Annotated in this window: 42 protein-coding genes; 24 read left to right on the top strand and 18 right to left on the bottom strand. The window is 60.2% G+C overall.

Going from position 1 to position 49,486, the window contains the following annotated elements:
• Positions 1–380: 380 nt before the first annotated feature.
• Positions 381–1,670, bottom strand: coding sequence for a dicarboxylate/amino acid:cation symporter (locus HMPREF3101_RS04580; RefSeq protein WP_083280084.1), 1,290 nt, complete (start codon positions 1,668–1,670; stop codon positions 381–383).
• 145 nt (positions 1,671–1,815) lie between these two features.
• Between HMPREF3101_RS04580 and HMPREF3101_RS04575 the strand changes: the two genes are divergently transcribed.
• The 8 genes from HMPREF3101_RS04575 to HMPREF3101_RS04540 all read left to right on the top strand — a co-directional run bounded on the left by HMPREF3101_RS04575 (position 1,816) and on the right by HMPREF3101_RS04540 (position 9,790).
• A complete protein-coding gene (locus HMPREF3101_RS04575) occupies positions 1,816–2,286 on the top strand; it encodes an SdpI family protein (RefSeq protein WP_070463146.1) in 471 nt (156 codons plus the stop codon).
• Between the two features lie 415 nt (positions 2,287–2,701).
• Positions 2,702–4,252 carry an anthranilate synthase component 1 gene (locus tag HMPREF3101_RS04570; protein WP_070463143.1) on the top strand — a complete coding sequence of 517 codons (1,551 nt, stop codon included), beginning with the start codon at positions 2,702–2,704 and terminating at the stop codon, positions 4,250–4,252.
• Positions 4,249–4,884: a glutamine amidotransferase-related protein gene (locus HMPREF3101_RS04565; RefSeq protein ID WP_070463140.1), complete on the top strand. Its 636-nt coding sequence runs from the start codon at positions 4,249–4,251 to the stop codon at positions 4,882–4,884. The genes HMPREF3101_RS04570 and HMPREF3101_RS04565 overlap by 4 nt, the downstream gene beginning before the upstream one ends.
• Positions 4,874–5,902 (top strand): anthranilate phosphoribosyltransferase, encoded by a 1,029-nt coding sequence (gene trpD, locus HMPREF3101_RS04560; RefSeq protein WP_070463137.1) that lies wholly within the window; start codon positions 4,874–4,876, stop codon positions 5,900–5,902. The genes HMPREF3101_RS04565 and trpD overlap by 11 nt, the downstream gene beginning before the upstream one ends.
• Positions 5,889–7,313 carry a bifunctional indole-3-glycerol-phosphate synthase TrpC/phosphoribosylanthranilate isomerase TrpF gene (trpCF, locus tag HMPREF3101_RS04555; RefSeq protein ID WP_070463190.1) on the top strand — a complete coding sequence of 475 codons (1,425 nt, stop codon included), beginning with the start codon at positions 5,889–5,891 and terminating at the stop codon, positions 7,311–7,313. The genes trpD and trpCF overlap by 14 nt, the downstream gene beginning before the upstream one ends.
• Complete coding sequence (trpB, locus tag HMPREF3101_RS04550; RefSeq protein WP_070463134.1) at positions 7,306–8,565, top strand: tryptophan synthase subunit beta; 1,260 nt, start codon at positions 7,306–7,308, stop codon at positions 8,563–8,565. Before trpCF ends, trpB begins: the two co-directional genes overlap by 8 nt.
• The gene (trpA, locus tag HMPREF3101_RS04545) at positions 8,562–9,404 is read left to right on the top strand and encodes a tryptophan synthase subunit alpha (protein WP_070463131.1); all 843 of its coding nucleotides are present in this window, start codon (positions 8,562–8,564) and stop codon (positions 9,402–9,404) included. Before trpB ends, trpA begins: the two co-directional genes overlap by 4 nt.
• 32 nt (positions 9,405–9,436) lie before the next feature.
• Positions 9,437–9,790: a Rieske (2Fe-2S) protein gene (locus HMPREF3101_RS04540; RefSeq protein ID WP_070463128.1), complete on the top strand. Its 354-nt coding sequence runs from the start codon at positions 9,437–9,439 to the stop codon at positions 9,788–9,790.
• A 31-nt stretch (positions 9,791–9,821) separates the two neighbouring features.
• On the opposite strand, the gene HMPREF3101_RS04535 is transcribed toward HMPREF3101_RS04540, so the two are convergent.
• Complete coding sequence (locus HMPREF3101_RS04535; protein WP_070463125.1) at positions 9,822–10,904, bottom strand: NADH:flavin oxidoreductase/NADH oxidase; 1,083 nt, start codon at positions 10,902–10,904, stop codon at positions 9,822–9,824.
• A gap of 37 nt (positions 10,905–10,941) precedes the next feature.
• On the opposite strand from HMPREF3101_RS04535, the gene HMPREF3101_RS04530 reads away from it, so the two are divergent.
• On the top strand, positions 10,942–11,919 hold the full coding sequence (locus HMPREF3101_RS04530; protein ID WP_070463122.1) for a bile acid:sodium symporter family protein: 978 nt from the start codon (positions 10,942–10,944) through the stop codon (positions 11,917–11,919).
• 10 nt (positions 11,920–11,929) lie between these two features.
• Positions 11,930–12,235, top strand: coding sequence for a hypothetical protein (locus tag HMPREF3101_RS04525; protein WP_070463187.1), 306 nt, complete (start codon positions 11,930–11,932; stop codon positions 12,233–12,235).
• Between the two features lie 297 nt (positions 12,236–12,532).
• On the opposite strand, the gene HMPREF3101_RS04520 is transcribed toward HMPREF3101_RS04525, so the two are convergent.
• From HMPREF3101_RS04520 to HMPREF3101_RS04495, 6 genes are all read right to left on the bottom strand, one after another.
• On the bottom strand, positions 12,533–12,985 hold the full coding sequence (locus HMPREF3101_RS04520; protein WP_070463119.1) for a hypothetical protein: 453 nt from the start codon (positions 12,983–12,985) through the stop codon (positions 12,533–12,535).
• 166 nt (positions 12,986–13,151) lie between these two features.
• A complete protein-coding gene (locus tag HMPREF3101_RS04515; protein ID WP_070463116.1) occupies positions 13,152–13,553 on the bottom strand; it encodes a hypothetical protein in 402 nt (133 codons plus the stop codon).
• A gap of 366 nt (positions 13,554–13,919) precedes the next feature.
• On the bottom strand, positions 13,920–14,258 hold the full coding sequence (locus HMPREF3101_RS04510; RefSeq protein ID WP_070463114.1) for a branched-chain amino acid transporter permease: 339 nt from the start codon (positions 14,256–14,258) through the stop codon (positions 13,920–13,922).
• Positions 14,258–14,968, bottom strand: coding sequence for an AzlC family ABC transporter permease (locus HMPREF3101_RS04505; protein WP_070463111.1), 711 nt, complete (start codon positions 14,966–14,968; stop codon positions 14,258–14,260). Before HMPREF3101_RS04505 ends, HMPREF3101_RS04510 begins: the two co-directional genes overlap by 1 nt.
• 4 nt (positions 14,969–14,972) lie before the next feature.
• On the bottom strand, positions 14,973–15,626 hold the full coding sequence (locus HMPREF3101_RS04500; protein WP_070463108.1) for a YqgE/AlgH family protein: 654 nt from the start codon (positions 15,624–15,626) through the stop codon (positions 14,973–14,975).
• On the bottom strand, positions 15,574–17,040 hold the full coding sequence (locus HMPREF3101_RS04495) for a CCA tRNA nucleotidyltransferase (RefSeq protein ID WP_141737359.1): 1,467 nt from the start codon (positions 17,038–17,040) through the stop codon (positions 15,574–15,576). The genes HMPREF3101_RS04500 and HMPREF3101_RS04495 overlap by 53 nt, the downstream gene beginning before the upstream one ends.
• A 64-nt stretch (positions 17,041–17,104) precedes the next feature.
• Between HMPREF3101_RS04495 and HMPREF3101_RS11705 the strand changes: the two genes are divergently transcribed.
• From HMPREF3101_RS11705 to HMPREF3101_RS04460, 7 genes are all read left to right on the top strand, one after another.
• Complete coding sequence (locus HMPREF3101_RS11705) at positions 17,105–18,001, top strand: NUDIX hydrolase (protein WP_083280083.1); 897 nt, start codon at positions 17,105–17,107, stop codon at positions 17,999–18,001.
• Positions 17,998–20,538, top strand: coding sequence for a hypothetical protein (locus HMPREF3101_RS04485; protein WP_070463105.1), 2,541 nt, complete (start codon positions 17,998–18,000; stop codon positions 20,536–20,538). Before HMPREF3101_RS11705 ends, HMPREF3101_RS04485 begins: the two co-directional genes overlap by 4 nt.
• Positions 20,535–24,029 (top strand): murein biosynthesis integral membrane protein MurJ, encoded by a 3,495-nt coding sequence (murJ, locus tag HMPREF3101_RS04480; RefSeq protein WP_256365742.1) that lies wholly within the window; start codon positions 20,535–20,537, stop codon positions 24,027–24,029. Before HMPREF3101_RS04485 ends, murJ begins: the two co-directional genes overlap by 4 nt.
• Before the next feature lie 118 nt (positions 24,030–24,147).
• Positions 24,148–24,702, top strand: a complete 555-nt coding sequence (locus HMPREF3101_RS04475; RefSeq protein WP_070463099.1) for a sigma-70 family RNA polymerase sigma factor — start codon at positions 24,148–24,150, stop codon at positions 24,700–24,702.
• A gap of 28 nt (positions 24,703–24,730) precedes the next feature.
• Complete coding sequence (gene trxB, locus HMPREF3101_RS04470; RefSeq protein ID WP_083280082.1) at positions 24,731–25,735, top strand: thioredoxin-disulfide reductase; 1,005 nt, start codon at positions 24,731–24,733, stop codon at positions 25,733–25,735.
• A gap of 34 nt (positions 25,736–25,769) precedes the next feature.
• Positions 25,770–26,093, top strand: coding sequence for a thioredoxin (gene trxA, locus HMPREF3101_RS04465; RefSeq protein WP_070463096.1), 324 nt, complete (start codon positions 25,770–25,772; stop codon positions 26,091–26,093).
• 1 nt (position 26,094) lies between these two features.
• Positions 26,095–27,276: an N-acetylmuramoyl-L-alanine amidase gene (locus HMPREF3101_RS04460; RefSeq protein WP_070463092.1), complete on the top strand. Its 1,182-nt coding sequence runs from the start codon at positions 26,095–26,097 to the stop codon at positions 27,274–27,276.
• Positions 27,277–27,333: 57 nt separating this feature from the next.
• Here HMPREF3101_RS04460 and HMPREF3101_RS04455 read toward each other — a convergent pair whose 3' ends face one another.
• The 7 genes from HMPREF3101_RS04455 to rpmH all read right to left on the bottom strand — a co-directional run bounded on the left by HMPREF3101_RS04455 (position 27,334) and on the right by rpmH (position 31,944).
• Positions 27,334–28,428: a ParB/RepB/Spo0J family partition protein gene (locus HMPREF3101_RS04455; RefSeq protein WP_070463089.1), complete on the bottom strand. Its 1,095-nt coding sequence runs from the start codon at positions 28,426–28,428 to the stop codon at positions 27,334–27,336.
• Between the two features lie 3 nt (positions 28,429–28,431).
• A complete protein-coding gene (locus HMPREF3101_RS04450; RefSeq protein WP_070463087.1) occupies positions 28,432–29,307 on the bottom strand; it encodes a ParA family protein in 876 nt (291 codons plus the stop codon).
• A 4-nt stretch (positions 29,308–29,311) separates the two neighbouring features.
• On the bottom strand, positions 29,312–29,929 hold the full coding sequence (gene rsmG, locus HMPREF3101_RS04445) for a 16S rRNA (guanine(527)-N(7))-methyltransferase RsmG (RefSeq protein ID WP_070463085.1): 618 nt from the start codon (positions 29,927–29,929) through the stop codon (positions 29,312–29,314).
• A 188-nt stretch (positions 29,930–30,117) separates the two neighbouring features.
• A complete protein-coding gene (yidC, locus tag HMPREF3101_RS04440) occupies positions 30,118–31,089 on the bottom strand; it encodes a membrane protein insertase YidC (RefSeq protein ID WP_070463082.1) in 972 nt (323 codons plus the stop codon).
• A complete protein-coding gene (yidD, locus tag HMPREF3101_RS04435) occupies positions 31,083–31,397 on the bottom strand; it encodes a membrane protein insertion efficiency factor YidD (RefSeq protein WP_070463078.1) in 315 nt (104 codons plus the stop codon). Before yidD ends, yidC begins: the two co-directional genes overlap by 7 nt.
• Positions 31,398–31,751 carry a ribonuclease P protein component gene (rnpA, locus tag HMPREF3101_RS04430; protein ID WP_070463075.1) on the bottom strand — a complete coding sequence of 118 codons (354 nt, stop codon included), beginning with the start codon at positions 31,749–31,751 and terminating at the stop codon, positions 31,398–31,400.
• A gap of 49 nt (positions 31,752–31,800) precedes the next feature.
• A complete protein-coding gene (rpmH, locus tag HMPREF3101_RS04425) occupies positions 31,801–31,944 on the bottom strand; it encodes a 50S ribosomal protein L34 (protein ID WP_083280080.1) in 144 nt (47 codons plus the stop codon).
• 711 nt (positions 31,945–32,655) lie between these two features.
• On the opposite strand from rpmH, the gene dnaA reads away from it, so the two are divergent.
• The 7 genes from dnaA (at position 32,656) to HMPREF3101_RS04390 (ending at position 47,216) form a co-directional block, all read left to right on the top strand.
• On the top strand, positions 32,656–34,182 hold the full coding sequence (gene dnaA, locus HMPREF3101_RS04420; RefSeq protein ID WP_070463069.1) for a chromosomal replication initiator protein DnaA: 1,527 nt from the start codon (positions 32,656–32,658) through the stop codon (positions 34,180–34,182).
• Between the two features lie 1,055 nt (positions 34,183–35,237).
• Positions 35,238–36,425, top strand: a complete 1,188-nt coding sequence (gene dnaN, locus HMPREF3101_RS04415) for a DNA polymerase III subunit beta (protein WP_070463067.1) — start codon at positions 35,238–35,240, stop codon at positions 36,423–36,425.
• Between the two features lie 24 nt (positions 36,426–36,449).
• Positions 36,450–37,610: a DNA replication/repair protein RecF gene (gene recF, locus HMPREF3101_RS04410; RefSeq protein WP_070463064.1), complete on the top strand. Its 1,161-nt coding sequence runs from the start codon at positions 36,450–36,452 to the stop codon at positions 37,608–37,610.
• 25 nt (positions 37,611–37,635) lie between these two features.
• Complete coding sequence (locus HMPREF3101_RS04405; protein ID WP_070463175.1) at positions 37,636–38,196, top strand: DciA family protein; 561 nt, start codon at positions 37,636–37,638, stop codon at positions 38,194–38,196.
• A gap of 125 nt (positions 38,197–38,321) precedes the next feature.
• Entirely contained in the window at positions 38,322–40,421 is a 2,100-nt protein-coding gene (gene gyrB / locus HMPREF3101_RS04400; RefSeq protein WP_070463060.1) for a DNA topoisomerase (ATP-hydrolyzing) subunit B, read from the top strand.
• A gap of 143 nt (positions 40,422–40,564) precedes the next feature.
• Positions 40,565–46,321 carry a YPDG domain-containing protein gene (locus HMPREF3101_RS04395; protein ID WP_070463057.1) on the top strand — a complete coding sequence of 1,919 codons (5,757 nt, stop codon included), beginning with the start codon at positions 40,565–40,567 and terminating at the stop codon, positions 46,319–46,321.
• Positions 46,322–46,424: 103 nt separating this feature from the next.
• Positions 46,425–47,216 (top strand): alpha/beta fold hydrolase, encoded by a 792-nt coding sequence (locus HMPREF3101_RS04390; RefSeq protein ID WP_168160159.1) that lies wholly within the window; start codon positions 46,425–46,427, stop codon positions 47,214–47,216.
• Between the two features lie 919 nt (positions 47,217–48,135).
• Here the strand turns inward: HMPREF3101_RS04390 and HMPREF3101_RS04385 are convergent.
• The 3 genes from HMPREF3101_RS04385 to HMPREF3101_RS12090 form a co-directional block, all read right to left on the bottom strand.
• Positions 48,136–48,573, bottom strand: coding sequence for a DUF6918 family protein (locus tag HMPREF3101_RS04385; RefSeq protein ID WP_070463049.1), 438 nt, complete (start codon positions 48,571–48,573; stop codon positions 48,136–48,138).
• A 213-nt stretch (positions 48,574–48,786) separates the two neighbouring features.
• Positions 48,787–49,212 carry a hypothetical protein gene (locus HMPREF3101_RS04380; protein ID WP_070463046.1) on the bottom strand — a complete coding sequence of 142 codons (426 nt, stop codon included), beginning with the start codon at positions 49,210–49,212 and terminating at the stop codon, positions 48,787–48,789.
• Between the two features lie 91 nt (positions 49,213–49,303).
• Positions 49,304–49,486 (bottom strand): hypothetical protein (locus HMPREF3101_RS12090; protein WP_210386169.1); only part of this gene is annotated, 183 nt, incomplete at its 5' end.

The following is a 49,486-nucleotide window of genomic DNA, read 5'->3' as shown; positions in this document are numbered from 1 at the left end:
TGCGGCAGCATGTTGCCAAACCGGGCATAGTTGCATTGACTGTCAGGTAATTGCCAGGTTCGGGGCCATGACGGGATGCTCCACTAGCAGATAATGATTTCGGCTACACGTTTCCCCTGGTCAGTTGTCTTTACTCATCGCGGTTTTTGCAATGTCTGCTAGTGGCCTTCTGGCAATGTCTGCTAGAGCCCCTCGTCGGGGTTGCCGAGCGGGGCCTGGTGGGCTCGGGTGCTTGGACATGGCAAATAACGCCAAGGGCACGAGGCAATAGGCTGGCAAGAACCTGTGAGCCGTGGCAGATATCCCCGGTTTGGCAGATATTCGCCGCAATAGAAAAAAGGACCCCCAGAGGTCTGGGAGTCCTTCGCCAGCGGCAGCGGTTAGCGGGTTGCTTCGGCGTTGGCAGGGGGGTCGGCGTTGGCAGGGGTGTCGGCGTTGGCAGGGGTGTCGGCGTTGGCATCGAGTTCGGCGGTGGCGTCAGCGTCGTCAAGCGAAGTGCTCTTGATCTTGCCTGCGGCGAACTTGTTGATGATCAGCGCGATCGCGCCATCGCCAGTGACGTTGGCTGCGGTGCCGAAGGAGTCAACAACAATGTAGGCGGCGATCATGAGGGAGACCATGGACTCGTCAAAACCAAGGTTCGCCTGCAGCAGGCCAACCGCAGCCATGATGGCGCCACCAGGCACGCCCGGCGCAGCGATCATCATGATGCCCAGCAGCAGCATGAAACCGAGGATTTGCGGGCTGGTCACATCAAGCCCACCCATGAACACGATGGCCAGGGCGTACAGCATGATCTTCATCATGGAGCCAGACAGGTGGATCGTCGCGCACAGCGGGACGACGAAGCCGGCGACGTCCTCGTCCACCTTGTTCTTCAGGGTGGATGCGTAGGTGACCGGGATGGTGGCTGCGGAAGAGGAGGTACCCAGCGCGGTGAAGTACGCCGGCAGCATGTTCTTCAGCGCAACGAACGGGTTGACGCCCGCGATAACACCGGCGATGATGTAGAGCAGCAGGATGATGACAATGGTCATCACGATGGACAGCACCAGAACGGTGCCGAATGCGGCGATGGTGGAGCCGAAGTTGTCATTCATGCCCAGGTTCAGGAACGTGCCGAAGATGTAGATCGGCAGCAGCGGGATGACAAAGCTGGTGACCACTTTGAGGATGACCGCGTTGAGCTCATCAAGCACTTGGTGCATGGTCCGCGACGGCACCGCGGTCATTGCCACGCCAATGACAAAGGACAGAAGCAGTGCCGCCATCACCGGGAACGGCGCTGGCATTTCGACGCTGAAGAATGGTTCGAGGCCGCCCTCGCTGGGGTCGTCGACGGAGGTGACTAGGCCGTCATTAAGAAAAATCGGATACAGCACGGTTGCGGTGCCCCACGCGATGAGACCGGAAATGATCGTGGACCCGTACGCAACACCGGCGGTGATGCCGAGCCACTTGCCCGCTCCCTGCCCCAAGCCGGCGATCGCCGGCGCGATCAGCGCGAAAATCAGCACCGGGACGAAGAAGCCGAGGAAGTTGGAAAACAGGCCATTAAACGTGACAAACACGCGCGCGAGCCAGTCTGGGAAGAACAGGCTGCAGACGTAACCGGCGATGATCGCCAGCACAATCCACGCCAGCAGCGAGTTCAGGAGTTTCGATTTCATTGCTGAAACCCTTCTACAGTGAACGGGAATTGGACAGGGCGCGGCCGCAGCCGTCGCTAATTTCTCATTTTTCCCTAAATAACCACCTGTTTTCCAATCATGGGCTGTTTTCTTTGGCCGTGGCTTCGGGTTTATGCTTGGGGGCATGTCCCCGCTTGCAACCATGACCACGCTTAACGCGGTGCTTGGCACCATTTTCATCGTCCTCGCGCTTGTTTTCCTCATCGCTGGCGCCATGGCCACGGCCGGAAAACTCCCTGGCAATAACGTTGTTGGCCTGCGGGTTCCTGAGGTTCGCAAGAACGAGTCCACGTGGCGCCAGGCCCACCGCGTGGTTGGTCCCTTCTGGATTCTTACCGGTGTTGGCCTTGCGTTGGCCGCCGCGTTTGCGTTCATCGCTTCCGGTTGGTTGTGGGTTGCGCCGGCCATTGCGGTAGTTGCGTCGGTTGTTGCCCTTTCGGTTGGTGGGAACTTCGGCGCGAGGGCTGCCCTGCTTGTCGACGCCGCGCTGTCCACCCCCGACACCCCCTCCAGCGATGCCGACGCCGAAGATGCCGTGGACCTGGGTGCCCTGCGCCGCGCCGCTTACCAAGCCGATAACAAAGCGGACAACTGAGCCGACAACTGAGCCGACAACGCGTAACCGTTCGCGCGCAGCTCTCTGACCTGCGCTATTCCCACGCGCCCCACCAGCCTCATCAGCCTCATTGCAACCATTTCGATTTGTTACGGGTGTGATTGCAAAACTGCAGGACGCTGAAAGATTTCGCATTCAGATTCAGTAGCGTCCTTAACAACTTCCCACCCCCGCGCAAAATATGCGCTACGCTGTTTACGTGACTTTCAACAAGATGACCCACGGCAATCTTCAGTGGTGGTGGCTCGCGTAGACGGCGTGCCACAAGTCAACGTAGAAAAAACCTTCTGGCCCGCCAGCTTGATTTCAAACCAAGCGCCGCGGGCCTTTGCTCTAAGTCCCCGGTGCTGCAAAAGACGCAAACGACAAAGCACAACGATAGAGGACAAACACAATGAGCAAAGCCCCACCACAGCCGCGGTTTACACACGTAGACGTGCGCTATCACGAGGACGTCTCCAGCCTGTTCGCGCACCTTGGTGGCTGCGAGCAGGAAGACTCCGTGCTTTTAGAGTCCGCTGATATTACGACGAAGTCGGGGTTGCATTCGATGGCGGTGCTCAAGGCGTCGTTAAGAGTGACCTGCAATAACAACCAGGTGACCATCGAGCCGTTCACACCCTCAGGCCAGCTGTTGGCGCGACAAGCGCATGAACAGCTCAAGGATTACGCGAGCGGCGAAAACACCTACGAGTTTGCGATAAGCGAGGCGGAGAATGAGCGAGAGCGACTGACGGCGCCGTCGAGTGTAGAGGTGCTGCGCGCGCTGAGCACTGAGGCAGGGTACGGCAATGAGGATTTCCCGCTGCTGGCGGGTGGGTTTGCGTTTGATTACCTGGAGACGTTTGAGACGCTGCCGCAGGTTCGAGAGGGGGAGAACACCTACCCGGATTACCAGTTTGTGCTGGCAGAGGTGCTGTTGAAGGTGGATCACCAGGCGCAGACCGCGTATCTGGCCGCCGTGGATGCCACCGGCGAGGGCATTGATCTTAGGGAGCTGGCCATGCGTATCGACGCCCCTACGCAGACCTACACCCCCGCCCCATATCCGGATAACACGCTGCGTGTCACCGCCGGGGTTGGTGATGGGGAGTTTCGCAGCGGCGTGGAGAAGCTGAAAGACTCCATTGCCAACGGGGATATCTACCAGGTTGTGCCGGCGCGCAGCTTTAGCACGACGTGCCGGGATGCGTTTGCGGCGTACCAGCGCCTGCGAGAAACGAATCCATCGCCGTACATGTTTTATGTTCGCGGCATCGACCGGGCGGGGGAGCCGTACGAGTTGTTTGGGGCTTCGCCGGAGTCCAACCTGAAGTTTGATGCCGCCACGCGTGAGGTGCAGTTGTACCCGATCGCGGGCACGCGGCCGCGCGGGTTGAACGCGGATGGCAGCGTGAACTTGGAGCTGGATACGCGCATGGAGCTACAGCTGCGCACGGATGCGAAGGAGGTTGCGGAGCACACCATGCTGGTGGATTTGGCTCGCAATGACCTTGCGCGCGTGGCTGAGCCGGGGACCCGGAAGGTGGCTGAGCTGCTGCAAGTAGATCGCTACTCGCGCGTGATGCACCTGGTCAGCCGGGTCACGGCAACGCTTGCCCAGGATTTGGATGCGCTGGATGCGTATCGCGCATGCATGAACATGGGCACACTGACTGGTGCGCCGAAGCTGCGTGCGTCGGAGTTGTTGCGCGAGATGGAGGGCACGCGCCGTGGGTCCTACGGTGGCGCGGTGGGCTACCTGCGCGGCAATGGTGACTTTGATACCTGCATTGTCATTCGTTCCGCGTATGTTTCACGTGAAACATCGGTAGTTCAGGCGGGCGCGGGCGTGGTGCGCGACTCCGACCCACAGGCCGAGGCCGACGAAACCTTGCACAAGGCGTACGCCGTACTCAACGCGTTGGCCTTGGCGGCAGACGCTGAGCTGGAGGTAATCAAATGAACATTGTGATGCTGGATAACCAGGACTCGTTTGTCTACAACCTGGTCGACGCGCTTCGCGACACCGGCGACCACAACATGGTGGTCTACCGCAATACCGTCTCTGCCGACACGGTGCTGGCTGCCAACCCTGACCTGATCGTGCTCTCGCCCGGCCCCGGCTACCCGGCTGACGCCGGCTGCATGATGGAAGTCATTGCGCGTGCCCAAGGCCGCATCCCAATCCTGGGCATCTGCCTTGGTTACCAGGCACTGATCGAACACCACGGCGGCTGCGTGGGCCCTTGCGGCCCGGAACACGGCACGTCCCGCCCAATGCGACTCACCGAAGCCGGCAGGGCTAGTTCGCTTTTCGACGGCCTGAGCACCGGCGGAACGCCCAACGAACCAAGCAACAGCGTTCCCGTTGCCCGCTACCACTCGCTTGGCGCTACGCAAGAACCCGAGGGGATGCGTGCCTTGGCGTGGGCGGATACTGAAATAGGTGAGGTGATTATGGCCGCGGAAACGACGGATAGCATGGCCATTGGCCTGCAATTTCACCCTGAATCTATTCTGACGCCAGCTGGCCCGATCATGCTCGAGCGCTGCGTTACTCAACTGCTGCAGAAAGGTGCAAACAATGGCAAGTGAAAAGTCTCTGGAGATTCTGCGTCGTTTTTTGGATAACTCGGCGCCAACGCTTGAAGAGGCCGTGGAGGCGTTTACACCGCTGACCATTGGTGATTACGACGACGTGCATATTGCCGCGCTGCTGACCGCGATCCGCACGCGCGGCGAGACCTTCGCCGACATCGCCGGCGCAACCCAGGCGTTTTTAGCGGCAGGCCGACCCTTCCCGGTGACGGGGGAGGGGATCATGGACACCGCCGGAACGGGTGGAGACGGCGCGAATACCATCAACATCACCACGGCCGCTTCTCTGACCGCAGCCGCCGGTGGCGTGAAGATGATCAAGTGCGGCAACCGCTCCGTGTCCTCCAAGTCCGGTTCCGCAGACGTGCTTGAGGCGCTGAACATCCCGCTGGACTTGGATCCGGATCGCGCGGTGCGCCAGTTCGAGTCCGCGAACTTTACGTTCCTGTTTGCCCCGGCGTACAACCCGGCGATTGCGCACGTGCAGCCTGTGCGGAAGTCCCTTGGCGTATCCACCCTGTTCAACACTATGGGACCGCTGCTGTCACCGGCACGCCCGGAGTTCCAGATCATGGGCATTGCCAACCCGAAGCAGGGCCAGGTTATCGCAGAAACCATGCGCGAGTTGGGCCGCGGCCGCGCCCTTGTGGTGCATGGCGCGGGCACAGATGAAATCGCGGTACACGGGGAGACCCTAGTGTGGGAGCTGGACCGCGATGGCGAGATCAAGCATTACACGATAACCCCGGAGGAGCTCGGCGTTCCGCGTCACCCGCTGGAGGCGCTGCGAGGTGGCGATGGCGCGGAGAACGCCGCCTACATGCGCGCCACCTTTGCGGGTACAGGTCCGCAGGCGCACCACGATGCGATCGCGCTTTCCGCCGGTGCCATGTTCTACCTCTACGGCAAGACGGACACGATTGCGGAGGGTGTTGCGCACGCGAGCACATTGCTTGATAACGGCACCGTTCAAACTTGGCTGCAGAAGCACGAAGGGACCGATTACAGTGTCTAAGCTTCCTACAGTTCTGGAGAATATTGTCGCTGGAAGAAAAGGTCACATTGACGAAATTCGCGCACGGCTACATGGCGTTAATTTCGACACGTTACCTAAATCAGAGCGCTCGCTGTACGAGAACTTGAAGCGCCCAGGGACCAGTTTTATTTTGGAGTGCAAGAGCGCGTCGCCCTCGCTAGGCATGATCCGCGAACACTACGAGCCGGGAGAGATCGCCGCCGTGTACTCGCACGGCCACTCCAAGGCGGCCGGCATCTCGGTGCTTTGCGAGCCCGACCGCTTCGGCGGCGACTACGACCACCTAGCCACGGTTGCTGCCACCACGCACCTTCCGGTGTTGTGCAAGGACTTCATCATTGATGAGATCCAGGTGTACGCCGCGCGCTACTTTGGTGCGGACGCCATCTTGCTCATGCTCTCTGTGCTGAACGATAAGGAGTACTCGCGCCTCTCCGCCCTTGCAGGCTCCCTTGGCATGGACGTACTCACCGAGGTGATCGATGAGGAGGAGGCGAAGCGCGCGGGGCGACTCGGCGCGAAGATCTTCGGCGTGAACCACCGCAACTTGCACGACTTGTCCATTGACCTGACCCGCTCCAAGCAGTTGGCGCAATTCGCACCGAAGGATGCGGTGGTGGTCTCGGAGTCGGGAATCCGTGACGTTCGCACGGTCCGCAAGCTCGGGGCGCACTCGGACGGGTTCCTTGTTGGCTCGCAACTAACCAGCCAGCCGGACGTGGACATGGCGGTGCGCGAGTTGGTCTACGGCCCGAATAAGGTCTGCGGGCTGACCACTCCATCCGCGGCGCAAGCGGCCAAGGCATCCGGCGCGGTCTACGGCGGACTCATCTTTGAAGACGCCAGCCCCCGCAATGTTTCACGTGAAACATCCGTCAAAATCATCGCGCACGAGCGCGGTCTGAAGTATGTCGCGGTTTCTCGTCGCACGGAGAACTACGGCGAGCTGATCCAGGACGGCATCACGGCTGTGCAGATTCACGCGCCGCTGCAGGCTTCGGTGGAGAAAGAGCGCGAGCTCATCGCACGCGTTCGCGCCGAGGTTCCCGAACATGTTGAGGTATGGCGCGCAGTTACGATGACGGACGAGCTCGGGCCTGAGATCGCCCAAGCCATCACTGATGACGTAGACATGCTTGTCCTCGATGCCCATGAAGGCGGTTCGGGGGTGCGGTTTGATTGGGGGGTTATGCGTGGCGTCGATAAGCAGAAAGCCCTGCTAGCTGGTGGGCTGAACCCGGACTATGTGGCAGATGCCTTGGCGACGGGGGTTGCGGGCGTGGACCTGAATTCGGGTGTGGAGTATGCACCGGGGCACAAGGATGCGGCGAAGCTGCGCCAGGCCTTTGCGGTGATTGGGAACTTTTATGAGGAGGACAACAATGAGTGAGTACAGCCGCGGCGGCAAAACCTTGCTGCCTGCGTATTACGGTGAGTTCGGCGGGCAGTTTGTGCCCGAGTCCCTGATGCCCGCACTGGACCAATTGGAGCGCGCGTTTGTGGAGGCCTTTGAAAACGAGGAGTTCATGGCCGAATACCGCGCGCTGCTGCGGGATTACCTGGGCCGTCCGACGCCGCTGACGGAGTGCCGTAACCTGCCGCTGAACGGCAACGCGCGCATCTTTCTCAAGCGCGAGGACCTCGTGCACGGCGGCGCGCACAAAACCAACCAGGTGATTGGTCAGGCACTGCTGGCGAAGCAGATGGGTAAGACGCGCATCATCGCGGAGACCGGCGCGGGCCAGCACGGCACGGCGACGGCGTTGGCGTGCGCGTTGCTGGACTTGGATTGCGTGATTTACATGGGCAAAGTCGACATGGCGCGGCAAGAGCCGAACGTCTACCGCATGCGCCTGATGGGCGCGGAGGTCATCGGTGTGGACTCCGGTGCCGGCACCCTGAAGGATGCGGTAAATGAGGCGCTACGTGATTGGACGGCCACGTTCCATGAGTCGCACTACCTGCTTGGTACCGCGGCGGGCCCGCACCCGTTCCCGAAGATTGTGAAAGAATTCCACCGCGTGATTTCCGCCGAGGCACGCGCCCAGATGCTGGAGCGAACCGGCGCGCTGCCCGACACGGTGGTTGCCTGCGTGGGCGGTGGTTCCAACGCGATTGGCATGTTCGCGGAGTTCATTGATGATGAGGGCGTGGAGCTCGTCGGTGCCGAACCCGGCGGCGAGGGCTACGGTGTGGGCAAGCACGGCGCCGCGATCGCGCAGGGCACCGTTGGTATTTTGCACGGCACTCGCTCCTACCTCATGCGTGATGGGGACGGCCAGGTCGAAGAGTCGTACAGCATCTCCGCCGGCTTGGACTACCCGGCGGTTGGCCCGGAGCACGCTTACCTGGCCAAGTCGGGCCGCGCGCACTACGTGCCGGTGACCGATAAGGAGGCCCTGCGCGTATTCCAGTTGCTCTCCCGCCACGAGGGCATCATTCCGGCGCTCGAGTCCTCGCACGCGCTTGCTTATGCTTTACGACGCGCAGCCGAACACCCCACCAACGCCAAACCATTGAACATCTTGGTATGCCTCTCTGGGCGCGGAGACAAAGACGTGGCACACGTTCGCCGGACGTTAGAGGAGCACCCGGATTGGGTTCTGTCTGACAAGGGATCTGACAAGGAGGAGCAGCGATGAACCGCTATGACACAATGTTTAAACGCCTGGAGGAGAAGGGGGAGGGCGCGTTCGTTCCGTTCATCATGCTTTCTGACCCCTCTCCGGCGGAGGCCGTGGAGATCATCTCCACCGTTGTTGAGGCTGGCGCAGATGCCGTGGAGTTGGGCGTGCCGTTTTCTGATCCGGTGGCGGACGGCCCGGCGATCCAGACCGCTCACGTGCGCGCCCTTGATGGCGGCGCGACGGTGCAGCAAGCCTTAGATCAGGTGCGTGAGCTTCGCCAGCGCTTCCCGGAGTTGCCGATTGGCATGTTGATTTACGCCAACGTTGCCTTCGTCCGCGGCCTGGAGCGTTTCTACCCGGACTTTCACTCCGCGGGCGCGGATAGCATTTTGCTTCCAGACGTCCCGGTGCGCGAGTCCCAACCGTTTACTGAAGCCGCCATCGCCGCGGGTGTGGACCCGATCTACATCGCACCGGCGAAGGCGTCGCGTGAAACCTTGGAGGGTGTGGCGGCCAACTCTCGCGGTTACATTTACGCCATTTCTCGCGACGGCGTGACCGGCGCTGAGAAGGAAGCCACCGTGGACGGACTCCGCGAGGTGGTGGATAACATCAACTCCTTCGGCGGTGCGCCAGTGTTGTTGGGCTTTGGTATTTCCCGCCCGGGGCACGTGCGCGATGCGATTGCCGCGGGTGCGGCTGGTGCCATCACGGGTTCCGCGATCAGCAACATCATTGGCAAGTACACGCAGCACTCTCACCCGAACCCGGGGCGTGTGACCGATATGGCTGGGCTGAAAGCGGAGTTGTCTGACTACGTTCGGGCGATGAAGCAAGCTACGGTTAAGGCATGACAAACCCGACTCCCCACAGCTGCTCACGCCGCATGTTCATCCTTGGCTCCGCGGCAACCTTTGCTGGCGCGTTCCTGGCCGCTTGCGGTCAGGAGCCAACCGCGGAGCTTGCCAAGACCGAGGTGCCTGTTGGCAGCGCGGTGATCATGGATCGCTTCATCATCGCCCAGCCGACCGAGGGCAATTTCGTGGCCTACTCCTCCATGTGCCCGCACCAAGGTGCGAAGATCACGGTGGTCAACGGTGATGAGGTGCGCTGCACCAAGCATGGTTCCACCTTCAGCATTGTGGACGGCTCGGTGACCTCCGGCCCGTCAGAGTCCGCCATGATGACGGCTGCGCTTGCAGACAACGGCGACACCGTCACCGCGAGTGCAACACAATAGCCCCCTCCTGTAGCACGCGTTCTACCGAGTGCTACAGCCAGCCGCGGAAGTAGGAGTCCGGGTAGGGCAGTTCCGCGTGCTCCACGCCGAGCTCCTCTAACGCATCCACGGCCCACTCCGCGTTGCGCAGGGCGGCGCGCCCGATCATTACGGCGTCCGCGTCGCCTGCTTCCAAGATGTTTTCGGCCTGCTGGGCGTCCGTAATCAAACCTACGGCCGCTACCGGCAGGCCGCTTGCGTCTTTCAGCGCGCGTGCGAACGGCACCTGGTAGCCGGGTTCAACAGGAATGCTGGCGTTGACGTTGCCGGCGGAGGAGACGTCGATACAATCCACGCCCCGCTGGCGCAACTGCCCGCCAAGCCAGCGGGAGTCATCCAGCGTCCAGCCTTCTGGGTCCAGCCATTCAGAGGCAGACAGGCGGACCAAAAGCGGCATGCTGTCTGGAAGAACTTCGCGCACAGCCGCAACCACTTCGAGCAACAGACGCGCGCGGTTTTCACGCGTGCCGCCGTACTCATCGGTGCGCTGATTCGACAAAGGAGAGAGGAACTGGTGGAGCAGGTATCCGTGCGCCGCGTGGATCTCCACAAAGTCGAAACCTGCTTCCACCGCGCGGGTCGCTGCGGCGGCAAACAGGCCCGGAAGTTCACGGACCTCGTCTAAGGTCAGTTCGCGCGGTTCGGCATGACCCTCGGATGGGGTGGGGGAAGGTGCGACGGTTTGCCAGCCGGCGCAGTCAAGCGGGATGCTCCTGCGGCCGGTGACTTGGGGCAGCATTGGGTACGTGGAGGCTTTGCGGCCGGCGTGGTTGAGCTGGATGCCCATCGCGGTGCCGAGCGACTTGGCAAGTTCCACGATTGGCACCCACGCGTCAACGTGTTCCTGGCTCCACAGGCCGGCGCAGTAGTTGGAGATCCGCCCCTCCGGCACAATCGCGGTGGCTTCCGCGACGATGAGGCCGAAGCCGCCGGCGGCGCGCGCACCGTAGTGCATCATGTGCCATGCGCCCGGGATGCCGTCCTCGTTGCGGCAGCGGTACTGGCACATTGGCGGCAGCCAGATCCGGTTGCGGATGGTCAGCGAGCGAAGGGTGAGCGGTTCGTTGAGTTGCATGCCGCCAGAATAGCTACGACTTCGTAGACTTACCCGCATGTCTGGTTTTTTCGAAGGTTTTCTGAACCGGTTCGACCCGCTGCTTGTGGGCATCTTCGCCGCGGTGGTGATCGCGTTTATCTTGCCGGCAAGCGGCAGTTTTGCAGACGCGTTTGCTGTGGCGGTGAAGTTTGCCATTGCGCTGCTGTTTTTCCTGTACGGCGCGCGTCTTTCCACCCATGAGGCGTTGAAAGGCCTGACCAACTGGCGGCTACATCTGCTTATTCTTGCATTTACGTTTTTGATTTACCCGTTGATTGGCGTTGCGCTTAGGCCAACTACGGCGTTTTTATCGCAGGAGATTTACCAGGGCATTCTGTTCGCCATGCTGGTGCCGTCCACGGTGCAGTCTTCGGTGGCGCTGACCGGCATCGCGCGGGGCAATGTGTCGGGGGCGGTGGTGGCGGCGTCGGTGTCGTCGCTAGTCGGTGTGGTTGCAACGCCAGTGCTGGTGATGTTGCTGATGGGCACTGGGACGGGCGTGCGTATCGACGCCACCGTGTTCACCAACATCGCCCTCCAACTCCTCTTACCGTTTGTGCTTGGCCAGTTGGCGCACAACTTTGTGCCGCGGGCGAAGGAGATTGCGAAGTCGAAGGCGACGAAGATTGTGGACCGCGGCTCTATCTGGATGGTGGTCTACTCCGCGTTTTCCAAGGGCGTGGTTTCCGGCGTGTGGTCGAATGTGAAGCTGTGGGAGATCGTCTTCCTGATTGTGTTTGCGTTTGTGTTGGTCGTGGCGATGCTGTGGCTGACCAACGTGGTCCCACAGGCGCTGGGATTCAACCGCGAAGACCGCATCGCCGTGCAGTTGTGCGGCACGCAGAAGTCGCTCGCCACCGGTCTGCCGATGGCCACGGTGATCTTCGGTGGTGCGCAACTGGGCGTGCTCATTGTGCCGCTGATGGTCTATCACATGATCCAGATCGTGACGTGCTCCGCGTACGCTTCGCGGCTGCAGCCGGAAACCGCCTAGAGTGTTTCACGTGAAACATTACGTGCGTATCCATTACACCGTCCCGGAGCTCGGCGGCGAGCTGCTCAACATCGCGGAGCTTGAAGAGCGAAGCGCGTCCGAATGCGCGATGCTCCGCATGATTGAGCTCGACCCGGCGGAAACCATCACCGGCATCTTCATCGACGGCCGTGTCATCGGCCAGGCTAACCAGCCACTCGACGTGGTCCCGCACCCAGACCTCTACAGCCAGCTCGAAGGCATCCGCGCCACACGCCTCACGCCGGAGGAGTTCGAAGGCCTGTGGGAAGAGGCCGCCGCCAAGTTCCCGCATTAGGGCTTCTTGCTTAAGGGCTTCTTGCTTACCGACGCCAAATCCCACCCCAGCCCAGCTGGAGTGGGATTTCCTACGTAGAGGGGAAGTTATGCGCTCTAGTCTCTGCGCTTAGAACGGCAGCTTCATGCCTGGGATGCCGCCGGAGTTGGCGAAGGATTCCAGCAACCGGATACCTCCCGGCTGGTGGTGGGGTAGCGGCCTAGGGGCCTCTGCAGGCATAAATAAAGCAGCCACGTCGCGCTTGGCGAGGCGGCTGCGAAATGCTTGCCCTAAGGCTAGCGTTGGGCTAGTGCCGGATTAGAACGGCAGCTGCAGGCCCGGAACCATGCCGGACTGTGCAACGAATGCGATCAGAGCCAGCAGAGCGGCGGTGATGCCGGTGCCCAGCAGGATGTTGGCCGTCTTGCCCGGCTCCCATTCATTAGCCTTGTCGGACTTCAGGGAGGAGATCAGCGGCTTCAGAGCCTTGTTCTGCTCCTCAGCGCCTTCCTTAGCAAGAGCGCTCTTGGCCAGGCCGGTTGCCTTGTCCTTGTTGTTCTTGGCGTAGTTCAGAGCTTCTTCTTCCTCAATCTCGGAAGACTTCTTCTTGTTACCGTCCTTGGAGGAGCCGTCCTTGTTGTCGCCCTCCTTGGAGGAGCTCTGCTGGGAGGAGCTCTGCTCCTTGGGCTGAGCCTCCTCAGCGAAAGCCGGGGTAGCAACGAGGGACAGGGCGGTAGCTGCAGCAACGGCTGCGGTGGTGAAGCGCTTCATGTGAAGGTCCTTTCATCACAGGGATATATTCTTGGCGGCTGCCATAGAAGTGGTTCTCCCAGGCAAGCTATTTCGTATATCGAAACACATTCCGCTGGCGTTACTATACGCGAAAAGTTTTTTTCATAATGAATAACGGCAGAAGTTTCTTTAGTGGCTTACAAGGTTAGAAGGTCAACTGGATGATCGGGAGGATGCCTTCGGCTCCAGCCCACGTCAACGCGCTACCAAGCAACACCAGCACGCCGGCCGTGATGCCAAGCCCAATCATTAGATCCCACGTCGTGCCGATCCGATAGTTGTTAAACGCGTCATTCTTAAAGGTCCAGTGAAACTCGTCCGGCATGATGCCCGCCAGGTCCTCGTTCTCGGAGGACTTCTTGTAGGGTCCGGAGATACCTGAACCGGGTGTCCACCTCTCGGTGCTTTCTTTCCTGAACTTGTGGGATCTCACCTGATTGTTAGTGACCTCAGACGAAGACTTTGGTCCCTTGCTTGCGTATGCGGCTTGTGGGTTCAACGTCAACGCAGTTGCCGCGATAAGGGACATCGCAATATAACGCTTCATGTGCATGCTCCTAGCAGTCTGAGTGTTTACTTACGCATTAATTTATACGTTTCCCAAACGCACTGAGAAATAAGGCGAAAGGCTACACATGAATTACCCCCAACACCCTCGTCGCCGCAGTATGTCTACACACATTTAGGCAGCAAGAACCCGCCTACATCCGCTAGGGACATGGGCGGGTGACACCAGTACGCCGGTTAAAGCGGAACGCCCGGGATCAGCCCCTGCTTCGGCTGCGAATGCGCCACCGCCAACCAGAGCAAGCAAGAGCGCAACGATACCGGTGCCGTAGCTCTTCAGACTCCTCTCCTTGATAATGCCACCGCTGCGTAAGCGATACATTCAGCACTCAGCTAAAACACTCAGTTAGAAAACCCAGTTCACTAACACCACGTAAAGCAGGGTGCCGGTGAGGATGGAGAGGGCGAGGGAGCGTCGATAAGCATGAAGCCCCAGGGTGACCGCTGCGGCGATGAGGGTGGCCACGACGCCGCCGGGCGCATCGGTGGCTCCGGCGATGGAGTAGACAACGAGTACGGTCATCACGCTGACGGGCATGATCACGCCGAGGAACTCCAGGAGGGGGCTACCGCGCAGGAGGCGTCGGAAAAGGAAGGGAGCGGCGCGCAGAGCGATCGTGACAACAGCCACGGGCAGCAGCACGGCCCATACCATGGCCAGGGTTACACCAGTAGGAAGGCCCATTAGATTGTGTGGGTCAGTTTGGCGTCCAGACGCGGGCGCCAAAAGCGCACCAGCATGAGGACGAACAGGGCGGTCAGGGCAACGATCAACATCTGGCCGGGAGCGATCAGCCAGGCGACAAGGCCAAAGATCAGTGCGATGGCCACCGCGCCGATGTCACGCGTGGACTGGAACGCCTCATACGCCAGCACGATAAACAGTGCGGTCAGCGCGAAATCCAGACCCTGAAGATCCGGCGGAATCAGCGCGCCCGCAAGCGCACCGACAATGCCGGAGCCGACCCAGAACGCCTGCGCCGCAATCTGAATGGTGAGCACACGAGGCCCGCTCAGCTTCGTGTCTTTCGGCAGCGCGGAGACGACCGCGTAGGACTCATCAGTCAGTGCGTACGTGCCGTACAGCCGGCCGATGGGGGAGCGGGCCTTCTCCAGCGGGTAGGTCAGACCGTAGAAAATGTGGCGAAAGTTCACCATGAAACCGGTCAGTGCCGCCGAGGCCGGGCCAACACCGGTGAGCACCATGTTTAGCGCCACGAACTCCATCGAGCCCGCGTAGATGACAAAGGAGAAAATCGGGGTCCACCACCAGGCGAAACCCGTTTGCGTCATCAGCACGCCAAACGCCAGGCCAAGCGGGATCAGGCCGAGGCCAACCAGCCAAATGTCCTTAACACCCTTGCGGATCTCCGCGGATGTTTCACGTGAAACCATAAATTTAGTTGTCTTCGAGGTGGGTCGGGAAGGTTGCGAACAAGGGCAATGGCATTGCTTGCCGACGCATCACGTCACCCCACAAATCCGCCCTCGCCGGCGCAACCACGTCACCTGGCAACGCAGGCGCGATGAACCAATCACCGTACTCGATCTCCTCCTCCAACTGGCCCGTATCCCATCCGGCGTAACCGGCGAACACGCGGATGCCCTCAAGGTCATTGGCAAGCAGCGACGGGTCAGCACCAAGATCAATGTGCACCAACTTGTTGGCCAGACGCGTGTAGTGCGGCGCGTTTTCAATATCCACGCCGTTCTTGGTCACGCCAACCGCCACGGCAGCCTGCGGCATAACCGGACCGCCGATGTAGAGCGCCTGCGGAGAAGCCGCGAGATCCGCCCAGGCAGGCACCACGTTAAACAACGCTGTGTCACTGCGACGGTTCAGGATGATGCCCACGGTGCCATCCACCTCATGCTCCAAAACCAGCACGACGGTGCGCGCGAACTCCGGCGAATACATGCCAGGTGCGGCAACCAGCAACATGCCGGGTACTGGCTGTTCACGCTCCAACGCGTTGAACAAGCGGTCTGCGTAGAAGTACTCAGGCACGCTGCTGCTCCTCCCACCACGCCTTGAGCGCGGCAACCGCTTCATCGTGTTCAAGCTCGCCGCGCTCCAGGCGCAGCTCCTTCATAAACTTCCAGGCGCGGCCAACGTCCGGGCCGGGCTTCAGATCCAGGATCTGCATGATCTGGTTGCCGTCCAGGTCCGGGCGCACACGCGCTAGGTCCTCCTTGGCGGCCAGCTCCGCAATCCGCTCCTCCAAATTGTTGTAGTTGCGCTGCAGGCGCGCGGCCTTCCGCGGGTTGCGCGTGGTGCAGTCCGCGCGCACCAGCTTGTTCAGGCGGGGCAGCAGCTCACCGGCGTCGGTGACGTAACGGCGTACAGCCGAATCCGTCCACTGGCCCTCACCAAACCCGTAGAAGCGCATGTGCAGATACACCAGCTGACCGATGTCTTCGATCATGTGCTTCGGGTACTTCAACGCACGCAGACGCTTACGCGCCAGCTTCGCACCAACCACCTCGTGGTGGTGAAAGCTCACGCCGCCGCCTTCTTTCACCGCGCGCGTATCCGGCTTGCCAATGTCATGCAAAAGCGCCGCCCAGCGCAGCTTCAGGTCTGGCTCTTCCTCCGGGTCCTCAAGCTCAACCGCCTGGCGCAGCACCGTCAGCGAGTGGCGGTACACATCCTTGTGCTGCATGTGCTCGTCCTGCTCCAACTGCAGCGCCGGCACCTCCGGCAGCACGTAGCCAGCAAGTCCGGTCTGCACCAGCAGATCCACGCCCTCCCACGGAGCCGCACCCGCCATCAGCTTGTTCAGCTCCGCCTGGATACGCTCCACCGTGATGCGCTCAATCTCACCGGCCATGTCGCGCATTGCGTCAAACACGCGCGGCGCCACCTCAAAGCCAAGCTGGGACACAAAACGTGCAGCCCGCAGCATGCGCAGCGGGTCGTCCCTAAAGGACACTTCCGGTGCCTGCGGCGTATCCAACTTCCGTGCCAACACATCCTCAAGGCCGCTGCAGGGATCGTGGAATTGGGGGGTCAGGATGCCGTCGACAAGCAAAAGCTCCACTGCCATTGCATTGCAGGCGAAGTCGCGGCGAACCAGATCACCCTCGATCGTGTCGCCGAACGTGACCTCCGGGTTGCGGCTCACCCCGTCATAGAGGTCTGCGCGGAAGGTGGTGATCTCCACCTGCACTCCGCGCTTGACCGTGCTCACCGTGCCAAACTCAATACCCGTATCCCACGTCTTCTCACCCCACACCTCAAGGATCTCCTTGATCACCTCGGGACGTGCGGAGGTAGTAAAGTCCAGGTCATTGCCGGTTTTCCCCAGCATGGCATCACGCACCGGGCCACCAACGAGATATAAGGACTCGCCGCGTTCGGCGAAAGCAGCGGCAAGCGGCTGCAAAATCTCGGCGTGCTCCTGCACCCCAGACTGCAACCGCCCCATCAGCACCGCCACGGCGTTGGGGTCTTGCGCATCGGGCATGTCAAAAACACTCACCCGTGACACGATACCCGCGTAACCCGCAATACCAGATACGATAAGGCGAATGACTGACAACACCCGCGCGCGGCAATCCAAAACCGACGCTTCAGCCCCTCGGGATGCGTCCCAAGGGGAGCCGAAGCGTCGGCGTCGTCGCGGCCGGGGCAAGGGCCGCTCACAACACGCAGGTCGGGGTGGTCAAAAAGGTGGCCAGCATAGTAGCAAGCGGCAAGAGAAAACTGCTGAGGGCTCTCGCGACAACTCCGAGAACAGCAAGCCGAACAACCCGCAGCGCAAACGCCGCCGTGGAGGACAGAATAATAAAGGCCACAACCGCAACAGCGCCCGCAACCGGAACAATCGAGGCGGGAGGCGTCGTTCAAGCGTGGATCAGCGCAGGCGCCCGCAGTATCAGGACCGCTATGACTCTTCGATTCCAACGCGCGACGAGACCTCCGCGGGCGGTCTGGTGGTCTCCGGCATGGCGGAGGCGGTGGATGCCGGCGGCAATGTGGATCTGAGCAAGATCTACGCCGCGTTGATTGGTCGCCTGGATCGTCGTGGCCGCCTGTTGTGGTCCATGCCTAAGGGCCACGTTGAGGACAATGAGCACCAGTGGACAACCGCGGAGCGTGAAGTCTGGGAGGAGACCGGTATTTACGGTGAAGCCTTTGACACGCTTGGCACCATTGATTACTGGTTTGTCTCGGATGGCGTGCGCATTCACAAGACCGTGCACCACAACTTGCTGCGCTACGTGGACGGAGACCTCAATGATGAGGACCCGGAGGTCACCGAGGTCACTTGGGTGCCAATGAGCGAGCTCATCGAGCGCCTGGCGTATGCGGATGAGCGCAAGTTGGCCCGCATCGCGGTGAATCGTATGCCCGATCTGGCGCGAAAGGAACACCGGAACGAGCACCGCAACGAGCACAGCTCCGGAAGGGCCGCTCCGCAATGATTCGCCCGCGGCTCGCGGCCGCTACGTGCGCCATGTTGCTCGCTTCCGTGGGCGTTCAGCCTGCCGCGGCAATTCCGGTGCCTACCGATCCGGACCACCCGTCTGTCGCTTCCACCTGGGCAAATCCGGCCGTTCGCCCTTCCGATGGGTTGCGAGGGGAGCTTTTGCTTATCGACGCCCCGTTGTCCACCCCAGCCGCCAACCCCGCAATGTTTCACGTGAAACTTCGCGTAACCAACCACTCGGATGGGGTCCTTGAGGGCTTAAGCGTGACGTCGCGACGCGGACCGGTAACCGGTTCCGTGGCCGACCAACGCGTGGCAACCGTGGCGCAAGTGGGGGAGTACAGCAAGGTTGGCCAACGCATCGACGTGTCGGAGTCCCTACAGCCGGGCGACAGCACCGACGTGGAGTTTGACGTGGAGCTGCCCATGGATTGGGTGGGCGCCTACCCGGTCATGTTGCAGCTGACCGACGCCGACGGCACGACCTTAGATACTGAGCGCTTCCACCTAAACACGCGCGGCCCAGCTCCCGACGCGATGGCCCCAGGCGGGATCACCGCGATCTACCCAATCTCCGCGGAGGTGGACATCCTGCCGGGCGAAACCGGTGACGCACCGATGGACCCGCCGCTGATCCTGGCCTCCGAGCAACTGGCACACCAGCTCGCCCCGGGTGGACGTTTAGACGAGCTTGCGGAGAACTACCTTGACGCTATCGCTGACCGCGACACCGGCGAGGACGTGTCGAACGCCGTGTGCGCCGCCATCGACCCAGCCCTGATTGACACCGTGGACCGTATGAGCCGCGGCTACACCGTGTCCCCTAAACGCCCACCAGTGGTGGAGGAGCCGAAGCGACTGCGCGATTCTTGGGGAAGCGAGGAGACGACTGAACTCGGACTGCCGGGCATTGGCTCCGAGGACGCCAAAGCGTGGCTAGACAAAATGCGCCAGATTTCCGACAGCGGCTGCACTGTAGCCCTACCGTGGGCGAACACCGACCTCAACGCAGTTGCCCAAACGGGCGACCCCTGGCTGATGCGCGAAGCCATCGAACGTGGCCCATTCACCCTAGAGCGCATCCTTGGCCACGCCGGTGTGCTCAACACTGTGGTGCCTGCTGCGGGCTACGTGGCAGAAGATGTAGCGCCGGCGCTTGGCTGGGCGGACCACGCCCGTTCCCACATCAAGGACGAGGGATTAAGCGGCGCGTGGGAAAGCGCCGTGCAGGCCGCAACGGAGGAAGTCAACGGTGGTGTAAAAAGCGCCCTCGAACGCCAGGAGCAGGCCGCGCCTGACTGGGCCGCGGCGCCCGAGCCGACCGTGCCAGTGCGCGTGCTCACGGCAGGATCGGAGACTTCAGTGCCGGACACCAGCGGCTCATGGCTCGCTCCCGGCGTAGCCAGCCTAGACTACTCCGCCGCACTCAACGCCACGCTCGCCCAGATGGGGCAGACGCCGTCCACCATGGCCTACTCCAACCCGGCGTACCGCTTTAACTACGCCAAGGACTCCAAGCTTGCGCGCGACATCAACGCCGTTGCCGCGATCCAACTGGCTGCAAGCCAGGCCATGGTGCCCGCACCCGAAACGCTCGAGCCCGAAACGCCCGAACCTGAGCCGAACACCAACAACGTGCTGCTTAACCCGCCGGCAAGTTGGGACGCTGACTCCGCCGCCGCACTGCTCGGCTCCATCGCTTATCTGACCGCCGAGGGCTTCTCCCGCCCCGAGGGACTTGCACAGCTTGTGCTAGGCACGAACGTGGCGCCGGACGCTACGCCTTTGCGTTACAGCGACGCGGCTATCTACTCCGACGCCGAAATCTTAAGCGCCACCCAACAGGCCCGGTTTATCAATGACCTGTCCACGTTGTTGTCCTCCGACAGCTCGATCGCACTGACCCGCTACGGCTTTACCCTCCCGCTGCGCCGCGACATCCTCACCGCATTCGCACCTACAGGCAGGCGCTCCATCGGCGGCTACGCCGATGCCGCTGCAGTGACTACTAACCGCCTCACCGCCTCACGCGCTGAACTCAGCACCCTGCGCGCCGCCGTCACGCTGATCCCGCCGGGCAACGTGTACACGCGGACTTCTCCATCGAGCCCGCTGCTCATCGTCGCCCAAAACGGCATGCCGCTGCCAGTGGACACCACCATCGGCTACGTCTCCGCCGAGGGCGCACAACTCAACGTGCCGGAGACATTCCGCATCCCCGCTCGCGGCTCCGTCACCGTCACCATGACGGCAGACCTACCGCAAAACTCCCGCGACACCACGCTGCAGCTGTTCCTGGCCGGCAAGCAGGGCCAGGCGATCTCGCAGCCCGTGGACATTGCGGTGCGCACCCCGTCTTTGGCCTTAAGTGGCTGGGTGATAGTCCTTGGCGCGTTCGTCCTCTTCGCCCTGTTCGCCTTAATCGGCATGGGTGCAAGAAGGCGGAGGAGGGGGTTGGCGCCGCCGCACAAAAGCGAGGAGACAAGAAGCAAGCCCTCAACCACCACTAACCCAAATGGAGCATCGACGTGACTGAGAACCTGCGCAAGCGCATCGTTGCGCCGGCCCCGCCCGCGCCCGTGCCTGCGCCGCGCGAACCCAAGCCGGACCCAGTGGCGGAAACCGGTCAGCCCGACCGCTCCCTTCTGACCACCAGCCCCAAGGGTGAAACCCTCGCCGGTGGAACGAGTGCGGCAGCTGGTGCGGCAGTGGCCACCTTGGAAACGCCCGCCGCGCAAGAGGCTGAACCTACGAAGGACAACTCCGGCCAGGCCGTGGTGCGCGCAACCGGCTCCATGGCTGTTGCCACGCTGATCTCACGCATCACCGGATTCATCCGCACCGTCATGATCGGCGCGGCGCTCGGCCCGGCCGTCGCATCCGCGTTCAACACCGCCAACACGCTGCCGAACATCATCACCGAGATCGTGCTTGGCTCCGTGCTCACCGCACTCGTGGTGCCGGTGTTGGTGCGTGCGGAAAAGGAAGACCCGGACCGCGGCGAACGCTTCGTGCGCCAACTGTTCACACTCACACTGACGCTGATGGTGGTGGTGACCACCATCAGTGTTGTCACCGCACCTTGGCTCACCCGGCTGTTTCTTGATAACGACGGCAAGGTCAACGTCATCCAATCCACCTCATTCGCCTACCTTTTGCTGCCGCAGATCTTCTTCTACGGCATGTTCTCCCTGTTCATGGCAATCCTGAACACCAAGGAACACTTCAGGCCAGGCGCTTGGGCGCCGGTGGCGAACAACATTGTCTCCATTGCGGTCCTTGCCGCGTATATGGCGCTGCCGGGGCGGTTGAATGCGGCAGCGCCGGCGTCGATAAGCAACCCCCATGTGCTCCTGCTGGGGCTGGGTACGACGGCCGGTGTGGTGGTGCAGTGCCTGATCATGCTGCCCGCGCTGCGCAAGCTGGGGATCAACCTGCGGCCACTGTGGGGCATTGATGACAGGCTGAAGCAATTCGGCGGCATGGCACTGGCGATTATCACCTACGTGGCCATTAGTCAGGCCGGCTACATTGTGACCACCCGCATCGCCTCCAACGCGCACGAGGCTGCACCGTTTATCTACCAACAGCACTGGATGCTGCTGCAGGTGCCATACGGCATCATCGGCGTGACCCTGCTGACCGCGATCATGCCGCGCCTGTCACGCAAGGCAGCTGACGGCGACGATACGGCCGTGGTCCGCGACCTGACCTTGGGCACCAAGCTGACGTTCATCGCGCTGATCCCCATCATCGTGTTCATGACAGCGCTTGGTCCCGACATCGGGCACGCGCTGTTTGCCTACGGCGACTTCGACCCAGACGCCGCGCGCACCCTGGGCCTGACCATCAGCTTCGCCGCGTTCACACTGATTCCTTACGCGCTAGTCATGCTGCACCTGCGCGTGTTCTACGCGCGTGAAGAGGCCTGGACGCCCACCTTCATCATCGCCGGCATCACCCTGACCAAGGTGCTGCTGAGCATGCTCGCACCCCTTGTGGCCAACCGCCCGGAGCACGTGGTGGTGCTCCTCGGTGCGGCCAACGGATTCGGCTTTGTCGCCGGTGCCGCCATCGGCGCGCTACTACTCAAGCGCAAGCTAGGCACCCTGGACATGCGCTCAGTGCTGCAGACCTCGCTCTGGGCGCTGATATCTGCAGTCATCGGTGTGGCCGTGATGTTCGGCCTGCGCTGGCTGGTACGCGACGTAGCCGGTATAGACATGCCTCACTTCCTGGGCCAGCTGATCCACCTGCCTTCCCTGGGCTTCTTGTTTGAGGTTGGCATCCTGGGCGTGCTCTTTCTCATTGCCACCGGTCTTGTGCTGGCACGCTCCGGCCTGCCAGAGGTGCAGAACCTGGGCCGCGCCCTAGCCCGCATCCCGGGCATGGGCCGCTTCATCCGTCCGGATGAAGAACGCGCCATTGACACCGGTGAAGTGGACCCGCGCGAAATGTCCACCCAGTTCCTCGCCGCCGATACGTTCAACGCGTCGCCGGTGCCACCGCCAATGTCTGCCGGCGTTGTGCGTGGGCCCCGCCTGGTGCCGGGCGCGCTGGTTTCGGACGGCCGCTTCCGCCTGATTCGGGACCACGGCGCCACGGCCGGCGCCCGCTTCTGGCAGGCCCGCGAAGTGGCAACCGGGCGCCCTGTGGCGCTGACATTTGTGGACACCACCGGAGCCTCCCCAATGGCGCCGGCCAGCCCGCGCGAAGCTGCTATCGACGCCGCAAGCGTTGCACGCCGCACCCGCAAACTGGCCAAGCTTGGGCACCCCGCGGTGGCGGACAACATTGAAATCCTGTCCTACCGCACAGGCGCCTTGATTGTGGCCGACTGGGTAGAGGGCACCTCCGTGAAGGCGGTGTGCGAATCCGGCCAGACCCTGCACACAGAGGCCGTGGCCAACGCCCTGGCACCACTGGCCGGCGCCATGGCCGCCGCCCGCAACGTAGACGTTCCCCTCGGCCTGGACAACCGCCAGCGCCTGCGCGTGGACACCGAAGGCAAGATCCGCCTGGCTTTCCCAGCCGTGCTGCCTGACTCTTCTGCCGTCAACGACGCCGCAAGCTTCGCCTCCGCCATGGAGCTGCTCACCGCCAACGTAAACTCCGACGCGCTGGAAGAGATCACGCGCAACACGCGTGCACTTGTAGAGGCCGACGCGATCGAAACCCACGACTTTCGCGACCTCCAAGCCGCCCTTCGCCGGGAAGCGAACCTGCCGGGGACCGTGACGGAGCCTGCTTCTGAGACAGATTCCGACGCTGCAACGAGCACGCTGGACTTCACAGCCGAGGACTTCGGGCCCGCAGCCGATCACACCGAGGACCCCGACGCACTGCGCGGCGGCTTCGGCGCCGGCAGCTTCAGCCCGGTCGTCGTGGCACTACTGACTGCGATTGCGGTGGCGGCTGTCATGATGATCGCCGCCCTGACCGTCTACCTCATCGGCGCATTCAGTGGCGAAGAATCCGACGGCCCGGTCAGCCCGGTCGGCGCCACCACCAGCGCGCCACACCCGACCACCACCGAGGCATCCACGCTGCCCGTAGTCATCCGCCCGCTGCTCGCCACCACGGACTCCACAGATTCAACGGACGGGGACGTGCACAACCTCGTGGACCAGGACAACACCACCTCTTGGACCACCACTCGCGACACTGCGGTGGTGCTTCGCGGCGGCGATGTCACCGGCCCGTTTCGCCTTGAGCACATGCTTATCGACGCCCCAACCGACAGCGGCCCCTACGAAATCTATGGGATACCCGCGGACTTTTCCGACGCCTCTGCTGGTTCTGCTGGGAGTTTGACCCGCGAGCAGTGGTCCCAGTTCCCGCTGCTGGCTAGCGGCACCTTCCACAAAGGCCAGAACAACATTGACGTTGATGCGCGTGAAGTCAGCGGCGTGGTGATCTACCTGCCGCCCTACGAAGACAGTGCTGGTTCTGACAATGCTGGTTCTGAGGCTGCCGGTGAGGTGACGCTGCGCAACGTCTCCTTGATCGGCTATATGAAGTAGGCGCGTGTGCACATAACCCGTGTCCACTAAAGTGTGCACGCAATGTGTAGCGGAGCGCGCATGCAAGAAGGCATAGTTAAACCCGTCATGTTTTTTCGGGGGATACACAGGGGGAACTATGCCGCACCGCTCCGACATCCAGCTGGCTTCTGACTACGTCAATGGTGACGTCCGCGCGTTTCGAGTAATTGTGAAGCGCCACCACCAACGCATGTTTTACACCGCACGCAGTTACGCGCGCGATGAGTTTGATGCCCAGGACATCGTGCAAGAGTCGCTGTTTCGCGCCAGCCGCAGCATGCACACGTACCGCGGGGACGCGAAGATGTCCACGTGGCTGCACCGCACGGTGACCAACGTGGCGTATGACTTTTACCGTCGTACGGAAACCAGAAACGGCAGCGTGGTCAGTTATGACGACGGGGACACGATCACCCAGGACAACCACCGTTTCTTGTCGCATGACCCGACAACCACGGTGGAGTCCTTCCTGGCACTGCGCCAAGCGGTGGCGAATCTTCCCTCCACACACCGTAAGGCGCTTCTGCTTATAGACGTCTACGGGATGAGCGTCGAATCCGCCGCCACCACATTGGGCGTGCGCCCCGGGACAGTGAAATCTCGCCGTTTCCGTGCACGTCAATTGGTTGCCGCAGCCGTGGCTGAAGCCTAAGTAGGTTGCGTCGCTACACTACGTAGTTATGACGAATCCGGGATTTATTAACGTGGGTAACCTTGGTGCGGATGCGGTGGGGGAGGGCGTCGAAAAGCAAGATGCTCCGGTGCACAACCTGATCATTATCGGCTCCGGTCCGGCAGGCTACACGGCGGCGATTTATGCCGCGCGTGCGGAGCTGAAACCGCTGGTGTTTGAAGGCTATGAGTACGGCGGTGAGCTGATGAACACCACCGAGGTGGAGAACTTCCCCGGCTTTGATGCGGGTGTGATGGGCCCGGATCTTATGGAGAACATGCGTGAGCAGGCCGAGAAGTTCGGCGCTGACCTGCGCAGCGAATTGGTTACTCGGGTGGATTTCTCCAACGCTGACGGCTTGAAGAAGGTGTACGTGGATGATGAGGTTTACCAGGCCAAAGCCGTGATTTTGGCTACAGGTGCGGCGCCGCGTCACCTGGGTGTGCCGGGTGAGGAGCAGCTGACCGGCCGCGGTGTGTCCACCTGCGCTACCTGTGACGGATTCTTCTTCAAGGACCACCACATTGCCGTTGTTGGCGGTGGCGATTCCGCGATGGAGGAGGCCACCTTCCTTTCCAAGTTTGGCTCCAAGGTCACGCTGATTCACCGCTCCGAGAACTTCCGCGCCTCCAAAATCATGCTGGAGCGTGCACGTGAAAACGACAAGATTGAGTTCCTCACCAACACCGTCGTGGAATCCGTGGTTGATGGCGGCGGCAAGGTAGAGGGGCTCAACGTGGTTAACACGGTCACCGGCGAGAAGTCCGTGCTGGACGCCACGGCGCTGTTTGTGGCCATTGGGCACGATCCGCGCTCCGGGTTCCTTGAGGGCCAGGTAGCTGTGGATGAGGGCGGCTACGTCACGGTGGCGGATCCGTCCACGGCAACGAGTGTTCCGGGCGTGTTCGCGGCCGGTGACTTGGTGGACAAAACCTACCGTCAGGCCATCACTGCGGCGGGCTCTGGTTGCCGTGCGGCACTGGACGCGCAACATTACTTGGCCGCACTCTAACACCTTTGCCGGTTGCCAACTAGGATGTGAGGCTATGAACGCTCCAATTGATGTCACCCAGGCCACTTTCAAATCTGAGGTGGTAGACGCCGACACCCCTGTGCTGGTGGACTTCTGGGCCGAATGGTGCGGCCCGTGCAAGAAGCTCGGCCCAATTCTGGACGAAATTGCTGCTGAGATGGGCGATTCGGTCAAGGTTGCCAAGGTCAACGTTGACCAGGAGCGCACCCTTGGCGCGATGTTCCAGGTCATGTCTATCCCGACTGTCTTGCTGTTTAAGGGCGGCGAGAAGGTCGATGAGTTTGTCGGCGTCCGCCCGAAGAGTGAGATTGTGAAGCGCGTCCAGGCGCAGATGTAATATGCCGGAAATTCTTCGCGTCGGTGATTCGAGCGCGCGTGTGGCTGAGGTCCGCACCGCGCTTGCTCGTATCGGCGTTCTTGAGGGCTTTGAGGGCAGTGTTGCTGACTTTAACTCCAGGCAGTTTTCCAAGCAGGAGATGCTTTTCGACGCTGCGTTGGAGCAAGCCATCCGCGCCTTCCAACAGTCCCGCGGCATCGTTCCCTCTGGGACAATCGATGACTTGACGCTGCGTGAGCTGCGCGAAGCGTCCTACACGTTGGGTGCGCGCGTGCTGAGTTATCAGCCGAGCCAGCTCATGGTGGGCGACGATGTGACGCAGCTGCAGAATCAGCTGCATGAGCTGGGTTTTTATCAGCATCGTGTGGATGGGCGTTTTGGCCCTGATACGCATGAGGCTCTGGCGAACTTCCAGCTGGACACCGGTCTTGAAGACGACGGCGTCTGCGGCCCTGAGACGCTGCGCGCGCTGAGCCTTTTGGGCCGGCGCATTACCGGCGGTTCCGCGCACAATATTCGTGAGCGTGAGCATGTGCGTCAGGCGGGTCCACACCTGTCCGGCAAACGTGTGGTGATTGACCCGGCGCTTGGCGGGGATGACCACGGCACGGCGGTATCTGGCCGCTTTGGTGAGATTCATGAGGAAGAGATTCTGTGGGATCTCGCCGGCCGCATTGAGGGCCGTATGGTTGCCGCGGGTATGGAGACGATCCTGTCGCGGCCGCGTGGGGATAACCCGTCGACGAAGGCCCGCGCCGACCTGGCAAATGGCTTTGGCGCTGACGTGGTGATTTCCCTGAAGTTGGACCGCTACAGCAACGAGAAGGCCAACGGCACTGCCACGTTTTACTTTGGTTCTGAGCAGGGCACGTCCTCCATGACCGGTGAAGTGCTCTCCGGGTTCATCCAGCGCGAGATTGCTGCACGTACTGACCTGCAGAATTGTCACAACCACGGCCGTACGTGGGACATGTTGCGCATGACGCAGATGCCTACCGTTGAGGTGGTGTTGGGGTACGTGACCAACCCTGGCGATGTTGCCGTGTTGACGGATCCGAAGCAGCGAGACGCGATCGCGGAGGCGATCGTGGTTGCTGTCAAACGCCTCTACCTGATGGAGATGGATAACCAGCCGACCGGCACGTATAACTTCTCCGACTTGCTGCGCGAGGAACAGGCGTAGCGCCTGGAGTAGCACCTGGTAAAGCGCCTACAGCGGCAGGTAGAGCGTGGTCCGGGTCTAGCCGTGCATGAGCTCCATGATGCGCTCGAAGTCGTCGCGGTCTCCGAACTCCACCACGATCTTGCCTTTGCGCTTACCCATGGTGACAGACACCTTGGTATCCCACACGTCTGCGAGGCGCTCGGCGGCGCTCTGGAGATACTCCGGTTGCGGCGTCGGGGTACGCTTCGGCTTCTCCGGAGCCTTACCGTTGTTATTAATCAGGGTTACGGCTTCTTCCGTTGCGCGCACAGACAGGCCTTCGGCCACAATCCTCTCGGCGAGGCTGTCTTGGGCGTTCGTTGTAGCGTCGCCAAGCTTGATGCCCAAAAGCGCACGAGCGTGGCCGGCGGACAGGACTCCGGCTGCGACCCGGCGCTGCACCGCAACCGGCAACCCCAGCAGGCGAATCGCATTGGTCACAGCCGGGCGAGAGCGGCCAAGCTTGTCAGCCAGCTGCTCCTGGGTTACGCCGAATTCCTGCAAAAGCTGCTGGTAGGCGGCCGCTTCTTCCAAGGGGTTGAGCTGGACGCGGTGGATGTTTTCCAACAACGCGTCCCGGAGCATGTCCTCGTCGGAGGTTTCGCGGACGATCGCAGGGATGTGCTTTAAACCCGCCTTAGAGGCGGCACGCCAGCGGCGCTCACCCATGATGAGCTCGAAGCCCTCACGCGTATCGCGGACCACAATCGGCTGGAGCAGGCCGAACTCGCGGATCGAGTGGACAAGCTCCGCAAGGTCATCCTCATCGAAGACCTGTCGCGGCTGCTTCGGGTTCGGGATGATCTGGCCAAGCGGGATCTCCTGGTAGCGCGCGCCACCGACCGGCATCGGGGAAAGCGCGTTTTCCGCACTCGCCGCCACCGTCGGGGCACCCTTCACACCAACCTGCGGAGCCCCCTTTGTGCGCTTCGGCTTCGCACTGGGCTTTTCAGCGGGCCTCTCAGCTGCCTTAGCAGGCTCCTGATCCGCAGGCTTCTGCTTGCCAAAGATGATGTCGGACGCTCCGCCACCAATGCCGCCGGTCTTGCCGGACTTGTCCATCTGTGCCGGGGCCGAGGGGATCAACGCACCTAGGCCGCGGCCAAGGCCGCCTTTGCGTTCCTGTGCCATTGTTTAGTCCTCCTCGATCTCGTAACTCGTATCCGCATCCAGCTGGGCGTATACCTCCGGGCTCACGCCGATCGGCCCGGTAGTGGGGTGCGGTGTGTAGTCGCCGCGGTTGTGCAGCTCCTTCGCAGCATCAATGTAGGCCAACGCGCCGCGGGAAGTCGGGTCGTATTCCACAACCGTCTGGCCAAACCCAGGCGCCTCTGACACCTTCACGGAGCGCGGGATCATGTTGCGCAGCACCACCTCACCAAACTGGCTGCGCACTTCCTCCGCAACATCGGCGGCTAGCTTCGTGCGTGCGTCATACATAGTCAGCAGCACCGCAGCAATGTGCAGGTTCTGGTTCAGGTGCTCGCGGATCATGCTGATGTTGTTCAGCAGCTGACCCACGCCCTCAAGCGCGTAGTACTCGCACTGAATCGGAATCATCACCTCATCCACAGCGGTCATTGCGTTGATGGTGAGCAGGCCCAACGAGGGCGGGCAGTCAATGAATACGTAATCGAATCCGTGTGATTCGACGAAGCCGCGCCTCAATGCATCGTAAAGCCGGTACTCCCTGCGTACCATGCTGACCAGTTCAATTTCCGCACCCGCCAGGTCAATGGTTGCAGGGATGCAGAACAGGTTCGGGTTGTCCGGGTTCGGCTGCATCGCCTCATCTGGTGTTGCGTGGCCGATCAGGATCTCGTAGGAGGACAGGGTGCCGGAGGTATGCTCCGCGCCAAGCGCCGTCGAGGCATTGCCCTGCGGATCCAGATCCACCACCAGCACCTTGTGCCCTTGCTTAGCCAGAGCGGCAGCAATGTTCACACTTGTGGTGGTTTTACCCACGCCGCCTTTTTGGTTTGCAACCGTAAATAAGCGCACGTTGCTCATCGGTCTACCTCCGCACAATCCTGATCAACGTGGTCGGCTCTGCAAGCGCCGCACCCACAGTGAAAATCTCGGCGTCCCCGCCACCGGCTTTGGTCACTTCCTTACGGTCGCGTTCGAGCTCTTCGCTTACAGACGCCCCCTTCAACGCCACCATCTGCCCCCCATGTTTCACCAACGGCAAGGACCACCCAGCGAGCTTGCCTAGCGGCGCCACGGCACGGGAGGTTACTGCGTCGAACTGGCCTTGCTTCTGCTCCTCAGCACGCCCGCGGACAACCGTGACGTTATCCAGCTTGAGCGCCTCTTTGACCTCGCCCAGGTACACCGAGCGCTTCAGCAGCGGCTCAATCAACGTGATCTGCAAGTCTGGGCGGGCAATGGCAAGCGGGATGCCCGGCAGGCCAGCCCCGGAACCGATATCCGCTACTTTAAGGTTCTGCTCGAATGCCTCACCGACCACCGCACAGTTAAGAATGTGGCGATCCCACAGGCGGTCCACTTCCTTCGGGCCGATGAACCCACGCTCAGCCGCGGTTATTGCCAGCGAATCATGGTACGCCACCGCAAGGTCTAAGCGGTCTCCAAAGATCTCTCTGGCTTGATCGGGCAACTGATCTGACACGGCTGTGTACTCCTTGCTCAGGTGGGCGTTCTGCAGTGGCCTGCAGTGGCGCAGTGTTGTTCCATAGATATTAGTCAACGCCGACACACACCATACAGCCACTTCCATATCCGCAGGTAGGCACCAAAAAACCGGCAACCCCGATCCGAAGGACCGAAGAGGCCGGTATGTGGGGTGAAACTAGCGGCCTACTTACCCTGCTTGCGCTGCTTCTTGGTGCGCTTATCCACAGTGCGTGCACCAACCACGGGTGCAGACGCACGCTTTGCCTCACGCTTTGCTGCTTCTTCTGCTTCCTCTTCCTTATCCATCTTGTCGTAGACAATGCGAGTCTGGAAGAAGGTCCACACGTTGTTGGCCAGCATGTAGAACAGCAGGCCAACGTGCCAGAGGAAGCCGGACGCCAAAATCATGACCGGCATGATCCACAGCATCATGTTGTTCATCATGCCCATCTGGGATTCCATCATCTTTGCGGTATCACCAGTGGGTGCGGCAACCTTGCCGGCTGCACGACGCTCATTCTGACGGTTGATAGAAATACGGGCGTTGAAGTGCACGAAGACTGCGGAGATGATCACCAGCGGCAAGCACACCGCGATGATGTGAGTACGCGTCAGGTCACCGCCAGTAAACGCCTCAAACGCGGCCTCCGGCATGGACATGTATGCGGACAGCGGCACGCCGAAGAAGTCAGCATCTAGGAAGGATTGCACATCTTCCACCGGGAAGGCGTAGTTGGCGGTCTCGCGGTTAACTTCAACGCTCAGCGGGTCGTTCTGACGCGCGGTGCGGTTAAAGGAACGCAGCACGTGGAACAAGCCAAGGAAGATTGGCATCTGTACCAGCGGCACGATGCAGGAGGCCAATGGGTTGACGCCCATTTCCTTCTGCAGCTTGCGCATCTCTTCGGCCATTTTTGTCTGGTCGTTTTTGTACTTCTCGCGGACTTCCTGCATCCGCGGCTGTACTTCTTGCATCTTGCGCATGGAGCGCATCTGGTTGACCATCGGCTTGACCAGGAAGATGCGCACCGTGAAGGTCAAAAGCACAATGGCCAGGATCCAGGAGATGCCGGAGGATTTGGGCAGGACAAAGCCGAGGGCTTCGTGCCAGAACCTCAGCACCCACGAGATTGGCCAGTAAATAAAGTTCAGCACTGTTCGGTGTTTCTCCTCGTTGTCTTTTCCGCTTCGCCCGCGCTGCCGGGTACCGGATCGTATCCTCCGGGATGCCACGGGCCGCACTTACACACTCGTGCCGCTGCCATCGCGCCACCTCGCACAGCTCCGTGACGTGATACAGCCTCAAGCGCATACGCGCTGCATACAGGCATGAAGCGACAAGTGCCACCCATCTTAAGGGGCGAGAGATATTTTTGGTAGCCACGCACGGCGTTCACCATGACTTTTGCTAGAGGCCCTTTGGCTTGGGGAATTTCCTCGCCCAGAAAGTTGAAGTACGGCATTTAACGCTTCTTCAACGCCCTAGCCAGCGCGGATCCAAACTCCCGGGCTAGCTCCTCGCTGGTTGCGGTTGCTGCCGGTGGCAGTGCTCGCACCACCACATCGTGGTGGGGCTCTAGCTTATCGACGCGCCCCGCAAACACCACAGCCCTCAACCTCCGCGACACCGCATGCCGTGTCACAGCATTGCCGACTTGTTTGCTCACGACCAGCCCGAAGCGGGGCCCACCGTGGATAACAAGGTCTTCGCGGGCGTAGACATGCACCACTAATGTACGAGACCCCGCGCGCACTCCTCGACGCATCGTCTGTTTGAAGTCAGCCGACGAGGTCAGTTTGTGCGGGCGGGGTAACACGAGCGTGGGCTATACGCTTATGCCTGTATGCCTGTATGCCTGTGCGCTCTTATGCGCTCAGCTTTGCGCGGCCCTTCTTGCGGCGCGCGGAGACGATGGCGCGGCCGGCACGGGTACGCATGCGAGCACGGAAGCCGTGCTTGCGGGAGCGACGGCGATTGTTCGGCTGGAAAGTCCGCTTAGACACGGAAATACTCCTTCGGTTGCACGAACGGCCAGCTTGCGCTCACACGGATTGCCCGCATGTGCACCAGCTCCGGGGCCTAGACCGTCCGGTGGTGAAACGTTGTAAGTGAGATTGCGTTGCGTGATGTGGATCATCGCGCTCGCATGCACCGTCCCGGGAAGGTGCTCTCCAAAAGTCACTGATGTGACAGACCATGTCAGGGTACGTGATTGAAAGGCGTTGCTACAAATCGCCGCGCCGCATGTCGCCAGCTTTCTTTTGGGTACCCCCGGAATTACAACTGTGTGTTTTTCCGCAGGTGGGAGGGGAAATCGCCGATCCAGCCAGCGGCACAGTAATTGTCTATTCATTTAGTGACAAAACGCATGTTCGAGCGCGGAAGTTATCCACAGGGGTACTCACAGGCATTTGCTAGACAGTGCAAGGTGGGACGCGGTAACAATGTTTTATCACCACAAAATCACAGACCCCTATTGTGGAGTCCTGTGGATAACTGTGAAGTTCTGGTTGAGACTTTCGCGAATTTCCGCTAGTTTCTGCAGGTACAAGCGTTGTACACAGAAAATCACAGTTATCCACAGCTAAACATGCTCCTGTGGATAACCCCGGTGGAAGGAGTTATCCACAGGTGTGTATAACCTTGTGGAACAACAGGTCGCGGGCTTATCGGTCCGGATCTAACTTGTGAATTGCTGTTAATTCTTGTGAGGAGCTGCCGTGGCCGATCAGCAACTCGAGTCACTGTGGCGTGACCTCGTTGCGGAGTTGTTGCAACTTTCTGAACGACCCAACTCATCCGTACCTACGTTGACCCACCAACAGCGCGCCTACCTCCAGTTGGTGCGCCCGGAAGTGCTGGTCAACGGCTACGTGGTGCTAACTGCACCGCATGCCGCGGCCAAGTCAGTAGTAGAGGAATCCCTAGCGCCGCACATCACTACGCTCCTGCAGTCGCATTTGGGAACGCCATGCACGCTCGCTGTAACCCTGGCCGCGCCAGAACCGGAACCTGAACCTGTCATTCCCCCGGTTCAGGAGCAGTGGGCGCCGAGCCAAACGACGCAGACCGCAGTGGGGGAGCAGATGCCGATGGGACTTGATGAGCTGGCGCAGATGCACGCCCAGCAAATGGCAGCAAACGCTGGCGCACACCTCGTCGTCCCCCAACGTATCCCGCGTGAAAAGCCTGCTCATGACCCTGATCGGGAGGCAAGCCTGAACCCGAAGTACACCTTTGAAAACTTCGTTATTGGCTCTTCCAACCGCTTTGCCAATGGTGCAGCGGTAGCCGTCGCTGAAAATCCGGCCCGTGCTTACAACCCACTGTTTATTTGGGGTGGCTCCGGCCTGGGCAAGACCCACTTGCTGCATGCCGCTGGTAACTACGCGCGTGTGCTGCAGCCAAACTTGCGCATTAAATATGTGTCATCGGAAGAATTCACCAATGACTACATCAACTCCGTGCGTGATGACCGTCAGGAATCCTTCAAACGCCGCTACCGCGACCTGGACATTTTGATGGTGGATGACATCCAGTTCCTCGAAGGCAAGGAAGGTACCCAGGAGGAGTTCTTCCACACCTTCAACGCGCTGCACCAGTCCAACAAGCAGATCATTTTGTCCTCAGACCGCCCGCCGCGTCAGCTGACCACGCTTGAAGACCGCCTGCGTACCCGCTTCGAAGGCGGCCTCATTACAGACGTTCAGCCGCCAGACTTAGAAACCCGCATCGCAATTCTGCTGAAAAAGGCAGCTGCGGACGGCACGCACGTCAGCCATGACGTCCTCGAACTCATCGCCACGCAATTCCAAAGCTCCATCCGAGAGCTCGAAGGCGCGCTGATCCGCGTGTCCGCGTACTCTTCGCTGATCAATGAGCCAATCACCATGGAGGTGGCACAGGTTGCGCTTCGGGACATTCTTCCCGACGAAAGCGATATCCACATCACTGCCACCGCCATCAAGGAGGCCGCAGCGGAGTACTTCAGCGTGGCCGTTGACCAGCTCACTGGCGCCGGAAAGACCAGGCAGGTGGCCCACGCGCGCCAGATTGCCATGTATTTGTGCCGCGAGCTGACGGAACTCTCGCTGCCCAAAATTGGCGACGAGTTCGGCGGCAAAGACCACACCACCGTCATGTATGCGGATCGCAAAATCCGTAAGGAGATGACGGAAAACCGTGAGACGTACGACGAAATCCAGGAACTTACACAAATTGTGAAGAACCGCGCCCGCGGCGCTTAACGCACATTCCTTCCGGGCTCACCCGAGCCGCGGACAAGGACCTTCAGACCTCTGGGGGTCCTTTTTTGGATTGCGGCAGCATGTTGCCAAACCGGGGTTATCTGCCGCAATTACCACCTGCTAGACAACATTTCTCATGTCCAGTCAGTCATTGGACACGGGGCTTATTGGACACGGGCCCACCAGGTTCCGCTCGGCAATCCCGACGAGGCGCACTGACAGAAAGTCACAGGCAGTAAGGCACTAGCAGACATTGCAAAATTCACGATGAGTCAAGACAACTGACCTGGGGAAACACGAAACCCAAAACATTATCTGCTAGTGGCACAACTCGATCTCACCCCGGTAAAGCCCAAACAGACACCAAACCTGGCAATTACCTGGCAGCGAATGCAACTATCCCCGGTTTGGCAACATGCTGCCGCAATCCAAAAAAGGCCCCCACTGGTCGAGAGGCATGCCAAGCCACAAGTACGCCAGGACAAGAGCGAACCAGTCCACGGGCAAGTCAACCCACAGATACGCAAGGCCAAGTCAGTAACAACCCAGAACAACCCAGAGACCTGCACAAACACCAACAGTCCACAGTAATCCACAGACTTATCCACACCTGTGTAATTACATAGATGTTATTCACAATCTGCAGGACAACACCACAACAAAAGCAACCCCGCTCACCCCCTGGGGACAAACCACACATTCTTGTGAGTAATCGGTGGACAACTCACAGGAGAAATGTGGATGAAATCCCACGCCTAGAATCTATCCACAGCGCGCAGCCGTTCATCCACACCTTGTCCACACAACACTCACACTCCAGATAACTCTCATGAGCTGCGCAAACAACACGTTATCCACAGATTGCACAGGACTTACTGTTCTTACCAACTCTTTTACTTGTAATTCATTGGGAGAAACAGGGGATGTGCACAGCCCGCCGAAACGCGATCGAATTACAAAACTTCTAGGGCCCCTCAGGTGAGATTTGTGGCGTCGTTGCCTAGAGTGAAAACGGTAATTCCAAGAATCTTGTTTTAAGGGGGCCAGCGCGCGCCATGGTTGAGAGCTCAGTGTCATTCCGTGTTCAGAAGGAAGATCTTTCTGAGGCTGCCTCGTGGGTTGCGCGTTCCTTGCCTACGAAGAACACACAGCCGGTGCTTCGCGCTGTTGTGATTACAGCGGATGATCACGGTTTGGAGTTCGCGGGCTTTGACTATGAGGTTTCCAGCAAGGTTCGGATTAATGCCGATATTGATCAGCCGGGGCGTGTGGCTGTGGCGGGTAAGTTGTTGGCGGATATCGTCGCAAATATGCCTTCTGGCCCGGTGGAGGTTTCCACTAACGGCAACAAGCTGCAGCTCAAAGGAGGTTCGGCTAAGTTCGAACTACCGCTGATGGGTTTGGATGATTACCCGCAGCTGCCTAGTTTGCCGGAGGTTACGGGCAAGATTTCGCCGGCGGCGCTGACTGCAGCGGTGACCCAGGTGGCGTCTGCTGCTGGTCGTGATGACACGCTGCCAATGCTTACCGGTATCCACATGGAGGTAAGCGGCACGCACCTGAAGCTGACGGCAACGGACCGTTTCCGTTTGGCGTTGCGTTCCTTGGAGTGGGAGCCGACGTCTCCAAGCGTTGAAGCGAAGCTGCTGATCCCGGCGAAGACGCTGTTGGATAACGCGCGCACGCTGGATACGCATATTGATGAGCCGGTGGAGATCGCTGTCGGTGGTGCTGACAACGTTGGTGCGGACGGCCTGTTTGGTTTGCACGTGAGCAACCGCGAAACCACCACGCGCATGTTGGATGCGGATTTCCCGAATGTCGCACCGCTGCTTCCGAAGACTCACACTTGTATTGCCACGGTGGAGATTTCACCGCTGATGGAATCTATTCGTCGTGTGTCGCTGGTTGCGGACCGCAATGCGCAGATCCGCCTGCACTTTAAGCAGGGCGAGCTGACCTTGTACGCATCTGGTGCGGATTCCGGTGAGGCGTCTGAGACCATCCCGGCTGCGTTCACCGGTGAAGACGAGCTGCTCATCGCCTTTAACGCTGGCTACCTGCGCGATGGCCTTGGGGTGATTGGTACGGATCGTGTGATGTTTGGCTTCACGGAAGCTTCGCGTCCGGCGATTATGGTGCCGGAGCCGGAGGAGCTTCCGGAGGCGAATGCGGACGGCACCTTCCCCACCCCGGATACTTACTTCACGTACCTGCTGATGCCGGTGCGTTTGCCGGGTTAAGCACCAGGTTAAGTGCCGGATTAAGTGTTTGTCTCTGAGCTGGATCTGCGCGATTTCCGCTCGTGGCCGGAGTTGCATCTGGACCTTGAGCCGGGGGTGACGGTCTTTGCTGGCCGCAACGGTCACGGCAAAACCAACATTGTTGAGGCGGTGTATTACACCTCGCACCTGGGCAGCCATCGGGTGTCTACGGATACGCCGCTGATTCGCACCGGTCAGGACAACGCTCGTGTTTCTGCGACCACTATTAATAATGACCGCGCGCTGACCACCCACCTGCTGATCAAGGCTGCTGGTGCAAACCAGGCCCAGATTAACCGCACGCGTTTAAAGAGCCCGCGTGAGGTTTTGGGCGTGTTGCGTACGGTGTTGTTTTCGCCGGAGGACCTGCGGCTTGTGGTTGGTGAGCCCGCGGAGCGTCGCCGTTTTTTGGATGAGTTGCTCTCGCTTCGCACACCAAGGATTGGTGGGGTGCGGGCGGATTATGATCGGGTGTTGCGCCAGCGCAATGCGCTGCTGCGCACGTCAAACATGGTGCTGCGCCGCGGTTACCAGGATGAATCGGGCGCGGCGGCTCTGTCCACGCTTGATGTCTGGGACGCCCAGCTTGCAAGTTTGGGAAGCCAGTTGGTCACCGCGCGCCTTTTGCTTATCGACGCTATAGCGCCCCTCATCACCTCCGCCTACGCCAGCGTGGCACCGGAGTCGCGCCCTGCAAGCGTGCGCTATAAATCAACCGTTAACTTCGGCCAGGAGCGTGATCCTGCAACGTTCGAGGCGGCGTTGCTGGCGGAGTTGGGCAGGCGCAGGAAAGAAGAGATCGACCGCGGCACTACCTTGGTGGGTCCGCACCGCGATGACTTGGTGCTCATGCTGGGCGATACTCCGGCGAAGGGCTACGCCTCCCACGGCGAGACCTGGTCGTATGCGCTGTCGCTGCACTTGGCGGAGTACCAGTTGCTCTCTGAACAGGGATCCGCACCCGTGTTGATTTTGGACGACGTGTTTGCGGAGCTGGATGCCAAAAGGCGCGAGCGTTTAGTTCACGTTGCTGAAGAAGCCGAGCAGGTATTGATCACGGCTGCGGTGGGTGATGATTTGCCGGCAAACCTGCATGACGCCGTAGCGGCGCGCTACATGGTGACTATGGAGGACGGGGTGAGCACAATTGCAGGATCTGGTTAAAACCACGTTTCTTCTCACCCGCGAAATGGCGCGCAAGCGCGGCGGACGCGTCCCGGATCTTTCCCGCCAGGGCACGCTGCCTTTGCCGAAGCGAAGTGCTGCAGCACTAGGCGCTCCGGCGGCGGAGGCGCTGGTGCCGGGGTTGGAGGTTGGGGGGTTTGATGGGGCGTCGATAAGCAAGAAAAGCCCTGGGCGACCAACCGGGATAGATGGGCGAGCCATGCCGCGTCGCATGCAGGTGAGTTCTTTTAATTCGCTGGTAGGTAGGGAAATTAAACGCCGCGAGTGGAGCGAAAACATGGCCTACGGCTGGGTCATGGGCAACTGGGAAACCCTGGTGGGCGAGAAAATTGCGCAACACACTACCGTGCACATGATTAAGGACAGTGAAGTGCACATTGAGTGCGACACCACCGCCTGGGCTACGCAGCTGAAATACATGCAATCCACCGTGCTGCGCCTCATTGCAGACAAGGTGGGGCCCGAAGTGGTGACCAAACTACATATTTATGGGCCGAAGACGCCGTCCTGGCGCAAGGGTCCGCTTCACGTGAAAGGCCGCGGGCCGCGCGACACTTACGGATAAGCGCACAAAACGCCCTCTAACGGATTCGCGTGCTGCCTGGGCATGTCCCCACAAGCGTGTAAGATACAAGGGGTTAAACGCGCCTATGGGCGCTTGTGAAGACTAAAAGAGGAGTGTCCCTTTCCGTGGCTGAACAAGTACCGCATTATGACGCCTCATCGATCACCATTCTGGAGGGCCTTGAGGCCGTCCGTAAACGTCCCGGCATGTACATCGGTTCCACCGGTGCGCGTGGCCTGCACCACCTGGTGTGGGAGGTTGTGGACAACTCTGTAGATGAGGCGATGGCGGGGTATGCGGATCGCGTCGATGTCACCCTGCTTGAAGACGGCGGGGTGCAGGTCGTAGACAACGGCCGCGGCATCCCAGTGGAGATGCACCCGACAGGCGCACCAACTGTCCAGGTTGTTATGACCCAGCTGCACGCCGGCGGCAAGTTTGACTCGGAGTCATACGCCGTTTCCGGTGGTCTGCACGGTGTTGGTATTTCCGTGGTGAACGCACTGTCCACCCGCGTTGAGGCGGATATTAAGCGTGACGGCAAGCACTGGATTCAGAAGTTTGAGGCTGCGAAGCCCGAGCCACTGGTTGAGGGCGGCAACGCCCGCGGCACCGGCACCACCATCCGTTTCTGGCCGGATCCGGAAATCTTTGAAACGGTTGAGTTCAATTACGACACGATTGCTCGCCGCCTGCAAGAGATGGCGTTTTTGAACAAAGGCCTGACCATCACCTTGAAGGATGAGCGTGTCACTGAGGAGGAGCTGGAGCTTGAGGCAATCGCCGAAGAGGGCGATACCGCAGCGCTGATTGGCGGCGACTCCTTTGATGATGACACCGTGGTGGAGTCCGCGGCTGAGGTTGACCAGGACGGTGACGGCGAGCCGGTTGAGGCTGGCGATGAGGTTGCGCCGAACGTGAAGCGCAAGCGCGAGAAGAAGGTTACCTACCACTACCCAGAGGGGTTGATTGATTACGTCAACTACCTGAACAAAAACAAGACCGAGATCCACCCGACGATTGTTGGTTTTGACCAAAAGGGCGACGGCCTTGAGGCCGAGGTGGCTATGCAGTGGAACAACTCCTACAAGGAGTCTGTCCACACCTTCGCCAACACCATCAACACACATGAGGGCGGTACTCACGAGGAGGGCTTCCGCGCCGCGCTGACAACGTTGATGAACCGCTACGCGCGGGATCACAAGCTGCTGAAAGACAAGGAGCCCAATTTGACTGGCGACGATTGCCGTGAAGGCCTCGCCGCCGTAGTCTCCGTCCGAGTGGCGGACCCACAGTTTGAGGGCCAGACCAAGACCAAGCTGGGTAATACCGAGGTCAAGGGCTTTGTGCAGCGCGCGGTGAATGAGAACCTCTCCGACTGGTTCGACGCGAACCCGGCTGAGGCGAAGGTCATTGTGAATAAGGCGGTGCAGTCCTCGCAGGCTCGTCAGGCAGCGCGTAAGGCGCGTGACCTGGTTCGTCGTAAGTCTGCAACCGACCTGGGTGGTCTGCCGGGCAAGTTGGCGGATTGCCGTTCGAAGGATCCGAAGACGTCCGAACTGTTCATTGTGGAGGGTGACTCCGCAGGCGGTTCCGCAAAGGGCGGCCGTGACTCCATGCACCAGGCGATCCTGCCGCTGCGCGGCAAGATTTTGAACGTGGAGAAGGCCCGCATGGACCGCGTGCTGAAAAACGCCGAGGTCCAGGCGATCATCACCGCGCTGGGCACCGGTATTCACGATGAGTTTGATATTGAGAAGCTGCGCTACCACAAGATTGTGTTGATGGCGGATGCGGACGTGGACGGCCAGCACATCGCCACCCTGCTTTTGACGTTGTTGTTCCGTTTCATGCCGGATCTCATTGAGCAGGGTCACGTGTTTTTGGCGAACCCGCCGTTGTACAAGCTGAAGTGGGCGAAAAGTGAGCCTGGCTACGCGTTTTCTGACCGTGAGCGTGATGAGATGCTGGCAGCTGGCCTTGAGGCTGGCCGCAAGATCAACACGGATGACGGCATCCAGCGCTACAAGGGTCTTGGTGAGATGAATGCGAAGGAGCTGTGGGAGACCACCCTGGATCCTGAGACTCGTATCTTGCGCCGTGTTGAGCTTGAAGATGCGCAGCGGGCAGATGAGTTGTTCTCCATTTTGATGGGTGATGATGTGGCAGCTCGCCGCAGCTTTATCACCCGTAAAGCCAAGGACGTGCGTTTCTTAGACGTGTAGTGCTAGCGGGTGCAGCGCTCACCCAGCACTCTTCGAGACAGGCATACTCCTTAGCTGCTTGGTAGATTGGTTGATGGAGAGGTACCGCACAGTGTGGTTCACGCCAGCTGTACGGTGTGATTCAACTGCATCTCAGGAGAGCGATGACTACCAAGCAGACACAAACAAAGGCCCGCAAAGCGGGCATTGCTGCTCTTATGGCACTGAGTCTCAGCGTGAGCACTGTGACCGTGCCGCGAGCATTTGCAGCAGACGCGGTGGGCTATGACCCCACAATTGACGTGGTGGAGAAGTCCCGGCAAAAAGCCACTGACCTTAATGCGGGGACGTGTTCCTTTGAGCTTTCGGACCAGGAGTCAAGGGCTGGCGCCCGGACTGGTGCGTGGACTACCGATGAGCAGGCCCCCTACGATTTTGGTGTGATCTTCACACTGGATGGTTCCCAGCAGCGCACGTTCAATGACGTTTATGTTGCGACCTCTCATAAAAGTGTGCCCTATAATGGCCCGGACGCCTCTGCACTTGACCTTGGGTATCAACGTCATGGAATGAAGGTCAACCACCAGTTCGATCCTTTGGAGTACACTTCGCCGCCGAGGAAGCCTAAGAACCTCGCTGGGCCAGCGGAGTTGACGAGGGAACTCGTTGCGAAGGCGGCATCCGAGGAGGGTCTGACTGCCGGATGGTCCGCAGAGTACACACAAAAGCCGACTACGGATGCGCGGTTCTTTACGGAAGCCTATCTCGAGGCCACGGTGAACCCGTGGCCCAGTGAGAACGCGGACTGTAGCCCAATCAACATTGACTGGGTTGACCATAACCAGAAGGTTGTGGACTTAGATAACCAGCAACGGCGCTTCAAGGTGGGCACCGTGGTTGGCGCTGATAAGGAATCCTTGAAGCGTATCCGCGTTAACGCCTACATCGACGGCAAACACGTCGAGGGCAAAACGGAACTGGACGGCAACGACCTGTATTACACGTGGCCGGAGTTCATTGATCAAGCATGGGCCGGCGCCCAGAACGTCACCTTCAAGGCCGTTGCCCTGCCGCGTGATCTAGCCGCGATGAAGCGTGACGTCGCATCGCAGGATGAAGACAATCAGGGATACGCGGATCGGGTTTTCCAGGAATCCATCGACTCACTGGATCGCTACAAGAATGCCAATGTGATCAGTGAGCACACCATCTCCACGGATGACACGCGCTTCCATGACCCGAAGTATGACGAGCCGCAAAAAGAGATCATCTCTGAGGTTGAAAACAACACGCCTACTGCGGATCCTCAGAAGGTCACCTTCACCAACCTTGATCCGAAGATTCAGAAGCTGATTGCAGAGCAAAAGGCTCAGGTCAAACTGATCACGGATAACGTCTTCTACGGTTGGGAGGCGAAGTTTGTTGATGAGGCCAATGGCAATTACAACGTTGAGGTGACCTCACCGGCGAAGTCGTCGCCGGGTACGTTTGCGCAGCCTGTGGTGGAGGTGACCTACTCCAACGGTTCGCAGGACATCATTCCGCTGCTGGTGGTGGTCAAGCCCAACCACACGCAGTCCAATGACATCGATTACACCCCAGAGGCTGTCAAGGGTACGCAGGGCCAGCAGATGGAGTCCACGCCAAAGACGCGGCGTGTAATTGGGAGTGGCGCCCCAATGCAGCCGGCGTCCTATACCTTGGACAAGTCAACCCTGCCGCAGGGTTGGACCGCTGAAATTGATGAGAAGACTGGCAAACTGACGGTCACTGCACCGGATGATGCGCCGAACAATCAGAAGTTCGACGCTGTGGTGACCGCCACGTATCCAGATGGCACCACCGATACGGCGACTGTTCCGTTCCAGGTTGTCATCTCAGCCAAGGTGCCGGAATATGAGGCAAAGGCTGATTACCCGGACACGCCAGTCACCCTGCCGCCGAATGAGCCCCAGTACGGTATCGACGGTTCCGAGGACGCGCCGATGCCGTCGCGCTACACCTTCCCGGATGGTACGAAGCAGTACACACGCGGCGACTGGACGTTTACCGTGGACGAAACCACGGGTGAAGTCTCCACCACCATTCCGGAAAATGCGTTGCCGGGCGCAAGCATTACGGTGCCGGTGCAGCTGCACTACCCCCACGGCATCCCCCCGCAAGTCACCACGGCAACGGTGTCCGTTATTGATGACAATGAGGGCGAGGACAAGGTCCAATACCCGCCGCAGCTGGTGAAGGCCGGGGACGAGCAGACTGCGCCGTTCTTCAGCAAACTGAAGGACCCTTCGAAGGCGACGTTTGAGCTGGCTGACCCATCCCAGGTTCCGGATGACTGGGAGATCACGTTCAACCAAGACGGTTCCGTCACCGCGAAATCGCCTGCTGGTGCGCAGCCTGGTGATGAAATCAACTTTGATGTGAAGGTCACCTACCCGGATGGTTCTGAGGGGAAGGTTCCGGCACAGTTCACCGTCGTGTCTTTCGACGCTGATGTGAACGACCCGTTCTACCCGACGAAGACGGTTCCGGCCGGCAGCACGGTGCAAAGTCCCGTGGATCTCACTTTTGTCAAACCCGGCAAGATTAAGAAGTACGCGATCGACCCGGAGTACAAGGCACCGGAAGGTGTGGAGGTTTCCATTGATGAGACCACCGGTGAAGTCACCACCAAGGTTGGCGAAAACGTCAAGCCGGGTACCGCGCTAGACATCCCGGTTATTGCGACCTACCAGGACGATTCTGAAGACCGTACGCTGGCTACGGTGACGGTTCTGGGCAGCCAGAAGCAGCTGAACAACCCGCAGTACAAGCAGCAGGAGACCGCGCCGGGTACGCCAAAGGAGTCCCCGCTGGAGACCCCGGTTCCGGAGAAGAACCTGGATGGTGATCAACCGTATAGCGTCCCTGACACGGTTGATGGCTGGACGGTGAGCGTGGATAAGCAAGGCGTGGTTACCGCAACCCCGCCTGCGGATGCCAACGCTGGCGACTCCATTGAGGTCCCAGTAACCGTGAAGTACGAGGACGGTAGCAGCACCACGGTTCATGCCCCGTTTGTGGTTAAGGTTGACCGTGACGTACATGAGCCGTTCTATGAGGTGAAGTCCACGAAGCCGAACACGGCGGTGGATCACCAGATTGGTGGCGCGCCGGAAGGCTCGAAGTTTAAGATCAACCAGCCGGATGTTGATGGCTGGAAGTATGAGATTGACCCGGACTCCGGCAAGGTCACCGTTACTCCGCCGGCAGGCGCTAAGCCTGGTGATAAGAAAACCAACCAGGTCACCGTGACCTACCCGGATGGCTCCACTGAGGATGTCCCGGTGACCACCGTGGTTACCCTCGGTGATAACTACTCTGCCGAGCCGGACTACCCGGAGCAGGCGGTCTACCCAGGTGGTACGGCAACCTCGCCGCTGACGGTGTACAAGCCCGAGGGCATCGATGTGGCCAAGGACAATCCGTACGTGATTAACCCGGATAGTCTTGAGAACGCTTCGCCCACCGGTGAGACCAACGAGCACGGCAACCCGACCTACACCGTGACAACGGATAACGGCGACTGGATTGTTGGCCTAGACAACAAGGGCAACGTGGTTGCCACGGCACCGAAGACTGCAAAGCCGGGCGATAAGATTCAGGTCCCGGTCACGGTGACCTACTCCGACGGTTCAACGGACATGACAACCGCTGAAGTCAAGGTTGTTGATGTGCCGGAGCGAGAGGTTCCGTTCAAGGTTGAGTACACCTACGACGACACCATCCCTGCAGGTGAGTACAAGGTTAAGACCAAGGGTGTTCCGGGTGCGGAGCAGCAGAAGCAGGACGGCACTTGGGAGCGCAGCAAGGAGCCGGTCAACGAGGTTGTTCGCGTTGGCACCAAGCCTGCCGAAAACGCGAAGGATGTGATCTGGACGTTCCCGATTCCGTACCCGACTGAGGTGCGTGAAAACACGGACCTGAAGCCGGGCGAGACCAGGATTGTCCAGGAGGGCGTCAACGGCGAGAAGACCTACACCGCCAAGTTCACAGGGAAGGGCACCGAGGCCCAGGTTGCGGAGGAAGAGACCACCAAGAAACCCGTCCCCCGCATTGTTGAGTACGGTCCCGGTATTGATGATCAGACGCTGACTAGCACGGAGACCCGCGAGGTTGCGTTTGGGATCGAGTACGTCGTTGACGACACACTCGAAGCCGGCAAGCAGGAAGTTCAGCAGCAAGGTACTCCGGGCGAGGAGGTCACCACCTCTACTCAGGAGATTAAGGACGGCAAGCCTTCCGGCAAGCCGAAGATCGCGACTGAGCGCACGAAGCAGCCGAAGAATGCGGTGATCCGCGTTGGCACCAAGACCAAGGGTGAGACCGTGAACTCTGTTGAGACGGAGATCCCGTACGAGGTTGAGGTTGTCTATGATCCTTCGCTGGCACCTGGTGAGCAGAAGGTCACCCAGGAAGGTGAGCTGGGTCTAAAGAAGGTCACGGTCACCCAGCCTGTGGAAAACAGCCATGCTGTAGGCGAGGTGAAGGTCACCGAGAAGATAGTCAAGGAGCCGGTGAAGAAGATCATCGCTGTGGGCACGAAGCCGTCTGAGGCATCTGCGAAGGTGACCTGGACTGCGGAGGTTCCATACGATGTGGACACCCGCCCGAACCCGAAGCTTGCGCCGGGCGAGCTGAAGGTTACCCAGAAGGGTGTTGCGGGTGAGAAGACCTACACGGCTGATTTCTCGGCTACCGGCTCTGATGCAACAGTCACCCCTGAAGAAAAGCAGACGAAGGACCCGATTAATGAGATCATTGAGTACGGCCCGACTGCCGGTGATCAAACGCTGACCAGCACGAAGACCCGCGAGGTTGCCTTTGAAACGGAAATCATCTTCGATGACACGCTTGCAGCTGGCCAGAAAGTAGTTGTTCAGGAGGGTGCGCCGGGCGAGGAGGTCATCACCTCCACCCAGGAGATTAAGGACGGCAAGCCTTCCGGCAAACCGACCATCTCCACCGAGCGCACCAACGAACCGACGAAGGCGATAATCAAGATCGGCACCAAGCCGGTCAAGGATTCGACGCCGACACCGGAACCTTCGCCGCAGGAGGTGCTGGTTGAGCTGCCATACACCACCAAGATTGTCTACGACCCATCCCTTAAAGCCGGTGAAGAGGTTGAAGACGTCAAGGGTGAAAACGGCCAGGTGAAGGTCACCGTCAACGGTGATGACGTGCAGCAATCCGTGGTCAAGGAAGCTGTCCAGCGCGTGGTCCGTGTTGGTACGCGCCCGGCCGAGGGTGTGGAGTATACGGAGGAGAGGGCGTATGGGGTCGTCGTAAAGAAGGACCCTGCCCTTAAGAGCGGTGAGTACAAGGTTGAGCAGGAGGGCAAGCCGGGCAAGGTGACCCACAAGTCCGACGGGACGACGGAGACCACCGACCCGGTTGACCACATCATCGTTGTGGGCACCGGCGAGAAAACCCCGGGTACACCGGGCGCGCCGGATCCGTCGGGGGACAAGGGTTCCTCCGACAAGACGAAGCGCTGTGTGGAAAATGCATTCGCCATTAACAGCCCAATCCTGTGGCTGCTGCCGATTGGCCTTCTGGCTGCGGTGGGCGCTGGCGTCAACGAGGCGTTCGGCCCGCAGATCAACGAAATGATGGGCGGCATCAACGCTCGCATTGAAGAGCAGCTGCCGGACCTTGGCTCCAGCCGTGGCACCGAGGACCGCAGGCCGGAGTGGCTGATTGAAATCGAGGCACAGATCAACGCCGCGAACCAGCAGTTCGGTGGTGCGGGTGACAACCTGCAGCCGCTGGGCATCGCTTTGGGTGCCATCGCCGTGATCGGTCTGCTCTCCGGACTGATCTACCAGGCGTGCCAGCCGGAGGGTTTTGGCAAGCCGGGCGAAGGCTCATCTAACTAGCAGTTTGACAGCTAGGAGCGAAGGCGGTCACTGATTGCGGTGGCCGCCTTCGGCCTTGCTTGGTAGGAGCCGGGGGCGTGGGATGGCAGGTACGCTGTGGCGCATGAGCGAATTGCTACCCCTTGTGGTTATTTTTCCGGGGATGGGAATGGAGGCGCGCTACTATCGCCCGATCGCTGAGGCGTTGACCGACGCCGGTTTTCCCACCACGGTCGGGGAGCTCCGCGGCCAAGGCACCAGCCCGCATGTTGCCTCACGCAGCAACCAGTGGGGATACCACCACGTGGCTGCGGAGGACTACCCGGAAACCATCATCAACGCCAAACGGGAACACGGGCTTGACGCTAACCACCCTGTAATCCTGCTGACCCATTCCATGGGCGGGCAAGTAGGCACTTTGTTCATGGCGCGCCCCGAAGCAGCAGCACTCAACGTTATTGGCATGCTCGGCGTCGGTGCTGGCAACCCCTGGCACAAGGCGTTCCCAGTGCGCGACAAACTGAAATTTGGCGTGGGTATCCAGCTGATCTGGCTGATCACGCAAGTTCTGGGTTACTGGCCGGGTGACAAGATCGCCGTCGGCGGGAAATGGGCCCGCCACCCACGCACATATATCAACGAGTGGGCGCGGATGAACCGCAGCGGCAAACGCGGCCCACTTGCGGGGGCGGACATTGATTACAACGCAGCCATGCAGCACATCAACGTCCCCGTAGTCCTTACACGTTTTAAAAACGACCGCGACTGCACCCTTGAGTCCGCACAGGCTCTGGCGGACCAAGTCTCCGGCGCCACGGTCGAGGAGCTTGAAGGTGGACTGGGCCACAACAGGTGGGCTCGTGAGCCGGAGATTGTCGTGGCCAGGATGCAGTCGTTTGCTGACGCGCTGCGGTAACTATGTGGCGTAGCTGTTGCGACCGGCTATTTGGTAGCAGTGTCGTGAGCATCCGGTAGCACTTCAGTGAGCATCCGGTAGCGGCTCAAATTGCATGGAGTGGTTCCTGTATCCGCTTCATTCGGGTGCGAGACGTTCCGGATGGAATCCGCTAATGAAGCTGGAGCTATGCGGCGGGAGCCTCCACGACCGGCCCGGCTGACTCTTCGGCACTCAATTGAACCAAGCCCGGTTGCAGTTCATCTCGCTTCAAGAGCGTCCCAAGCCCACCCTTGATGCCTGTCGATTCGGGATAGTTGGTACCGCGATTCCGCGTAGTTGGTACCGGTGCTCCACGTACTCGGTACTGCAAAGCTCTTTCATAGTTGATGCTGGAAGTACCGTGTTTCAGTGAGGCTGCCTCAGCGTGGCCTGTCATAAGAAGGAAACGCCTGGAGCCTGCTCGCGAACTGCACCATTGCGTCGATACCAGGCCGACAACAGTGGTGGTGGGACTTTCTGGGGAGCCCGGGCCCCGAGCGTTCTCAGCACCGAAGACATACTGAACCGTTGCGGGAGTTTGTGAATAACGCTGACGGAGAGCGGGTTGCAACATAGCGTCCACCGAATCCGCGTAGAAGTCTTTGCCATGCGCAAAGCCACCGCCCCAGCAGGCTGCTCGAACGACTAATGCATGTAGCAGGGGCCATGGCTCGGCTGTCCAGGTACCAATTACTTGGAACGCGGCAGTACCGAGCCTTCGGAGCGCCAGTATCAAATCCCCCCTTGACAACGCTGCCATCCCTGAATCCTTGACCGGCTCGCCGCCCGTGCCGAGCCCGGGTGGGCCTCCGCTACCGGATACTCACTCAGGCGCTACCAGATACTCACCACACCGCTACCATTTCGGTCTTCTGAACAGCGTAGCTATTTGGCGTAGCTATTTGGCGTAGCGCTCGATGATGTCTCCCAGTTCAGGCAGTGCTGGGGAGATGATCTTGCCGGCTTTGCCGCGCAAAGTGGAGTACACCTTCTGCACCGCACTCGGCATCTCACCTGTTGCGCCGTCAGCGGCAGCGAGGATCTTTTCCACAACATCGCTTTCACGGGTGCCAAGGAACGCGCCGAAGGAACCAGCGCCGGCGGACAGGTAGTCCTGGAACAGCGGCTCCAGCTCGGAGACGATCTGCGGCAGGAAACGGTTGACTCCCTTCGGGATGGCATCCGCGTCTGCCTTCTTGCCTGCGGCAACGGCGGATTTGAGGGCCATGCCGGTGAGGCCGGATTGGTTAGCCACCACGTTGTCAACCAAGCGGGCGATATCCGCGACAACGTTCGCGCGGTTCGCTTCAGTCAGGAGGTTGTTCAAGTCAGTCATGTGGAAAAGTGTAGCGGCCCGCGCTCAAATGAGCGGGGCCGCCGCGAGGTGTCGTAGCTCTTCCACCACAGCACCCCGCTAACTTCCCGTTAGCTACAAGTCACTGTAACCACAACAGCAACAAGAGTAACACGCGTAACAATGGTGGGCAAACCTGGGCTACTGCGGGAGTGGCTCTGCGCGTTACAAGTGGCTGCTTCTAGCACGGCACTTCTAGCGCGGTACCTGCATGTTTGCCTGTAGCTGTTGCGCCATCTTGGCCCACGCTGGGAAGTCAAAGATGCGGTTGCCTGCAGAGGAACCGTGGACCCAGCTAAGGCCTGCCGCCTCAGCCGCGTCATCAACCGCCTGGCGCAGCGGCGGAATGGCATCAACTGCAATCTGCAGCGACAAGATGGTCAACCCAAACGCCAAGCCCAGGCTTAGCGGAGCACTGCCGGTGTATGCGCTGCCCGTTGGGGATTTTGGCGGGACCTTGATGTTCGGGTCGTTCGGGTCGCGCTCGTAGTCAATATTGCCTTTGCTTTTGCTTGAGCCACTGGAAAGCTCGGTGCTTGCTGTTTGTGCGTGTGCGACTGGTGTTAGCGCACCAGACAAGCAGATCGCTGCTACACAGGCGAGGGTTGCGGTCTTCTTCATCGGAGACACCTCATAGATGTAAAAAAATATGAAACGGATGGCTCACACTGTATGCGGTGAGCCATCCGTTTGTGGTGTTAGGGGAAGCGGATTAGAACTTAAAGTTCTTCAGCGCCTCCTGCAGCATTGGCAAGGCTGCGATTGCGCCGCCGATTGCAACAGCGACCGCCGCCAAGATTCCAACGATCGTACCGAGGTTGTTGTCCGGCTTGTCAGTCTCGGTCGGCTTGTCGGTGTCCGTCGGGGTTTCCGGTTTCGGGGTTTCCGGTTTCGG

Source organism: Corynebacterium sp. HMSC29G08 (genome assembly GCF_001806875.1).
Lineage (GTDB): Bacteria > Actinomycetota > Actinomycetes > Mycobacteriales > Mycobacteriaceae > Corynebacterium.
The sequence above is the reverse complement of the archived record's forward strand: the minus strand, read 5'-3'. Positions and strand labels throughout refer to the sequence as shown.

Coding starts and splice junctions, on each gene's coding strand:
- trpA (WP_070463131.1), top strand. CDS start 8,562: ATGAACCGCTATGACACAATGTTTAAACGCCTGGAGGAGAAGGGGGAG.
- HMPREF3101_RS04475 (WP_070463099.1), top strand. CDS start 24,148: ATGCCGCACCGCTCCGACATCCAGCTGGCTTCTGACTACGTCAATGGT.
- HMPREF3101_RS04520 (WP_070463119.1), bottom strand. CDS start 12,985: ATGAAGCGCTTCACCACCGCAGCCGTTGCTGCAGCTACCGCCCTGTCC.
- HMPREF3101_RS04460 (WP_070463092.1), top strand. CDS start 26,095: ATGCCGGAAATTCTTCGCGTCGGTGATTCGAGCGCGCGTGTGGCTGAG.
- HMPREF3101_RS04535 (WP_070463125.1), bottom strand. CDS start 10,904: ATGCAACTCAACGAACCGCTCACCCTTCGCTCGCTGACCATCCGCAAC.
- trxA (WP_070463096.1), top strand. CDS start 25,770: ATGAACGCTCCAATTGATGTCACCCAGGCCACTTTCAAATCTGAGGTG.
- HMPREF3101_RS04485 (WP_070463105.1), top strand. CDS start 17,998: ATGATTCGCCCGCGGCTCGCGGCCGCTACGTGCGCCATGTTGCTCGCT.
- dnaN (WP_070463067.1), top strand. CDS start 35,238: ATGGTTGAGAGCTCAGTGTCATTCCGTGTTCAGAAGGAAGATCTTTCT.
- HMPREF3101_RS04495 (WP_141737359.1), bottom strand. CDS start 17,040: ATGCCCGATGCGCAAGACCCCAACGCCGTGGCGGTGCTGATGGGGCGG.
- trxB (WP_083280082.1), top strand. CDS start 24,731: ATGACGAATCCGGGATTTATTAACGTGGGTAACCTTGGTGCGGATGCG.
- HMPREF3101_RS04580 (WP_083280084.1), bottom strand. CDS start 1,670: ATGAAATCGAAACTCCTGAACTCGCTGCTGGCGTGGATTGTGCTGGCG.
- HMPREF3101_RS04380 (WP_070463046.1), bottom strand. CDS start 49,212: ATGAAGAAGACCGCAACCCTCGCCTGTGTAGCAGCGATCTGCTTGTCT.
- yidD (WP_070463078.1), bottom strand. CDS start 31,397: ATGCCGTACTTCAACTTTCTGGGCGAGGAAATTCCCCAAGCCAAAGGG.
- trpD (WP_070463137.1), top strand. CDS start 4,874: ATGGCAAGTGAAAAGTCTCTGGAGATTCTGCGTCGTTTTTTGGATAAC.
- HMPREF3101_RS04455 (WP_070463089.1), bottom strand. CDS start 28,428: ATGGCACAGGAACGCAAAGGCGGCCTTGGCCGCGGCCTAGGTGCGTTG.
- HMPREF3101_RS04500 (WP_070463108.1), bottom strand. CDS start 15,626: ATGAAGCGGTTGCCGCGCTCAAGGCGTGGTGGGAGGAGCAGCAGCGTG.
- HMPREF3101_RS04405 (WP_070463175.1), top strand. CDS start 37,636: ATGGCGCGCAAGCGCGGCGGACGCGTCCCGGATCTTTCCCGCCAGGGC.
- trpB (WP_070463134.1), top strand. CDS start 7,306: ATGAGTGAGTACAGCCGCGGCGGCAAAACCTTGCTGCCTGCGTATTAC.
- HMPREF3101_RS04510 (WP_070463114.1), bottom strand. CDS start 14,258: ATGGGCCTTCCTACTGGTGTAACCCTGGCCATGGTATGGGCCGTGCTG.
- HMPREF3101_RS04395 (WP_070463057.1), top strand. CDS start 40,565: ATGACTACCAAGCAGACACAAACAAAGGCCCGCAAAGCGGGCATTGCT.
- HMPREF3101_RS04540 (WP_070463128.1), top strand. CDS start 9,437: ATGTTCATCCTTGGCTCCGCGGCAACCTTTGCTGGCGCGTTCCTGGCC.
- HMPREF3101_RS04505 (WP_070463111.1), bottom strand. CDS start 14,968: ATGGTTTCACGTGAAACATCCGCGGAGATCCGCAAGGGTGTTAAGGAC.
- HMPREF3101_RS04390 (WP_168160159.1), top strand. CDS start 46,425: ATGAGCGAATTGCTACCCCTTGTGGTTATTTTTCCGGGGATGGGAATG.
- HMPREF3101_RS04575 (WP_070463146.1), top strand. CDS start 1,816: ATGTCCCCGCTTGCAACCATGACCACGCTTAACGCGGTGCTTGGCACC.
- HMPREF3101_RS04570 (WP_070463143.1), top strand. CDS start 2,702: ATGAGCAAAGCCCCACCACAGCCGCGGTTTACACACGTAGACGTGCGC.
- HMPREF3101_RS04515 (WP_070463116.1), bottom strand. CDS start 13,553: ATGAAGCGTTATATTGCGATGTCCCTTATCGCGGCAACTGCGTTGACG.
- HMPREF3101_RS04450 (WP_070463087.1), bottom strand. CDS start 29,307: ATGAGCAACGTGCGCTTATTTACGGTTGCAAACCAAAAAGGCGGCGTG.
- HMPREF3101_RS04565 (WP_070463140.1), top strand. CDS start 4,249: ATGAACATTGTGATGCTGGATAACCAGGACTCGTTTGTCTACAACCTG.
- HMPREF3101_RS04530 (WP_070463122.1), top strand. CDS start 10,942: ATGTCTGGTTTTTTCGAAGGTTTTCTGAACCGGTTCGACCCGCTGCTT.
- HMPREF3101_RS11705 (WP_083280083.1), top strand. CDS start 17,105: ATGACTGACAACACCCGCGCGCGGCAATCCAAAACCGACGCTTCAGCC.
- HMPREF3101_RS04385 (WP_070463049.1), bottom strand. CDS start 48,573: ATGACTGACTTGAACAACCTCCTGACTGAAGCGAACCGCGCGAACGTT.